This is a genomic window from Polyangium sp. 15x6 (assembly GCF_029960785.1).
Lineage (GTDB): Bacteria > Myxococcota_A > Polyangia > Polyangiales > Polyangiaceae > Polyangium.
In genome coordinates, this window is the sequence record NZ_JASBQE010000094.1 from 1 (window position 1) to 45681 (window position 45681).

Annotated in this window: 39 protein-coding genes; 17 read left to right on the forward strand and 22 right to left on the reverse strand. The window is 66.6% G+C overall.

Features of this window, described 5'->3' with window-relative positions; all coding sequences use genetic code 11:
- Nucleotides 1–124: 124 nt before the first annotated feature.
- A complete protein-coding gene (locus tag QHF83_RS41780; protein WP_282423691.1) occupies nucleotides 125–2047 on the reverse strand; it encodes a hypothetical protein in 1923 nt (640 codons plus the stop codon).
- A 172-nt stretch (nucleotides 2048–2219) separates the two neighbouring features.
- Between QHF83_RS41780 and QHF83_RS41785 the strand changes: the two genes are divergently transcribed.
- The 3 genes from QHF83_RS41785 (at nucleotide 2220) to QHF83_RS41795 (ending at nucleotide 4211) form a co-directional block, all read left to right on the forward strand.
- The gene (locus tag QHF83_RS41785) at nucleotides 2220–2471 is read left to right on the forward strand and encodes a hypothetical protein (RefSeq protein WP_272420188.1); all 252 of its coding nucleotides are present in this window, start codon (nucleotides 2220–2222) and stop codon (nucleotides 2469–2471) included.
- Nucleotides 2472–2861: 390 nt separating this feature from the next.
- Entirely contained in the window at nucleotides 2862–3722 is an 861-nt protein-coding gene (locus QHF83_RS41790) for a radical SAM protein (RefSeq protein ID WP_282423692.1), read from the forward strand.
- Nucleotides 3723–3791: 69 nt separating this feature from the next.
- Nucleotides 3792–4211, forward strand: a complete 420-nt coding sequence (locus QHF83_RS41795) for a hypothetical protein (protein ID WP_282423693.1) — start codon at nucleotides 3792–3794, stop codon at nucleotides 4209–4211.
- Nucleotides 4212–4247: 36 nt separating this feature from the next.
- Here QHF83_RS41795 and QHF83_RS41800 read toward each other — a convergent pair whose 3' ends face one another.
- From QHF83_RS41800 to QHF83_RS41820, 5 genes are all read right to left on the reverse strand, one after another.
- The gene (locus QHF83_RS41800; RefSeq protein WP_282423694.1) at nucleotides 4248–4940 is read right to left on the reverse strand and encodes a hypothetical protein; all 693 of its coding nucleotides are present in this window, start codon (nucleotides 4938–4940) and stop codon (nucleotides 4248–4250) included.
- Nucleotides 4941–5025: 85 nt separating this feature from the next.
- A complete protein-coding gene (locus QHF83_RS41805; RefSeq protein ID WP_282423695.1) occupies nucleotides 5026–5772 on the reverse strand; it encodes a hypothetical protein in 747 nt (248 codons plus the stop codon).
- Between the two features lie 59 nt (nucleotides 5773–5831).
- Nucleotides 5832–7562: a hypothetical protein gene (locus QHF83_RS41810; protein WP_282423696.1), complete on the reverse strand. Its 1731-nt coding sequence runs from the start codon at nucleotides 7560–7562 to the stop codon at nucleotides 5832–5834.
- 112 nt (nucleotides 7563–7674) lie between these two features.
- Nucleotides 7675–8916 carry a hypothetical protein gene (locus QHF83_RS41815; protein ID WP_282423697.1) on the reverse strand — a complete coding sequence of 414 codons (1242 nt, stop codon included), beginning with the start codon at nucleotides 8914–8916 and terminating at the stop codon, nucleotides 7675–7677.
- 92 nt (nucleotides 8917–9008) lie between these two features.
- The gene (locus tag QHF83_RS41820) at nucleotides 9009–10169 is read right to left on the reverse strand and encodes a CapA family protein (RefSeq protein WP_282423698.1); all 1161 of its coding nucleotides are present in this window, start codon (nucleotides 10167–10169) and stop codon (nucleotides 9009–9011) included.
- Nucleotides 10170–10442: 273 nt separating this feature from the next.
- On the opposite strand from QHF83_RS41820, the gene QHF83_RS41825 reads away from it, so the two are divergent.
- Nucleotides 10443–11774 carry an oxygenase MpaB family protein gene (locus QHF83_RS41825; RefSeq protein WP_282423699.1) on the forward strand — a complete coding sequence of 444 codons (1332 nt, stop codon included), beginning with the start codon at nucleotides 10443–10445 and terminating at the stop codon, nucleotides 11772–11774.
- Here the strand turns inward: QHF83_RS41825 and QHF83_RS41830 are convergent.
- On the reverse strand, nucleotides 11756–12382 hold the full coding sequence (locus tag QHF83_RS41830; RefSeq protein WP_282423700.1) for a TetR/AcrR family transcriptional regulator: 627 nt from the start codon (nucleotides 12380–12382) through the stop codon (nucleotides 11756–11758). The genes QHF83_RS41825 and QHF83_RS41830 overlap by 19 nt on opposite strands.
- 104 nt (nucleotides 12383–12486) lie before the next feature.
- Here QHF83_RS41830 and QHF83_RS41835 point away from each other — a divergent pair, with 104 nt between their 5' ends.
- The 3 genes from QHF83_RS41835 (at nucleotide 12487) to QHF83_RS41845 (ending at nucleotide 15188) form a co-directional block, all read left to right on the forward strand.
- Nucleotides 12487–13584: an ATP-binding protein gene (locus QHF83_RS41835; protein WP_282423701.1), complete on the forward strand. Its 1098-nt coding sequence runs from the start codon at nucleotides 12487–12489 to the stop codon at nucleotides 13582–13584.
- A gap of 131 nt (nucleotides 13585–13715) precedes the next feature.
- Nucleotides 13716–14090, forward strand: a complete 375-nt coding sequence (locus QHF83_RS41840) for a hypothetical protein (RefSeq protein WP_282423702.1) — start codon at nucleotides 13716–13718, stop codon at nucleotides 14088–14090.
- Between the two features lie 618 nt (nucleotides 14091–14708).
- Nucleotides 14709–15188: a cellulose binding domain-containing protein gene (locus QHF83_RS41845; protein ID WP_282423703.1), complete on the forward strand. Its 480-nt coding sequence runs from the start codon at nucleotides 14709–14711 to the stop codon at nucleotides 15186–15188.
- A gap of 88 nt (nucleotides 15189–15276) precedes the next feature.
- Here the strand turns inward: QHF83_RS41845 and QHF83_RS41850 are convergent, their stop codons facing one another.
- The gene (locus QHF83_RS41850) at nucleotides 15277–16326 is read right to left on the reverse strand and encodes a fibro-slime domain-containing protein (protein WP_282423704.1); all 1050 of its coding nucleotides are present in this window, start codon (nucleotides 16324–16326) and stop codon (nucleotides 15277–15279) included.
- 248 nt (nucleotides 16327–16574) lie between these two features.
- On the opposite strand from QHF83_RS41850, the gene QHF83_RS41855 reads away from it, so the two are divergent.
- From QHF83_RS41855 to QHF83_RS41880, 6 genes are all read left to right on the forward strand, one after another.
- Entirely contained in the window at nucleotides 16575–17567 is a 993-nt protein-coding gene (locus QHF83_RS41855; RefSeq protein WP_282423705.1) for a fibro-slime domain-containing protein, read from the forward strand.
- 80 nt (nucleotides 17568–17647) lie between these two features.
- Complete coding sequence (locus tag QHF83_RS41860; RefSeq protein ID WP_282423706.1) at nucleotides 17648–20026, forward strand: extracellular solute-binding protein; 2379 nt, start codon at nucleotides 17648–17650, stop codon at nucleotides 20024–20026.
- Nucleotides 20027–20092: 66 nt separating this feature from the next.
- Nucleotides 20093–20896: a carbohydrate ABC transporter permease gene (locus tag QHF83_RS41865; protein ID WP_282423707.1), complete on the forward strand. Its 804-nt coding sequence runs from the start codon at nucleotides 20093–20095 to the stop codon at nucleotides 20894–20896.
- A gap of 69 nt (nucleotides 20897–20965) precedes the next feature.
- Entirely contained in the window at nucleotides 20966–22036 is a 1071-nt protein-coding gene (locus QHF83_RS41870) for a GntR family transcriptional regulator (RefSeq protein WP_282423708.1), read from the forward strand.
- A 106-nt stretch (nucleotides 22037–22142) separates the two neighbouring features.
- The gene (gene ugpC, locus QHF83_RS41875) at nucleotides 22143–23264 is read left to right on the forward strand and encodes a sn-glycerol-3-phosphate ABC transporter ATP-binding protein UgpC (protein WP_282423709.1); all 1122 of its coding nucleotides are present in this window, start codon (nucleotides 22143–22145) and stop codon (nucleotides 23262–23264) included.
- A gap of 193 nt (nucleotides 23265–23457) precedes the next feature.
- Nucleotides 23458–26010, forward strand: coding sequence for a glycoside hydrolase family 31 protein (locus QHF83_RS41880; protein WP_282423710.1), 2553 nt, complete (start codon nucleotides 23458–23460; stop codon nucleotides 26008–26010).
- A 9-nt stretch (nucleotides 26011–26019) separates the two neighbouring features.
- Here the strand turns inward: QHF83_RS41880 and QHF83_RS41885 are convergent, their stop codons facing one another.
- From QHF83_RS41885 to QHF83_RS41930, 10 genes are all read right to left on the reverse strand, one after another.
- Nucleotides 26020–27864: a hypothetical protein gene (locus QHF83_RS41885; RefSeq protein ID WP_282423711.1), complete on the reverse strand. Its 1845-nt coding sequence runs from the start codon at nucleotides 27862–27864 to the stop codon at nucleotides 26020–26022.
- A 79-nt stretch (nucleotides 27865–27943) separates the two neighbouring features.
- Nucleotides 27944–29503: a hypothetical protein gene (locus QHF83_RS41890; protein WP_282423712.1), complete on the reverse strand. Its 1560-nt coding sequence runs from the start codon at nucleotides 29501–29503 to the stop codon at nucleotides 27944–27946.
- A 2-nt stretch (nucleotides 29504–29505) separates the two neighbouring features.
- Nucleotides 29506–31233 carry a hypothetical protein gene (locus QHF83_RS41895; protein ID WP_282423713.1) on the reverse strand — a complete coding sequence of 576 codons (1728 nt, stop codon included), beginning with the start codon at nucleotides 31231–31233 and terminating at the stop codon, nucleotides 29506–29508.
- Nucleotides 31234–31241: 8 nt separating this feature from the next.
- Nucleotides 31242–32480, reverse strand: coding sequence for a hypothetical protein (locus QHF83_RS41900; RefSeq protein WP_282423714.1), 1239 nt, complete (start codon nucleotides 32478–32480; stop codon nucleotides 31242–31244).
- Between the two features lie 74 nt (nucleotides 32481–32554).
- A complete protein-coding gene (locus QHF83_RS41905; RefSeq protein WP_282423715.1) occupies nucleotides 32555–34048 on the reverse strand; it encodes a DUF5010 domain-containing protein in 1494 nt (497 codons plus the stop codon).
- Entirely contained in the window at nucleotides 34045–34845 is an 801-nt protein-coding gene (locus tag QHF83_RS41910) for a hypothetical protein (protein WP_282423716.1), read from the reverse strand. Before QHF83_RS41910 ends, QHF83_RS41905 begins: the two co-directional genes overlap by 4 nt.
- Nucleotides 34846–35034: 189 nt before the next feature.
- Nucleotides 35035–36429, reverse strand: a complete 1395-nt coding sequence (locus tag QHF83_RS41915; protein ID WP_282423717.1) for a DUF5010 domain-containing protein — start codon at nucleotides 36427–36429, stop codon at nucleotides 35035–35037.
- Nucleotides 36430–36432: 3 nt separating this feature from the next.
- Complete coding sequence (locus QHF83_RS41920; protein WP_282423718.1) at nucleotides 36433–36981, reverse strand: hypothetical protein; 549 nt, start codon at nucleotides 36979–36981, stop codon at nucleotides 36433–36435.
- A 376-nt stretch (nucleotides 36982–37357) separates the two neighbouring features.
- On the reverse strand, nucleotides 37358–37942 hold the full coding sequence (locus QHF83_RS41925; protein ID WP_282423719.1) for a malonic semialdehyde reductase: 585 nt from the start codon (nucleotides 37940–37942) through the stop codon (nucleotides 37358–37360).
- Between the two features lie 38 nt (nucleotides 37943–37980).
- On the reverse strand, nucleotides 37981–38409 hold the full coding sequence (locus tag QHF83_RS41930) for a DoxX family protein (RefSeq protein WP_282423720.1): 429 nt from the start codon (nucleotides 38407–38409) through the stop codon (nucleotides 37981–37983).
- Nucleotides 38410–38486: 77 nt separating this feature from the next.
- Between QHF83_RS41930 and QHF83_RS41935 the strand changes: the two genes are divergently transcribed.
- The 4 genes from QHF83_RS41935 to QHF83_RS41950 all read left to right on the forward strand — a co-directional run bounded on the left by QHF83_RS41935 (nucleotide 38487) and on the right by QHF83_RS41950 (nucleotide 40784).
- On the forward strand, nucleotides 38487–39437 hold the full coding sequence (locus tag QHF83_RS41935) for a LysR family transcriptional regulator (RefSeq protein WP_282423721.1): 951 nt from the start codon (nucleotides 38487–38489) through the stop codon (nucleotides 39435–39437).
- Between the two features lie 66 nt (nucleotides 39438–39503).
- Nucleotides 39504–39845: a 4Fe-4S binding protein gene (locus QHF83_RS41940; RefSeq protein ID WP_282423722.1), complete on the forward strand. Its 342-nt coding sequence runs from the start codon at nucleotides 39504–39506 to the stop codon at nucleotides 39843–39845.
- A 170-nt stretch (nucleotides 39846–40015) separates the two neighbouring features.
- A complete protein-coding gene (locus tag QHF83_RS41945) occupies nucleotides 40016–40555 on the forward strand; it encodes a hypothetical protein (protein ID WP_282423723.1) in 540 nt (179 codons plus the stop codon).
- Nucleotides 40556–40562: 7 nt separating this feature from the next.
- Nucleotides 40563–40784, forward strand: a complete 222-nt coding sequence (locus QHF83_RS41950; protein ID WP_282423724.1) for a hypothetical protein — start codon at nucleotides 40563–40565, stop codon at nucleotides 40782–40784.
- A 16-nt stretch (nucleotides 40785–40800) separates the two neighbouring features.
- Here QHF83_RS41950 and QHF83_RS41955 read toward each other — a convergent pair whose 3' ends face one another.
- The 4 genes from QHF83_RS41955 to QHF83_RS41970 form a co-directional block, all read right to left on the reverse strand.
- Nucleotides 40801–42933: a response regulator gene (locus QHF83_RS41955; RefSeq protein ID WP_282423725.1), complete on the reverse strand. Its 2133-nt coding sequence runs from the start codon at nucleotides 42931–42933 to the stop codon at nucleotides 40801–40803.
- 45 nt (nucleotides 42934–42978) lie between these two features.
- Nucleotides 42979–44622: a methyl-accepting chemotaxis protein gene (locus QHF83_RS41960; protein WP_282423726.1), complete on the reverse strand. Its 1644-nt coding sequence runs from the start codon at nucleotides 44620–44622 to the stop codon at nucleotides 42979–42981.
- An 8-nt stretch (nucleotides 44623–44630) separates the two neighbouring features.
- Nucleotides 44631–45170 (reverse strand): chemotaxis protein CheW, encoded by a 540-nt coding sequence (locus tag QHF83_RS41965; protein WP_282423727.1) that lies wholly within the window; start codon nucleotides 45168–45170, stop codon nucleotides 44631–44633.
- Nucleotides 45167–45681, reverse strand: a 515-nt coding sequence (locus QHF83_RS41970) for a hypothetical protein (RefSeq protein WP_282423728.1), incomplete at its 5' end; no start/stop codon positions are given. The genes QHF83_RS41965 and QHF83_RS41970, both read right to left, overlap by 4 nt.

Consider the following 45681-nt stretch of genomic DNA (forward strand, 5'->3'; position numbering starts at 1 on the left):
ATCCCCCCTCCCTCATCCCCCCTCCCTCATCCCCCCTCCCTCATCCCCCCTCCCTCATCCCCCCTCCCTCATCCCCCCTCCCTCATCCCCCCTCCCTCATCCCCCCTCCCTCATCCCCCCTCCCTCACCTCCCCCGCCACCGAAACACCACCGTATTGTCCTGACGAACACCCATCCCGACGAATTCCCATTCTTCGTTTCGGGATTCGATCGCCGCCCTCGCCTGGCTCTTCGCGCCGACGACGACCCACGTGGGCCGGAGCTCCGCGAGCCGCGTGAGGAAAACGTCACGCCCCTCCCAGCGCAGGTATTTCAGATGGTTCGACATCGCGTCGTTCCATAACGCGCCGAGAAAGGCGGAATCGTCGCTGAACACGACGAGGCTGCCCGGACCGAGCTCGCGCTCGCGTTTTTGCGCGACGTCCGGCGGCAGATGGTACCCGCCCGAGTATGCGCACGCGCGCTCCGCAGGCGACATGCGCACGAGCGCCGACAGCTTTCCGGGCATGGGCTCGAGGCCGAAGAACCACGCGTACCAGGCCCACGGGACGAGCGAGAGGACGAGCGCCGAGGCGACGGCCGCCTCGTGCAGGCGCGCGGACTTCGAGGCGCGCGCCACGAGCCACGCGATACACGCGACGGCGAGCGCGACGATGTGGACGTTGAAACGGGCAATGTTGAGATTCGGGGTGAGACGAAGGAAAACGGCGCCGAGGGCGACGAGGACGAGCACGCGCTCGGCGCCGGCGTCGGGCTTCTTCGACAGACGCCCGCGAACGGCGATGAATGCCGCGACGAGCGCCGCGATCGAGGCGAGCGGGACGACGACCCAGGGGACGGCATAACCATAATCGCGCGCGATGATGTCCGCGACGCCGCCCGTCGGGTGGTGATACTTGGTGCGCGCGATCGTCGCGAGCGGCGGCTCCGGGCTGAGCTGCGCGAGGGTCCCGACGCCGCGGAAATGAAGGCCGAGCCGCGAGATGACGTGATCGACCGGCCAGAGCGGATTGCCGAAGGCGAGCCAGTTGCGGCCGAACGTGAGCGCAGCGACGCCCGTGAACGAGACCAGGCTCGTGACGAGGACGAGCGCCGTCGCGCGCGGACGCGCCTTCGCGTGGCGGCGCAGGAGATTCACGCCGGCGACGAGGGCCATGGGCGGCGCCCAGAAGAGCGAGGCGCTCTTCGAGGCGAGCACGAGCACGAGGCAGCCGGCAGTGATGACGGCGTCGCGCATGCGCGCCTCCGGCTTCGTCGCAAAATGGAGGGCGGCGAGCAAAAAAGCCCCGACGACGACATCGATCATCGACGTCCGGAGCTGGCTCGTCGTGGCGGGCATCAGCAGAATGATCGCGGCCCAGCCCATGCAAGGGACGGGATCGGGGGCGAATCGGCGCGCGAGGAGAAAGACGCCCAGGGCGAGGGCCGGCGCTGCCAGGGTATTGCCGATCTCGATGAAGGTTTTTCCGGTAAAAGCGACGAAGAAGAGCGCGAACGCCTCGACGCCGCGGGGGTATCCATTGGTCGCCTGCACGACCAGGGTCCGTGGCAGGTCGACCATCTGGAAGCCGTGGTTCTGGAGGGCAAACCCGATCATCGGCTCGTGATAAAAGAAGCCGTCCCACGACTCGGAGGGCGCGAGGTAGGTGATCCACGCGGATCCGACGATGGCGAATGCGGCGGCGAGCAGGCCGAGGACCACGGAGCTTTGCGCGCGCCACGCGAGCACGAGCGCGTCCCAGGGCAGCCGCGCGAGCGAGACGCCGGCGCGCGCGATTTCACGCACGAACGCGCGAGGCGCGCGCCCACGAAGAGACGCCGCGAAGGTCGCTCCGGACACGACGAAAGAGAGCAGCGCGAGCCCGCCAGGCGTCAATCGATTCGTGTACCCGAGCGCGAAGACGGGGGCGATGATCAATCCAAAAAACACCGTGGAGGCGAGCAGGCCGAGCTCGGCGCGGCCTTCGGGTTCCGCGCGGAGGGCGACGCCGAGCGACGCGAATGCGGCGAACGAGAGGAGCACGCAGAGGAGCAACGACGAGGCCACGGCACGAGGGGGTTACACGAAGGAACACGCGGCGCCAAGCGCCCTGTCTGGGAGCCGACATGGGCCTGGAAATGGCAGCGCCCGGGGGCCCCGTGCGATCTCCCCTCCCCCGCTGGCACACGAGCGGGCGGGCCTTGACACGGCCGGTTCCGGTCACAAGTTCCCAGCCTGGATGAGCACCAAGGCCTCCCTTCACCTCGCCCGAGCCAGCAAAGCCGCGAAGCTCTTGAAGGAGGCGACGTCGCAAGAGGAAGCCGCGCTCCTGCTCGACGCGGGCCTCAGCGAGCTGAACGCGGCCCTCGCAGCGGCGCCGAAGGCGCTCGCTGAGCGCGTGCAGCGCGTGGTCAACGACATCGCCCGGCAAATGATGAGCGTCGTCAACGAGGACGTCCTCGCCGAGGCGGTCGAGGCGGCCCAGGCCTGACGGTCTGGGGGGCCTCACCCTCGGCTTCTTCCTCACCCGCCTCCTCCCAGCCAACTCCCCAGCGCCGACGCCACCGCGCGAGCCCCTGCTCCGCCCGAGCGCCTGCTACCTTCGGACGCGGTTCGCTTACGCGCTGGCTTTCCCGATGGAGGATGGCAATGAGCTTCCATACGATCCTGGAGCGATACGATTTCGACGACGTATCGCGCCGTCTTTCGGCCACGGATGGCTTCACGGACACGGACGTGGAGCGCGCGCTCGACGCGGCGCCCGGGGATCGAGGCCCGGAGGATTTTCTGGCCTTGCTCTCGGCCGCGGCGCAGCGGCGCTTGCCCGATCTCGAAACCCGCGCGCGCGCGCTCACGCGAGGTGTTCGGTTCTGGCATCGAGATGTTCGCGCCCCTCTACCTCTCGAATACTTGCAAGACGACGTGCACGTACTGCGGGTTTGCGTACAAGAACGATATCAAGCGGAAGACATTGACGCTCGACGAGGCGGTGGCGGAAGGTCGCATCCTGCATCAGCGTGGATTCCGGCGGCTCCTGCTCCTCACCGGAGAGGATTACGTGGCAACGCCGATCGCGTATCTGGCAGACGCGTGCCGGGCGCTCGCGGGGATGTTTCCTTCCCTGAAGCTCGAGGTGTATCCGCTGGGCGAGAGCGATTACGAAGGCCTGCGTGACGCGGGCGCCACCGGCATCGTCTGTTATCAGGAGACGTACGACCGTCGGCGCTACCGGGAGGTCCACCTCCGCGGGATGAAGCGCAAGTACGATTATCGGCTCGATAGCCTCGACCGGGCTGCACGCGCGGGCATTCTCGAGCTGAGCACCGGAGCGCTGCTCGGCCTTTCGAATCCCCGGACCGATACGTTCTTCGCCGGCATGCACGCCCATTCCTTGCCGCAAACCCATCCACGCGCGAGGCTCTCCATCTCGCTCCCACGCCTGCGCCCGGCGGCGGGCTTCGAGGACGTCCCGCTCCTGCCCGATCCCGTCTACGTGCAGATGTTTCTGGCGACGCGCCTCTTCCTCCCGCGCGCGGGCTTGATCCTGTCGACCCGCGAGCCCCATGCCATGCGCATGCACCTCGCGTCGCTTTGCATCACGACCATGAGCGCGGGCGTGAGCGTGGCGCCGGGAGGTTATTCAGGCGCCGATACGACGGAGCAGTTCTCCCTCGGCGATCACAGCACGACGGCGGAGGTGGCCGAGAGCTTGAGCGCGCACGGCCTTCACGCTTCTTTTTGAGAATAAAGCGCTCGGGCGGCCCTCCCGATTGTTGCCGTCCGCCCCCTCCTCCGTTACCCTCTTCCCGGAATGCCCTACGTCCGTGACGAATCGTTTGCGATCACAGAGGAGCCCGACCTCGCGATTGCGCATTACATCGGCCACGTCACCGCCGACGACGTCCGGCGGTTGACGGCCATCCGGCTTCGTTTCTGCGAGGGCAAGCCGTACGCTTTTCTGATCATCGACCTGCACCGCATGGTTCACCTCACGCCCGAGGCGCGACGTGTCGCGGCCGAAACCTCCGGTACACCAGACGATACCGTGCGCATTCACGGAGTCGCCATCGTCGGCGCGAGTTTTCAGTTTCGTGTTCTCGGCAGCATGCTGTTCCGCGGGATCCACCTGCTCCGCCAGACCAGCGCCTTTCCCGTGCGCTTCGTCGACACGCACGCCGAGGCTCGCGCCTGGTTCGACGAGCGGAGACGCGAGCTCGGCCTCGCACGCTGACGTCTCTCGCGGACCCCAGGGGCGCTGCCCTTCGCCCTACTTCAGCGACGGGTCGCCCCCACGCCAATCGCTGAATGCACCACGCGCGCGTCGACACTCCACGATCACGACGCGCTTGTTCGCATCGGAGGACGTTCCCCACTGCGAGGGCATGAGGAGGGCGTCGGTGCCGTCGCCGCACGCGCTCGAGATCTGCGGGCGAATCGCTTCGACTTCCTTGGGGCCCTTGGCGGCGGGCGCATCGGTGCACGGCGTGAAATACCACCCGCGCTTGGGCGTCGAGATCGTCGGGTCGGTCCAGCCCGCCGGCGTCGCGCGGCTCTCGACCGAGACCTGTCGAACGCCGCAGGCGGTGACGGTCGCCAATTCGAATTCGGTGAACCGCTTCTCGCACTGTGCCCGCATCTCGGCCGCCGAAAGCTCGCCTTTCGAGGTGGTGAGCTTCGCCTCGGGATAATCGCGGGCGAACGCCTTCCAGGCATGCGCCTCACCCACAGGGACGTCGCCACCGCACTCCCAGAGCTTCTTCCTCGCCTCGACGCGCGCCTTCACGTCGGCCTCGGTCTGGAGATCCACCGGCGCGGTTACGCCCATGGCCTCCTCGAAGTTGGCGAGCATGACTTTCGCCATATCCGGATCCGGGGAGCGGGCGTTGCCACCCCAAAGCGCCCCGCAGCCGGTCCCGCACAAGACCAGCGCGCTCGTCGCGACCAGGAAACCAGATTTCATGGAAACGGGGCTATGCCGGGTGTCATGCCCTGTCAAGCGCAAACGAGCAGCATTGAGGTGTGGGAGAGCGATTCCGATGGAATGTTCAATCGTCACCGCTTTTCGCCGGACCCAGACCGAACACACGCTCGTATCGAGCGCTCACGTGGCAACCCATGCACGATGCGACGCGCCCCGCGGACGTCACCTCCCCCGTGGGCGTCACCGTCCCATAGACCCATCCCGCGTCCGTGCCCGGCGTTCCGGGCGCGACCTTGAGCACGACATAGGCCCCGGCGAGCCGCGAGGCCCGGTAGACCTTCTCGCCGAGTCGTACATACGGGTTGAAATGGTCGGCCGTCGTGGGTTTTTCCTGCTCCGCGAGGTCGGCCTTGGGATCCGCTTCTTCCACGAGGTCGGGGTGATAACTCTCCTTCACGAGGATCTGCCCCACCGGCTGGGGCACGGCCGGGGCGGACGGGGTGAGCGGATATGCATGTTGCTCCTTGGCAAACACCGAATAAAGCTTGCGCGCGTGGTCGCCGTCCTCCGCGGCGCTCATACGCGCGCGGCCAGGCAGCGGCATGCGGCAAAGCCAGGGAGCCCAGCGCAGCTCGTCGTCGATGCGCCCCCAGGCCTTGTAATCGCGGAATGCGGCGGCGATGACCGGGACAAACCGAGAATCGAGCTCGGCGGCGTTCGGGGCGGATTCGGTGGCCGGCGCGGCGGAGGATATCGCCGAAGGTGCGGGGGCCGATGCTTCTTTGCTTTCGTCCGCCGCGGTGATGGGCTCGTCGAGGGGGCGGGTGCACGCGGGCGCGAGGGCGAGGAGGAGCAGCAGAAGAGGACGCATCAGGATCGCTCAGACGTACACGACACGCGGAAGATCTGCACCCTTCGCGCGGCGCGCCGTCACGCGTGGCGCACCGCGTCGGGTGCGGTGAATCGGCTGATGATGGCAGGCTCGTGGCTCACGGAGACGATGACGATCTCTTCATCCGTGGCGATGGCGATCCGATCGGCGGCAGGACTGAACGCGGCCGCGAGGATCATCGTATCGATCCGGAACCACAGCTTCTCGCCGTCACTGACGACCCCGGTGCCGTGGAGGAAGCGAAATCGATTTTGCGGGGTCGAGCCGATCGCCGTCGCGGTTTCTCCGGCGTCGCCTTCATCACGCACGTCGGGGGCCTCGGGAGACATGCGCACGACGGGGTCGTCTGCGTGGAACCAGGACTGCATCACGGGGTCGAGCTGCGGGATTCCCGTATCAAGGTCGAGGACGGCCGTTTCCTCCTGCTCGCCGACCCAGGCATAGCGGCCGTCTCGCGTGCTGGCCAGCATCGCGGGCCGATCCCCACCCCAGCGAAGGGGCGCAGGCCGCGGGTGCGCGGGCTGCGACGCGCCCTCCGCGACGCTGCCGACCACGAGTTCCTCGGGCTGGGCGTGCTCGAGCAAGCGCAGCGGCATGTCCGCGGGATAGGTGTCGAGATATTCTCTCGTGTCGAGGTCGAGCACGGCCACGCTCGCGCGGCCCGATTTGGCGTCCCAATACTCGTCCTGTCCAAACCAATCCCACTCGTCTCGAATCCACTCCGTCATGCGCAGGCGCGAGCCGTGTATGCTGGTAACCATTCGACCGCACGAGGGGACGTGCGCGAGGACGTCGCCGCCGGTGGTGACGAGCCACGATCCGTGGGGCCTCTGCACGAACAGCCGCTCGTCGTCGACGAAGAAGAGGCCCCTGACCTCGGTCCCGACATCCTCCGGCAAACGGCTCGGCGCGCCCATGAGGCGCACAGGCGACGAAATCGGCTCCGACTCGGGCCACGGGCGCGTCGCCGCGGGGGGCGACACGGTGGCTTGCACGACGACCTCGAAGAGCTCCTGGACCGTGCACTGCTGGTTCATCAGGACAATCGGCGGCGGCGAGAGCTCGACGAGCCGGAGCTGGCTCTGCGCCGCGAGCACGAGGGAGCGCCATGCCTCGTTGAGCGGGCCTATCCACGGGTCGACCATGGCCGGACCGAGATCGCCGAAGAAAGGACGCATCCCCGGCGGCGGCAGCGGGAGGGCGCGGGTGACCGCCACCGCCACGAGCGCCGGGTCGGCTCCTTTGCGGATCAATGCCGCCTCCAGCGCCGAAGGGCCCGTCGCATCGGCGTTCTCGTGCGTATCCATTTCTTCGGCGGGGCGCACGGTGTCGCCGTCGAACCATGCTTCGCAGCGCGCGATCGCGCGAACCTGATCCGCGGACAAACCCAGCACATCGGCAACGAGGGGCACGACCGCGGGGTGCACGACGCCCGCGACGAGGACATGGCCGTATCGACGCTCGCGCAGCGCGGGCGTGGAGCAGAGGACCCCGCACTTCTTGCATGACTCGCCGGCGTGCTCCTCCCCGCACAGCGCACCACACGCGCAGCGCAACGGGCTCACGGGCCCGAAGATCCGCTGGCAGAAAATGCCGTCGCGGGCCGGCCGCCGCCCGCTGCCCGACCAGCGCCGCATGAGCTCGATGCTGGTCACGCGCCCGTGCGAGCGCATGTCTTCGGGAGCCGCAGGATCGAGGAGGTTGGTCCGGACCCATTGAAGGTCCGCCACGACGTCCGACGGAGAAAAGAACCGATCTCGAAGAGACATGGGCGCGATTTTCCCTCGGCAAACCACGATGCCGGCGAGGGATGCCCGTACGCGACCTTCTCGGCGGCGTCAATGGTAGAGCGAACGGCCTACCGCCTTGCGGTTCGAGAATTCAGGGCGAGATAGTCGGCCGCCGCGTGGTGATGCTGATTTCACCCGGGCTCTCCTCCGTGAACCACGCGACCGTGGTCGCCTCGGCGGCTCCGCCGCGCACGCGGGCGACGCGAATCTCGCCGTCGATCCCACCGGCGCCGTAGGCGATCAGCGCGTCGTCGCCGCAGATGCCTGGAGCCGCGCTGATCGCCGAATGGGGGTTGGCTGCCGGGTCGATCGGGAGAGGCTCGCCCCAGCCCACGCCGGGCACGTAGCGCAGCGCGTAGACAACGCCCGTCGTCGCAGCCATGCCGACGATCACGTCGCCCGCGGGGGTCGCGGTGAGGGCGAGAACGAGGCTCTGGTCCGCCAAGGTAATGCTCTCCGGGGCCGACCAGACCCCCTCATGGAGCCTCGTCGCCGCGATCCTGGCATAGCTCTCGTAGTACACGACGACCACGTCACCGTTCGGCAACGCAACGGCGCGCGGGGGCGCGACGGGAACCTCGGCCTGGAAAACCTCGATGCCGTCGCGGCAATGCATATCCGTCCAGCTTCCGCCGTCCGCCCAGAAGATCTCCGTGTCGCAGAGCTCGCCCTGGGGGCCCACACCGACACCGAGAACGGTGCCCGACCCTTCCCTGATGACAGCCGCGGCCAGATCGAACGGCGCCGGATCGGGATAGGGATGCCAGTCGAGCGCGTCCGGATCGAAATAGACGAGGATCGATCCTCCGACGCCACTGCCGAGGAGCAAGGAGCGTCCTACCGTGACGGGCGGGTTCCACGGCTGCGGGAACCAGCTCTGAACATCGTGGAGGTCGAAGCCCGTGCCATCGGAGGTCGACGCGAAATGGCTCTGCGCGGTCTCATAGCTCCCCTCGATCCAGAACACGCCCAGATGATCATGGACATCCACGTACGTCGTGAGCGCAGTCGCGGCCGCCATCACATATGCGTTTTTGGTCCACGTGCCCTCGTGATCGAAGGCGACCAGGCTGGTTGAAGGGCCCATGGCCGCGACAATCGCGGCCTCACCCTGCGCGCAGGCGGGCGCGGGGAGGCTGCCGCCGCCGCTGCCGCCGCTGCCGCCGGTGGACGACGACGACACGCTCGTGTCTCCGCTCGAGGCGCTGGACGCGCTGCTCCCACCCCCCGCGCCCGGCGTCTCGATGTCGACCTCGTTCCCGCACGCCGCGAGCGCGGCCACGAACGCGCCTGCCGCGATTGCGCGCCTCCGGGCGCTCACGATCTCGAACATGATGTCTCTCCTCCGTTCGCCCGCCCCGATCGAGCAGGCACGACGAGGGTGGCCGCGCGGCGTCGGCCACGCACCTTAAAGCCGATTAAATCTCACCTCCAGCGCAGAACGAGGGCGGAGCCCTGGTCGAGGTCCACCTGTGCGCCGAATCCCCGGCTGATTCGATGGAGGGTATCCCGCAGCCACAGCGCCGCGCTCCGGCCGACGTGATGCAGCCTGAAACCTCGGATCTGCATCGGCGTCATGCGGAGGCTCGCGAGCTCGCCCGTCGATGGATCCACGACGGGAAAGTACATCAGGGCGAGATCCCCACGAAAGGACGCGTGGCCCGCGATTCCCTCGTAGTCGTTGAGGAAATCGCCGCAGCCGTAAAGGATGAGCTTGTTCCTGTAGACCTCGATGGGCCGCACGTGGTGCGAGGAGTGGCCGTGGACGAGATCGATGCCTCCCTCGATCAGCGCATGCGCAAAGCGGACGTGCTCCTCCGGGACGTCATACCCCCAGTTGCTCCCCCAATGGATGGACGCGACGACGACGTCCCCTGCCCGTTTGACGTGACGAACCCGATCCCGGATCTCGAGCGCGGTCGCCTCCGACAGGTCCGCGAGCCGATCGACACCGGGCGAATCGTCGGTCGCGGCCCAGCTCGCGGGAATGCCGCTCGACGCCGTCCCGAAGGCGAATACGTGGAGCCTTCTTGCTCCGCCGAGCGGGAGGACCGCGGGCGCGCGCGCCGCGCTCAGGTGTTCACCCGCGCCTGCGATCCTCAGCCCCGCCTGCTTCAGCGTCGTCAGGGTTTCGAGCAGCCCCGACGCGCCGAAGTCGAGCACGTGGTTGTTCGCGAGGATGCAGACGTCGATCCCAAAAGCCGCGAGGCAAGGGGTGTTCTCCGGGTGCATCCGGTAATTGATGCCCTTGCCTTCCCAGTACGTGTCGCTTCGCGTGACGCTGGTCTCCAGATTGATGATCCGCGCCGCGGGGGCCACACGCTCGAGCTCGGAGAGGGCGTCTCCCCAGATGGACGAGAACGCGATGGGCCGCTGGATCGGTCCGTTCGTTTCCTCCGCCATCGTGACGTAGTCCCTGGCGTCCCGTACGTACGGCTCGAAGAGCGTCGGCTCGCTCGGGTGTGGCAGCACCTGATCGATCCCTCGCCCGGTCATGACGTCTCCGCACAGGAACAACGTGAGGAGGTCGCCCGGCAGAGAATGGCTTGGTCCGCGTAGCTCCATCCACGGCGCCGCTTGGTGCATCGCGTTCCTCCCGTCCAGGGTGCCCCGCGGCGCACGACAGGACCGCTGCACGATCGCCTGCTCGCACAGTCTGCGACCTCGGCGAAAAACCAAGTCGTGCCCTTCGTCCGCCTGGGCACGTTGCCCTCGGACGAACGCCAAATGCCGCGAATGAAAAGGGATTGCGCACGCCCGTGGCGCGCGCCCGTATCCAAGTTTTCGTGCAAGGCGACGGCGCTAGAATTCTCCTCCTCGCAGGCGGCGCGGCGCCGCCTCCCCAGCCCGCGAGGGAGCATGCAAGGAGACCATCCCAGGGGTCGGATCCTCGCGAACATCGCGAAGCCGGCCGGTTCGTTCTGGAAGACCTCGAAGCTGACCGCGCGCATCTTGATCGGCCGGCAAGCCGAGCCCACGCAAGAGCAGTACGAGCAGTTCGTCGATCTCATGTTCGAGGGTGATCCCCTCGGCGACGCCGTCGCCGCGTGGATGCTGAAAGAAGGCGTCGGGCGCTCGATGAAGACCTTCGATCACGCGCTCCGCCACGGCATCGCGTCGATCGAGAGCCCGCCCGAGCCGCTGCGCACGCTCTTCGAACAGGTCGATCGCAGGCCCTTGTGGCTCGACAAGCAGATGCTGCTCGCAGGTCAGCGCGCGGCGCAGCGCGCCGGCGCCTTGATGCCGTACATCCTCGGAGACCTCGCGCTCGTGGGCGGCTACGTGACGATGGGCGCGATGAACAAATCGCTCGTGGCCACGGGCGCGCTCGCGCCCGGCGGCTCCGCGAGGCGGCTCTACGAAACGCTCTGCTGGTGGCTCGACGTGACGGGCGACCATGGCCTCGAGCGCTACGCGCCGGGGTTCATCTCGACCGTGAAGGTGCGCGTGATGCACGCCCTCGTGCGCATCCGGCTGAGCCGCGATCCGAGCTGGCGATTCGAAGCGTGGGGCGCGCCGCTCAGCCAGGCACACCTGGCGACGACGAACCAGGCGTTCGCCTCGGCGTACATCACGCTCGCGCGCGGCTTCGGCGTGCGGTACTCGGCCAGCGAGATCGAGTCGATCATGCACCTCTTCCGCTACGCCGGCCTCCTCATGGGCGTGCGCGAGGAGTACTGCTGCGCGACCGTGCGCGAGGGCTTCCGCCTCATCACGATGTCGCACGCGACCTCGCCTCCGCCGGACGAGGACGCCGTGAAGCTCGCCGAGGGCTACTTCGAAGGCGGGCTCGATTTCCGCACGCGCATGCCGAAATGGCCGCCGATGCAGACCCTCGGCGGCGCGCTCTCCCGTCTCTTCCTCCAGTCGCGGATCGGCACGCTCCGGGCGCTCCTCGGCGAGCATGACGCCGACCTCCTGAAGATCCCTCCGGCCGGCATCTCGAAGGCGTTCCCCGCGGTGCTCCTCGGCACGACGCTCGCGGCGCAGGCGGCGACGAGCTTCCTGCCCGACGCGCGTGCGCTCCAGGCCCGCATCGGGCGTCGCATCCAGCTCGGCATCAAGGAGATGTCGCCGCTCGGCGGCGAAGGCCCGATCTCGTACCAGCCCTACGAGCATCGCGAAGGCGCGGAGCGGCGCGCGATGCGGCCGCACGCCGTCCGCGCGGCGCCTCAGTCGAGCCAGCGGTAGATGCGATCCGCGAGCGCCGAAAGGACGGCGTCGTGGTCGATCTCGGGGCTCGGCACGAATACGAGGCCGAGCACGGTGCCGGCCGTCAGCGTCTGCATGAGGTAGAGCGACTCCGCCGTGAGCTCGCGCTCGCGATCGCGCCTCTGCCCGTACGCGTGCTTCACGAGCTCCGTGACGAGCGCGTGCGCGCCTTGCACCGAGGGCACGCTCATGATGAACGGCACCGTGAAGAGCAGCGCCGACGCGAGCTTCTCCTCCTGCTTCACCTGCTGGTGGATGAGGCGGATCCAGAAGTGGAGCATCTCGCGCAGCGGCAGGGCCATGGCCTCGTCGAGGTGTGCGCGGAACGCGGCGATGGATCGATGCACGGCGCGGTCGGCGACCTCCGCGACGATCGCGTCCTTCGTGTGGAAGTACTCGTAGAGCGAGGCGATGTTCACGCCTGCGCGCTCCGCGATCTCGTTCGTCGTGAGGCCGAGATAACCGCGCTCGGGCAAGAGCTCCTCGCACGCGAGGACGATCGCGTCGTAGGTGAGCCGCGAGCGCGACTGCTTCGGCCGCTTCTTCGGCTCAAGGATGTAGGGCGTGCTGCCGGTGGCCGGAGGCATGAGGTCCCAGGACGTACGCTTGCCGCGCCCACAACGTAGCGTCCGCGGCGCAGAGGGTCTATCGAGCCATGCGGGTTCTCTCCGCTCCGCCCGAAAGACGCTGCATGAATCACCCCACGATCGACATCGACGCCATCCGTAAAAGACCGAGCATGTTCATCGGAGCAGTCGATGACGGCAGCGGCTTGACGCACATGATCTGGGAGTTGCTCGCGAACACGCTCGACGAGCATGTCGGCGGTACCTGTCGGGCGGTCTCGATCTCGCTCAACGAGGACGGCTCGGTCACCGTCCAGGACGACGGTCGCGGGATTCCGACGCATGAGCTCGACGGAGTTCCCTTCGCCCAGAAAGCGCTCACGTCGTGGCATGCAACACCGACGTTCGACGGGCACGCGCCTCACGAACACGTCGGCGGCCATGGCGTCGGGATATTCGTGGTGAACGCCTTGTCCACGTGGCTCGAACTGGAGATATTTCGCGAGGGTACTCATTACAGGCAACGCTACGAGCGTGGCGTACCGTGTGGCCCCCTCGAAGCCGTCGAATCGACCCATCGAAGCGGGACGACGATCACCTTCCTTCCCGACCCTACGATTTTCTCGAACCCCTGGTTCAACGCCGGCACCATCGCCACCCGGATGCAAGAGCTCGCATACTTCGTCCCTTCCCTGAGGCTCGCCTTCGCGGACCGGCGCAAACATGAGTTCCACGAGCCACGCGGCCTTCGCGCGTTCCTGGAGCGGACGCCCCGTTCGGGCACGCACCTCGGTACCTTGACCGTCGAGGAGCGCGTCGGTGAAATCTTGGTCGAGGCAGCCATGAATTGGCAGGACGGTCCATGGGCTTCGTCTTCCATCGATAGCTACGCCAACATTGAACGTACGACGGACGGCGGAACGCACGTGCAAGGTCTCTTGACCGGCTTGGCGCTCGGACTCCGTGACGTCGAGGGGTCGCGCGTGCGCAAGCGACCGCTGAAGCAGCTACGCGGAATCGTCGCCCGAGGTCTCCACGCTGTCGTATGTGTACGGCTCCGCGACCCGACATTCGGCGAGCCCACGAAGAGCCGACTCATGACGCCGGCGGTCGCGAAGGCCGTTTCCGGGGTGGTGCGCCATGCATTCGTGGTCGAGCTCCAGGACAACCTGGAGCTTCGTCGGCATTGTATTCGCCTGCTCGACGGAGAGCCCACGCGCTGAGGAAAGGGCCGAGCTTCGAGAGGCACGCCTCGACAGCACCTTGGCGTCCGGCGCCGCACGCCCAATGGAGCAGGTGCGCGAAAGCGGTTCGGTTCGCGAACGACCCGGAGGGCAAGGGTATGCGTTTTCCCATGAAGATCCGCGGGGCGATGGCTCTTTCTACTTCTCTCGCGCTTGCCGGCTGCATGGCCCAGGAGAGCGACGTGCCGCCAGGGGAGCCCGCGGGTGAGGCGGAGCAGGCGCTCGACATCGCGACCGGGGACGTGATCTGCAACAGCGGCTGGCCTGGAACGCGGGGCTGCAGTGCGCGGTTCGGCGATGGGAGGGAAATCCTGCCCGGGTCGATCAAGGTGAACGTCGTGGGCCACAATGGGGCCATCAGCTGGAGTGCGGAGCTCGTCGACAACAACCGCGCCATCAACTTCACGGCGAGCATCCGCGAGGGCAATGCCTTCGGCCCAGGAGACAACACGACCCGATTCGCGCTGGCGTGGATCACCTTGTAGGAATCTGCCAGGAACCGATGTCTCGAGCACGCGGGCGCGCCATGCGCCCGGCGGCATGCCGCCCTCGCGGCGGAGGGCCACGCTGAAAGCGCCTCGCTCTGGATGCCCTACCGACGACGCCGCGGCCCGGCGCGACGCCTCCACGCAGTAAATGGCCTTTTCTAACCGTGTTTCCGATTTGTTTCGTCGGAGCAACGTGTTAGTGCCGATCTCGTTATGCCATAGGGAGGTGTCATGAATTCTCGCGCGAGCCGTGCCTTTCACGTCCTCCACTCTTCCCGGGCGAGATCGAGCATGCAATGCGTCACGCTCCTGCTGATGTCGGCGTTCCTTCTCGGGAGCTGTGCCGAGGGGCTCACCGGCGACCCCGACCAGAACACCGGTGCTGGAGCCGGGACCGGCTCCGGCGGCATGGGAGGTGCCGGTCAGGGAGGGGCGTCGAATTCGTCGAGCTCGTCCGCGTCATCGAGTTCGTCCGCGTCATCGAGCTCCTCTGCGTCATCGAGCTCCTCTGCGTCATCGAGCTCCTCCGCGTCGTCGGGCACAGGGGGTAGCGGCGGCGCTGGCGGCGCTGGCGGTTCAGGCGGCTCTGGCGGCTCTGGCGGCGGCCCGACGGGCATGATGGTTCAATACAAGGTGGAGATCAGCGCCACCGCGACGTCGGCCATCGGTTCCCAGTTCTGGATCGTCAACAACGGCAGCGACCCGGTGAACCTCGATGATCTGACGCTTCGTTATTACATGACCAATGAAGTCGCTGCGACGCTCGTCAAGACCATCAACTGGGCCAACGTCGGCGCCGTGGCCGGCCCCAGCGCGGGATTCCCCACGGGCAACATCGGCGTCAACGTGATGCCGATGGCCATGCCCGCGCCGTCTGCCGACACCTACGTGGAGTTCAGCTTCAGCGGCGGCAACAACGTGCTGGCTCCCGGCTACCGCTTGCAGTTCTCCTGGACCGTCCAGAACTTCATGTCGCAATCGTTCGATCAGCCCGGGGACTATTCGTTCAACGCCGCGGCCTCGGCGCAGACGGAGTGGCCAAACGTGGTCCTGATGTACCAGGGACAGTCGGTGGTGTGGGGCATCGAGCCCTGACGAACGCTCTCCAAGCCTCCGTTCCACGGATACCTCTTCCCCGGACGATCGACGGGGAAGAGGTATCCGTGGTCGGGCCACACGTCGCTTACTTGGGGACTTCCGGGCCGCAATCCACGAACGAGAGATTCGTGTCGATACGGAACGTCGACTCGGGCGTGTGCCGCTCCGCGTGGAACAGGTCGAGCGGATAGACGCTGCCTTTCACGATGCCGAGCTGCTCGGCGGACGCGTCGAGGACGACCGAGGTCGATCCTTTCGGGTGAAGCCCGCCCAGATCGACGGCGAGGTGGCCGTTGATGAAGACCCACACATCGTCGTCCCCTTCGAACAGGAAGGTCTCGCCGCCATTGTATTGAAACCGCGTGTGCAGCTCCGTGGTGAAGCTGAAATTGCGGATGACGCCGGCCTTGTCGACGCCCGAGTTGCCCCAGCCCGCGTCGTCGAGCGGAAAGAAAGACAAACTCTGGAACGTGAAGAGCCCTCCCGGCTGTGGAGCGAGCCAGAGCTCGAGCAGGTAGGGCTTGTTCACGTTCGCCGTGTCGCGATACCACTGATCGAAGTTTGCCTTCGTCGTCGTTTCTGGCCCGAAGGGACACGTCGGCGGCGGGGCCGAGTTTCCTTCCTCGCACTTCGAGGCGTAGACGGGCTTCTCGTCGGCGCCGAGGATCGGCTCCACGAGGCCCTTCGTGATGTCGTTGCCGTACAGAGGTCCCTCGAAATCGGGGTGCCCGCCCGCCTCGCTCCTGCCTTTGAAGTCACGAACGACGGCCACCAGGACATTCCCGCACACCTCGTTGCCGCCCGGGGCTCCTCCTTCGCCGCCCGAACCCTCGCTGGTGGGCGCCCCGAGCTTGTAGCCCCCTATCTCCGTCGCGAGGAAGCCCGCGGGGAGCGTCTCGATGATACCGCCGCCGTCATCCGGTCCGGCATCGGGAATGTTGAATCCCCCCACGCCGACGGAGATATCGCCTCCAGCGCCGCCGTTACCGCCGGCGCTGCCCCCGTTACCGCCGCTGCCGCCGCCGCCCGTGTTACTGCCGCTGCCACCGACGCCGGACGCGCTACACGCAGCGCATGACAAAAGCCACGCATAGACGAGTATCCGCACGGGCAGCATACGCTTCTTCCGATCCATGGTGTGGCCCCCGATCGTATGGAGTGTTCGACGAGACCTAACAACACGAGATGGCAGCCGTGATCCATCAAATTCGTAGTCAATGGATCGGTTTTACCGCCCTGACGACCCACGATCCACCCATATGGGCTTTTTTCGCGCCGAGTCCTCGCCCAATGATGACGCAATGCGGCGCCGATGCACGAATGCAACGGTAAAAATGCACACTGTACTGTGCACCCACCCGCCTTTGCTTCATCGTTCGAACCATGCTTCGACGACCCCTCCTCTTCGCCTCTTTGGGTGTTGCGATTCTCGGCTCGATCGCTTGCAGCGCCACCTCCGCCGGCCCAGGCGGCAGTGGAGGCGGCGGCAGCGGCGGCGCATCGAGCGGAGGCTCGGGTGGCGAGGGAGGTCTCATCCTCGTCGGCAGCGGAGGGAGCGGCGGCGGTGGCGGTCCGGACAAACCTCCGGCGCAGATCGACGAGACGTTGCCTCCCGGCTTCACCGCCGAGACGACGTACGGCGGATGGAAGATCCTCGGGCCACTCGCGGATTTCAGCGAGCCGAGCGAGAACGTCTGCGCCAACGTGCTGCGCGCCATCGCGCGCGACTTCACGCAGGCGCACATCGACTTCGGCCAGGAGAAGCCGGCGTCGTGGGCCGCTCCCGGCCTCTACATGGGGCAGATCCTCCCGCTCCTGCCCGCCGACCGCAAGCCGGACGTGAACCCGTCGCGCACGCCGCTCGACGTGATCGAAGCCTTCGATGATTGGTACAGGAACATCGACGGCGTGAACGTACCTTTCGTGATCGATCTGTGGCTCGAGCCCGATCCGAACAAGGAGGGGTACTTCCTGTTCGACTCGAACAGCTTCTTCCCGCTCGACAAGTGGAACACCTCGCCGGGCGACGTGCAGATCGGCGGCAACGACGTCGGCCCCCACAACTTCCTGTTCACGATCGAGCTGCACACCGCCTTCGAGTACAAGGGCGGCGAAATCTTCAATTTCCGCGGCGACGACGACGTGTTCGTCTTCATCAACGACAAGCTCGCGGTGGACATCGGAGGCATCCACGGTCCGCTCGAGGCCAACGTGAACCTCGACGCGCGCGCGGCCGATCTCGGGCTCACGGTGGGCAACGTCTACAAGCTCGATCTCTTCCAGGCGGAGAGAAACCCCGGCGGCTCGAACTTCCGCATCGAAACGAGCCTCGATTTCCGGGCGTGTGGCCTCCTGCCGGAGGACGTCCCGAAGTGATCCGGTCCGCCGGTAAACACGCTCATTTAACCCAGTTTTCGATTGTCTTGTCCGCCTCTGCGTGGCTAAAGTGCCGCGCCATGCGCCGCTCCTGGTCGGGTCGCCTGGCGGCGCCCTTCGGCCGCGCCCCCCGGTCGAGCGGCGCTCGGTTCGGGCGAGCCCTCGCCTTCCTCCTCTCCCTCCTCGCCATTGCGCTCTCGCCTGCCGCGCGCGCAGAGGGGCAGCCTCCGCCGTCGCCCGAGGGGCGCGTGCGGGTGAGCTACTGGGAGAAATGGACGGGCATGGAGAAAGAAGCGATGGAGTCCGTCATCGACGACTTCCATCGCTCGCAAACCAGGATCTGGGTCGAATATCAGTCGGTCTCCCAGTACCAGCACAAGACGCTGATCGCGACCGCGGGCGGCGACCCGCCGGACATCGCGGGGCTGCTCGCGGCCGACATCGCCGACTTTGCCGAAAAGAACGCGCTCGTCCCGCTCGACGAGCTCATGCGCGGCACGCACATGAGCCGGGAGAGCTTCCTTCCGGTGTACTGGGACATGGGCGTCTATCGGGACCACGTCTGGGCCGTCGTATCCGTGCCAAACGTGGTGAGCCTGTACTGGAACAAGGACCTCTTCGCGAAAGCGGGGCTCGATCCGGATCGCCCGCCGCGCACCATCGCGGAGCTCGACGCTTTCGCAGAGAAGCTCACGGTCGTCAAAGGCGGCAGGATCGAGCAGCTCGGGTTCATGCCGGCCGACACGAACTGGTGGCCTTATGGCTGGGGCTTCTGGTTCGGCGCGCGGCTCTGGGACGGCGGCGCGAACATCACGATCGATTCGCCGGAGAACGTGCGGGCATTCTCCTGGTTTCAGAGCTACGGAAAGCGCCACGACCCCGGACAGCTTCAGAATTTCACGAGCTCGTTCGGCAACTTCGCCTCGGCGCAGAACCCGTTCCTGAGCGGCAAGCTCGGTATGGTGCTCCAGGGGATCTGGATGGGCAACTTCATCCAGAAGTTCAGCCCGGATATGCGCTGGGGCGCCGCGGCCTTCCCTTCCGAGAAGGAGGGCGGGCCGCCCGTCGCCATTGCCGACGCCGACATGCTGGTGATCCCGAGCGGCGCCAGGCACCCGAACGAGGCATTCGAGTTCATCGAATACCTCACGCAACAAGGTCCCATGGAAAAGCTTTGCCTGGGACAGCGAAAACTCTCGCCGCTCCGCAGCGTGAGCCCCGCGTTTTACCGCGAGCACAAAAACCCCTTCATCGAGAGCCTGCAGGACCTCGCCGCGAGCCCGGGGGCGACGCCCCAGCCGCGGATCAGCGTCTGGAACGAGTACACCCTCGAGATTCGGAATGCCTCGCAGCGGCTCTGGCTCGGGGAGGCGACGGCCGAGCAGGCCCTCGGCGACGTCAAGCAGGTCGTCCAGAAATCGTGGGACCGCCATCGCCATCGGCAGGAGGCCACGCCGTCGCGCTGGCTTTCCGTGCTTCCTTTCCTCCTGATCGGGCTCTTCGGAGCGGGGATCGTCGGAGCGGCTCGGCGCGAGCAGAAGAGGCTCGCCAAGGTGAGCGGCGTCGAGAAGCCGGTGCGCTCGAACGCGTCGCTCGGAAAGGGACTCGCGTTCTTTTCCCCTTGGGGCATCGGGCTCCTCGTATTCCTCGCCTATCCGGTGGCGTCGTCGATCGTGTATAGCTTCTGCGATTACTCGGTCCTGTCGCCGCCGAGGTGGATCGGGCTTCAGAACTTCATCGATCTCTTCCAGGACGAAGTGTTCTGGATCGCGCTGAAGAACACGCTGCTTTACGTGGTGATCGCGCTCCCGCTCGGGCTCACCGTGGCGCTCTTTTTCGCGCTCCTGCTCGACGCCAAGCTGCGAGGCTCGAGCATCTACCGCACGCTCATCTTTTTGCCCACGCTCGTCCCGGTCGTCGCGGGGGCGACCATCTGGATCTGGATGCTGAACGGCGAGTATGGCGTCATCAACCATTTCTTGCATCAGGCGAGCTTCGGGCTCTTCCCGAAGACGTCCTGGCTCGCCGAGCGGCGCTTCGCGCTGCCGTCGCTGATCCTGGTGAGCACGTGGACCGTGGGACAAACCGTCTTGACGCTGCTCGCCGCGATGCAGGACGTACCGAGATCGATCTACGAAGCAGCCGACATCGACGGCGCAAGCTTCTGGCAAAAGATCCGCCACGTCACGATTCCCTTGATCTCTCCGGTCATCTATTTCAACGCGATCATGGGCATCATCGGCGCCCTGCAGGTGTTCGCGACGCCCTACATCATGACGGCCGGCGGCCCCGCGCGGGCGACGCTGTTTTATACGCAGCGCCTGCACGAGAACGCGTTTTACTTCCTGCGCATGGGGTACGCCTGCGCCATGGCGTGGATCCTCTTTCTGGTCGTGCTCGGACTCACCGCGCTCGCACACCGGCTCGGACACACCCGGGTCCACTATGGAGGGGCGTGATTCATGGCCGCCGCAGACTCCCCCTTCAGCAGCACATTTCGCCGAAGACCGTGGTCGAGGGCCGTCGTGCACCTCTTCCTCATCGTCGGCTCGCTCGTGTTCGTCTTTCCCGTCTTGTGGATGCTCTCCACCTCGCTCAAGCCCATCGAGCAAACGCTGACGCCCGAGCCCGTGTGGATCCCGCACCCGATCGAGATCGGGAATTACGCGTCGACCATCGCGTACATCCCGTTCCTCCGCTACGCGCTCAACACGGTATTCGTCTGTGCGCTCGCGACGATCGGGACGACGCTGTCGAGCGCGCTCGTGGCGTTCAGCTTCACGCGACTGGAATGGCCGGGGCGAAACCTGCTCTTCGGCTTGACGCTGGCGACGATGATGGTGCCGTTCCCGGTCGTCATGGTACCGCTCTATAGCGTCTACCGGACGCTCGGCTGGATTGGCAGCCTGAAGCCGCTCTGGGTGCCCACGTTCTTCGGCAGCGCGTTCAGCATCTTTCTCTTGCGGCAGTTCTTCATGCGCATTCCGAAGAGCTTGCCGGAGGCCATGACGCTCGACGGCGCCTCGGAGTTTCGAATCTTCTGGCAGTTGTACCTGCCGCTTTCCAAGGCGCCGCTCGTGGTCGTCGCGTTCTTTCAGCTCATGTACTCGTGGAACGACCTCCTCGGCCCCCTTCTGTTCCTCACCGACCAGAGCACGTTCACGCTGACGCTCGGACTTCAGGCGTACCAGAGCCAGGAAGGGGGCACCCAGTGGCACTACTTGATGGCCGCGTCGGTCATGACCACGCTGCCGATCGTCGTCCTCTTCTTCATCGTCCAGCGGGCCCTCTTTCAGGGCATGAGCTCGACGCAGAACTTCGAAGGTTGAACGGGCGACGAGTGGTCACAGGAGCCTTGCCCCGCAGGATATCCGCCGTGATAGTCTCCGCGTCGGACCATGCCTTCGCGAAAAGTCGAAGCCATCGCACGATTGCTCAAAGAGCAGATCCTGGCAGGGCGGTACGCGCCCGGCTCGCGGCTGCCGACGTACGACGCTTTGATGGAGCAGTTCGGCGTCACGCGGCCGACCGTCGTGCGTGTGCTCGATACACTCCGGGAGGAGGGTCTCCTCACGGTCAAGGGCCAGCGCAAAGTCTTCGTGACGCAGCGATTCCCGCATCACGACCGCTACGTCTGGGTCACGAGCGAGCAGCCGGGCTCGAACGAGTGGTCGCTTTTCCTGGCGATCACCCACGAGGTCATCGAGCGGGGCGAGACCGGAATCACCGGGCAGGTGAGCGCGCTCGTGGGCGTGGACGGTCGCGCCAACAACCCCGAGTACAAACAGCTCTGCGAGTTCGAGGCACGCGGGTCGGCGGCGGGGCTCTTGCTCGTCAACTCCGCGATGATCTATCTGCTCCCCGTGCTGCAGAAGCCCGGGCTGCCGCGCGTCGCGATCGGGGCGCCATTGCCGCACGCGAACCTGGTCGCGCTCGATTTTGCGGGGCTCATCGACCGGGCGTCGGCGCGCTTGCTCGAGAAAGGGCGGCGCATCGCGGTCATGTCACCTCACGCGCCGAAGCTCGCGGCTGCCCAGGAGTGCCTCGAGGGGTATGGTTTGCATCCCGACCGCGTGCTCACGGTGCACGCTGCGCCGATTGGGTGCGAGCGGCTCACCGAGCTGATGTTCGACCGCCGGAGCCGCCCGGACGCGATCTTCGTCATGGACGACAACCTGGTCCCGCCGCTGCTCGCGGGGCTCGAGCGTGCGAAGGTAAAGGCCGGCGAGGATGTCTACGTGCTTGCCCATTGCAACTGGCCGAGGCCGCTCGGCATGGCGGAGGGCGTGGAGCACATTGGCTTCGACGTCCGGGAGGTCCTCTGCGCGGGCAAGGACCTCATCGACGCGCAGCGCGCGGGGGCTCCGTGTCCCTCGCGCCTCGTTCCCGCTCGTTTTCTGGGCGAGCTGACGCGCCCTCTCTCCACGGCGACGGACGCTGCCGTGGAAGAGAAAACCGTCCATCCCTGACCAACGTCCTTGACAGGCGGACCCATGTCGAAGCGCGCTCGCGCGGCGCCGCGAGCAACGCATTCGTGCGCCGAGGGACACGACGAGGAGCGGGAGCGAAGCGATCATGGCCAGCGTGACACTGAAGGACGTCGTGAAGGTGTACGAGGGGGGCGTCAAGGTCGTCGACGGCTTCGACCTCGAGATTGCGGATCGCGAGTTCGTCGTGCTGGTGGGGCCCTCCGGCTGCGGCAAATCGACCACGCTGCGAATGATCGCCGGGCTCGAGGAGCTCACCTCCGGCACCATCCGGATCGGCGATCGCGTCGTGAACGACGTGCCTCCGAAGGATCGCGACATCGCGATGGTGTTCCAGAATTACGCGCTCTATCCGCACATGACCGTGTATGAGAACATGGTCTTCGCGCTCAAGCTGCGCGGTCTCGACGCGGCCGTGATTCACGAGAAGGCCATGCGTGCGGCCAGAATCCTCGGCATCGAGGGGCTACTCGACCGCAAGCCCAAGGCTCTCTCCGGCGGGCAGCGGCAGCGGGTCGCGCTGGGGCGCGCCATCGTGCGCGAGCCGAAGTGTTTTCTCTTCGACGAGCCGCTCTCCAATCTGGACGCGAAGCTTCGCGTGCAGATGCGCGCAGAGATCAAGCAGCTCCACATGAGCCTCCACGCCACCACCGTCTACGTGACCCACGATCAGGAAGAAGCGATGACGCTCGGGGATCGCGTGGTCGTGATGAAGGACGGGGTGATTCAGCAGTGCGACGGCGCCCTCGAGATCTATCATCACCCGAAAAACCGCTTCGTCGCCGGCTTTCTCGGCAGTCCCCCCATGAATTTCTTCGAGGGACGGCTTCTGCGCGAGGGCGAGCGCTTGCTCTTCGACGAGGGGACGGCGAAGATTCCGGTGCCCGAATGGGCGCGCGCCGAGCTCGCGCCGCGCGCCGGGACGGTCGTCGTGATGGGCGTGCGGCCCGAGGCGATGTCGGACCAGGCGAGCGCTCGCTTTGCGATCGCGGACAATTCGCTTCCGATGCGCGTCACGCTCATTCAACCCCTGGGGGACAAGATGGACGTGGTCCTCGCGACGGAGCGCCATCCGCACACGGTCGCGCACGTCGACGCGCACGCGGGCATTCGCGCGGGCGAGACAGTGCCGGTCTACATCGACACGGAGCGAGTGCATTTTTTTGCTCCCGGCGCGGTCGGCGAGCGGATCGCGACGAAGCGTCGATAGAAATCGAAAACGTGGACAGGCTCATTTCCTGACGCGGACGCGCGTCATTCACGCACATTCGCGCGTTTTCACGGCCGCGCGCGACGTTCGACCGTTCGAACTCCAAGGGCCTGCCCTCGGCCGAGAGCGCTTGGTAAACGATGATGTTTAATCATGAACCAGTCTTGACGTGCTTCTTGTCGAGCAATAAAACATGAAGACTTCGCTCGACCGAGGCGCGGCCTCGAAGCCATCGAGCGAACAGAGGAGCACGATGGTGCGAATGACGATCGACTGCACCGACTACGCCCCGCTGGGTGACGTCGACTGGATCGAGCAGACAGAGCGTGGCCTCCTCCTCGGCGTCGGCGAGGAGAAGGTGCGGGTCGACGTGCTCTTCCCGGACGTTCTGCGCCTGAAGATCTCGCAGGCAGGTTCTTTCGACGAGAGCCCGACGTTCGCGACGTGCTTCGAAATGCCGGCGCCGCCGCCGTTCGAGGTCCGAGACACACCCGACGAGGTCGTCGTCGAGACGGCGCGCCTCCGTCTTCACATCTCGAAGCATCCATTTGCGATGGCCGCTCATCGCGAGGACGGTTCGGTCATCTTCGAGGATGACCGCGACGAGGAGGGCAACCCGCGCGGGTATTTGCAGCTCAACGACGCGTTCGTCGTGACGCGGCGCATGGCCCCTGGCGATTCGATGTACGGACTCGGCGAAAAAACCGGCGCATTCGATCGACGGGGCCGGAACTTCGCGCTCTGGAACACGGACATCCTGCATCCGAACGTGCTCCGCCTGAACCACTTGCACGAGGCCGACCACACGCTCTCGGGTCGGAGCACGGAGTTCGATCCTTACTACACCTCGATCCCGCTCTTTTATCATTGTCGAACCACGGACGACGCGGCCATGGTCGCGGGTTTCTTCGTCGACAACGGCTACAAGGGCAATTTCGAGTTCTCCGCGGACGGGTACTACCGTTATGCGTTCGCCGGTGGGCAGTACACCGAGTACGTGTTTGCCGGTCCGGATCTGCGCGGAGCGCTTCGCGCGTATACGTTCGTCACGGGACGGATGGCGCCGCCGCCGATCTGGGCGCTCGGCCATCACCAGTGCCGATATCACGACTATACCGACGATGAGATCTTCGCCATTGGCAAGCAATACCGAGAGCGTGACATCCCGTGCGACGTGCTCTGGCTCGACATCGGTTACATGGACGGCTACCGCGTGTTCACGTGGCATCCCACCAGGTACCCGGACGCGCCGCGCTTCATCGATGCGCTGAAGGAGAGCCGATTCCGTTTGGTCACGATCGTGGACCCGGGCGTGAAGGTCGAGCCGGGCTACCCGGTGTTCGACGAGGGTCGCGCCCAGAACGTCCTCTGCAAGACGGAGTCCGGGAACCTTTACATCGGAAAGGTTTGGCCGGGTCGATCAGCGTTTCCGGACTTCGTCAAGCCCGAGGCCCGCACCTGGTGGGCCTCGCTCATCGCTCGGCACGTCGCATCCGGCGTCGCGGGGATCTGGATCGACATGAACGAGCCCGCGACGGGCGACATCGAGCCGTTCGCGATGCGCTTCGATCGCGACGGGGAGGATCACCCGCACGAGCGTTATCACAACCAGTTCGCGCTCCTCATGGCCAAGGCCACGTCCGAGGGCCTCGCTGCGGCGCAGCCCGATCACCGCACGTTCGTGCTCAGTCGCGCGGGATTTGCAGGCATCCAGCGTTATGCGGCGCAGTGGCTCGGCGACAACTGTTCGAACTGGGAGCACCTCCAGATGAGCGTCCCGATGGCGCTCGCGATGGGGATCTCCGGGCAGCCCTTCATCGGCGCCGACATCCCAGGGTTCGTCTCGACGCCGAGCCCGGAGCTCGCCGCGCGCTGGGTCCAGTGTGGGGCGCTCACGCCGTTTTGCCGCTATCACAACCACTGGGGCGAGCCCGATCAATATCCCTGGTCGTTCGGTCCGGAGGTGGAAGAGATATGCCGGAACGCGATCCAGCTCCGCTACCGCTTGCTGCCCTATCTCTACACCGCGTTCTTCCAGGCGAGCGCGTCGGGCGATCCCATTGCTCGACCGCTCGTCTACGATTTCCAGCAGGATCGTCGCGCGCGAGAGACGGAGGACGCGTATCTGCTCGGGGAAGCGCTTCTGGTCGCCCCCGTCTGCGTGTCCGGCCGCACGGAGCGCCGCGTCTACCTCCCCGAGGGGACCTGGGTGGATTGGCACACGGGCGAGCGTCATACGGGTGGACGGTTCATCACCGCGAAGGCGCCGCTCGATCGAATCCCGCTGTTCGCCCGCGGCGGATACATCATTCCGACCTACGCGTCGGCGCCGGAATCGACGATGGGTCACACGCCGGAGCTCCTCGTGCTTCACGTCTTCCTCCCGGACGAGGACGGCGAGTTTTCCTCGGAGCTGCATGAAGACGACGGGCTCACCCTGGCATTCTCACGCGGCGCCTATCATCGGACTGCATTCCGCCTCACGCGGCGCGGCGCGGCCGCCTCGATTTCCGCGGTGGTGTCGGGAGGCGGGTTTGCCGAGTTTCGCCGGCGGGCGCTGCGCCTCGTGTTCCACGGCTTCCGCGGCAAGGAGATCACCCTCGATGGCCGGGCGTTGCGCGTCGAGGACGGAGTCGTGGAATTCGAGAACCGAGCCGAAAACTTCACGCTCGAGCTCGAGCTCGACGACGCGCACCGCGTCGCGGCGAAAGGCGGAGAGCGGAAGGCTTTGCGCGAGGCGCTCTGAGCGGGAGCGTTACCAGCCCGCGTTTCCGGCGCCGGGCAGGATTTTGAACTGTCCCTGCGATTGATCGTTCACGCCGACGGGGGCTTCGGTCGCCACGACGTGGGCCGCGTCCATTGCTCCGTTCGAGCCGGGGCTCAGATGGAACGCGGCGGTTCGTGGTTTCTTGATGTTGACCTTGTTGAACCAGATGCTGTCCATCGTCGCCGGACCTTCGACGTGGATGCCCGAATGGGTCGGCTCGATGATCTCGAGCTCATTCACGGTCACGTGCTGGAGCACTCCCTGGGCGGCGTGGAGCTTGAAGGCGCCATGCTCCTCGTTGTACGCGGAGCCGCCCGCGCGGATCAGCGAGTTGCGCTCGATCCGCGTCATTCCGCTGAAGGGATGCGAATTGAACTGCCGCGCGATCAGGATGCCGGGATATTGCACGACGTCGGCGCACACGTTGTCCTCGAGGCTGATGTCCTCGCCTCCGTAGATCCCGAAGCAGTTCGCCATCCACGGCACCTGCACGAGGTTTTTCCGGAAAACATTCTTGCGGTTGAGCGCCCGGTCGGCAGGGGACCACGACGCGAAGGCATCGTCGCCCGTGTTCCGGGCATGCGTGTACTCGACGACGGAGTTGCTCGTTCCGCCGTAGAAGTTCACCGCGTCGGCGAACAGGTTGCGCATGCGACAGTTGCGGATCACGAGCCCATTCGTGTCGGCGCCCGTCCAGTAGCCGACCTTGACGTGCTCGATCCAGATGTTCTCGAGCAGCGTGCCCGAGCTGCCGTTGCCGCTGAATGCATTCTCGGGCGAGTCGTCCTTGCGCAGGATCGTGTCGCCGAACACGGAGAAGTCGTGGTATTTGCAGTTGTTGCCCCAGCAGTCGAAGCGCGCGAAATAACCGGAGATGGTCGTATGCCACATGCCGGCTCCGCGGACCGTGATGTTCGATAGGCTGGGCGGTTTGCTGATGCTCCTGAACTCGCCCGGCGGCAAGTAGAGCCCGGGGTGCCCCTCGCCCTGCACGCGATCGATGCAATGCTGGAGGGCTGCGGAGTCGTCGCTTTCGTCGTTCGGCGTGGCCCCGCAATCGTCGATCAAAGAGAGATACCCTTGGGGCTTCGGGAGCGGGGGCGCGACCGCTTCCATGTCGACCAGATCGATCACGTACTCGGCAGCCGCGTCCGACGCGTCCTTTCGCAGCATGACGGTCGCGCCCGCAGGGATGTCGGAGAGGAGCGCGCGCGACTCGTCGAAGAAGTGATGCGGCACGCCGAGCCCAGGGTCGTTCTGGTCGGGTTGGTTGAAATGGTGATGGTCGCCGTAGGTCCAGGAATACCGCGAGGTCACGGGCAGCTTGTGACGGAGCTCGTCGTTCACGTACACGCTGAGCGTGCTCCAGAAATCACTTCCGCCGTCTGGAATGGAGTACCGAACGACGATCGAATTCGATGCGCTCTGATTCTCGAAGCGCACGAAGTCGCCGACCTTGGAGAGCCGGACGGCCTGCCTGCCCGATGCCTCGGAAGCGATCTGCGTGAAAACGCGGGTCGGTTCGAGCACGACGCCGTTCGTCTCCATGACCTCGGCCTCGTATTCGACGAACGGCGCCGCCGCGCCGCCGCCCGACGGTCCCGGAGGCTGCCCTCCCGCGCCGCCCGAGCCCACGCTTTGGCCTCCGGCGCCGGCGGAACCAGCAGTGCCGCCGGTCCCGCCGGCGCCGCCGCCGGTCCCGCCACTCCCCGTGCTCACGCCACTCCCGGCGGGGGGATCCGGGTCAGCCGAGCAAGCGGCGTTGGCGAGGAGTCCCATGCCCACCGCCACGATGAATCCGAAGTTCGACGACGAGAACGAGCGTGTTTTCATGGCACCCCACCTTGCTGAAGTCAAAACGGAATTCGGCGTTTGCTGGAAGAGAGCTCAGCTTTCGTGACCCGCGCGCTCGTCACCACCACATGCTCCCGGAGATCGAAATCACGTCCGCGTCGGGCGTCAGCATGGGATCGTCGACCGCGGGATAGCCGCTCCGCACGAGCGGGTTCGATCCGTAAATGAAGCGCGAGTACTGGAGGACGACCTGATTGCGTGACTGCCAGTCGGTCCGGAAGATCAGGCGCGGCGAGAGGATCGAGAACTCGCGCCCGTCGACGTTGCTGGTCGGTCGCACGTGGTCGAGCCGCAGGGAGGCGGCAAAAAAAGACGCGAGCGTGTAGGTGCCCTCGGCGCCGAACTTGACCTTGTGGTCGCCGTTGTACGCCGGATCGTCGCTCGTGACGTGCGAGTAGATCCCGAACGCCGAGAGGATGATGTCGCGGCTTTTTCCGTCGTAATCGCGCGGATGGAGACGCAGGCGGGCGAGGCTCACGCTGTACTCGGCCCCGAGGGTGACGAGCTTGCCCGTTCCGCCGCTGTTCGGGCCGAGGTAATTGCGCATCAGATCGGGACCGCCTTGCGTGTTCATGACGGAGAGGATCCGGCCGACCGAACGCGCGTCGGTGGCGTCCGTGTACGAAGCGCCGACATAGACGTGGCCGAGGTGGCTCGCGGAGAAGCGCATGTCTGCGCCGAGCACGGTGATGGTCCCGTCGGGCGTGAACGCCTGCGAGGCGCGGTTGTCCTGGCTCCACGCGCGCATGTGATGAAGGCCCAAGGTGAGCTGGCGACGGTAGGTGAGCCCGAGGTGCTCGTGCAGGACGAGGCTCGTCCCGGTGTTGGGATCGGCGAATCCATTCCAGCCGTCGGTGGTGAGCCCGATCGGCGGTTTGTCGAGCTGCGCCTGGAATCCTTGCTCGAAGGAAAGCACCACGTTGCCGAGCGCGAGGCGCGCGACGACGTTCTCGCCCACGCCGTTCGTGCGGCCGATGATGGCCGTCCCGTAGCGGCCTTCGTCGTATTCGCCCATCGTGCCGTATCGGTTCGAGAACGCGCCCACGTGAATCGCGAGATACGTGTTCTTGGCCAGCTTTGGGAGGTTGAACGTGATGAAGGCATCGGTGATGCCCCCCTGGAGCGTGGGGTCGAAGAAGCTCGCTGCGGTGGTGGCCGTCCACGCCTTGATGATGGCCGTACCGGTCACGATCGAATTGCCATACGAGAACGCGAGCTGCGCGTACGGCTGCGGCACGACACTCGTGCCCGCGAACGAGTCGCGGTAATCGGGGACCACGGGCGGCGCGTGGAGCACGAGGTTCTTTTGCTCGGTCGTCACGAAGCCTTCGCGCTGGTTCAGCCCGAGCCGCAGCGGCATCGTGATGAGGCCATGAAAATCGAAGCTATAATCCTGCTCGCTCGCCGGCTTCTTTCCGTACGACGGGCCGATTCCGCCGGGCAACGTGGCGACGACCGGCGTCCCGGGCGTGAGTCCCAGCCCCGTATCCGACGAGGCTGCGCTCTCCTTCTCCTTCTCCTCCTGGGCATACACGACGCTCGTGAGGAGAGGCAGGGTGCAGAGCGAAAGGAAGAGAGCGCGCGCCCCGCGTCCGCATGAACCAACGAGCTCCTTCATGATCACCACCACATCCCGAAGGTGAGGGCCAGCATCTGGTTATCGAGCTCCTCGCGCGTAAAATCGTTCGGCGCCTCCCCGTGGGAATGCGCGCCGTAAAACCAGCGCGTGTAGCTCAGCGTGACGTGCTCGTGGCTGTTCCAGTTGCTCCGGAAGACGAGCTTCGGGCTGAGGACGTGGAAGCTCTCCTCGCGATCCTTGGAGTTCGGCGACACGTAATCGTACCGGCCGGAGATCGCGAGCCACGAGAAAAAGCGATAGGTGGCCTCCGCGCCGAGCTTGTACAGCGTTCGGCCGTCGAAGCTCGGATCGCGGCTCTCGATCACGGTGCCGACATTCGCGAACACGCTCGTGATGAGATCGGGACCTTCTCCCCAGAACGCCGTCGGATGCCAGAGGAACTTCGCCCAGCTGAAATTGTATTCGAAGCCCGCGATGAGGAGCTTGCCCGTGCCTCCGCCCTGCTGACCGAGGAGCCGCTTCGTGAGCAGCTCGCCGGTGTCGGCGCCGTAGTAATTCATGCCGGTGAGCAGATGCGCGTACGACGCGTCGGCGTACGACGCCGCGACGGCGAAATTGCCGAGGTGGTTGTTGATCATGCGAAGGTCGGCGCCGAGCACGGTCATCTTCGGGTCGGGCCGCAGGCCCTCGTCGAGGAACGGGGTCTTGGGGTCGTCGACCTGGTCGCGCTCGTCCTGCGCGAAGTTGTAGAGGTAATGCAGGCCGAGCACGAAGGGCACGTCACCCTCGATTCCCAGGCCGACGTGGGCGTGGTGGACGAGGGCCGACGGCCGCGAGGGGTTCGCGTCGTGATCGTACACGTTCGGCCCGCCGCCGAGGGGCACCTTGCCGAAGCGCCCCATCAGACCGTGCTCCGCGATGAGCGAGAGCGAGCTCGAGAGCTTGTATTTCGCGCTCAGCGTCTCGCCGACGCCGAACGGCGAGCCGACGATCGCGGCGTTGTATTGACCTGCTCCGTATTGCCCGAGCGAGCCGTATGCGTTGCGGAATGCACCTACCGTCCAGTTCAGCGTCAGGTCCGAGGTCACGGGCGCCGTGAACAGGAGGAATGCCTCGTTCAGGAAATTTTGGCTCGTGGTTTCACGCCAGGTCTCTCCGGCCGACGGCTTCCAGGTGCTGAGCTTGACCACCGCCTTGACGTACGCATTGCCGTAATCGAACCGGAGCTCGACCCAGCTCCCCTGCGGCGCGTTCGTGCCTCGCACGGCGCCATAGAGATCGGGCGTCTGGGGCGGCGCGAGCAGCGTGGTCTCGAATTGCCGCGGCGTCGCGCGTTCGCGCTCGTCCATGGAGAGCCGGAGCGCAGCGCTCATGAAGCCGCTGAACTTGAACGTGAATTCGCTGCTCTCCTCGGCCGGCACGCTGAAGGGAATCGTCGCGCCGCCGGGCAGGGTCGGTCCGCTCGGCGCGAACGGGGAAAGCCCGAGTCCAATGGAACGGCGCGAGCCCGGGATGTACCCCTTGGGCGGCAATGCCGGAGGGATCTGCGCCCGGGGCGTGGGCGACAGCGCAGGCTTCTCTTCTTCCGCGGCGGGAGGCTTTGCCAGTGGGGCGGGCGCGTCTTTTTTCTCCGGCACTTCGGGTGACGGAGGCGGCGCGGGAGGGGTGTCCGGATTCGCGGGCGGCGGCTCCTGCCCGAAGGCCGCCCTTTCCGTCACGATGGCACCCAGAGCCCACACGAGCGCCAGAAGCTCGGAAAGCCTTCTCATCGGGTCCCTCACCGGCGGCGATAGAAGGTGACGTTGTCGATGTACACGTCCGCGAACCCGACCGGGAGTTGCAGCGCGAGCATGTTGATCGAGCGCAGATCCAGGAACGGCGCGTGCTTGGCGAACCCGACCTGGCGGAATTCGCTGAAGGGAATCACGAAGAGCTGCCAATCGGTGGTGAGACGAATGGACGCGACCCAGCCGTCGCCGCAGCGCTCCTGCTCCGCGGCGGGCGCCACGCTGCCGTAGCAATAATAGCCGGCTTGAGCACCGGAAAAATCGTAGGCCTTGCATTCGGTGCCGTCGAGATCCCGGTCGTAGTAATAATCCGGGGAACGACACGCGCTCGCGCCGCAGACGGGATAAAGCTCCTCGAGCAGCGCCGGCTCGGCGATCGGCGCCATGCCCACGGCAGGATCGAAGCAGCGGTGCGTCGGCACCGGCGCGTCGGGGTTCTCGGGCGTGCAGGGCAATCCATTCTGGCAGGCGGGGCGACAGGCCTTGATGCGACGGCAGAACGTCTGATGCTCGCGGTTGAGCGCGTCGCTCGTGTGTTTGTCGTGCAGCGCGACGAGGACGCCGGGCTGGCTGTCCGGACCGCGACGCGCCCAGAACGTGACGCCGTCATACCGGCTGAGATCCCAGTAGCGGTGCGGCTCCGGTTGCTCGAAATCATGGCCGTCGGGCCGCGTGAGCGGAAGGCCCACCGGATCGAGCGTCGCACCGGGATCAGGCGGCTGGGGGCAAAAATCGGAGCCCGAAGGACACGCCACGATCGCGGCGAGCGGGTGCTCGAGGCCCGCGCCGAAATAATTGAAGCGCCCGCCGCGGAAGTGCAAAGCCCAGCCGTTCGGCTGGCCGTCACAGCTCGGTCCGTTCGTGATCCGATCCGCGGCAAGGCCCCATTTTTCCTTGTAGCGCCCGAAAAAACCGGGGTACCACGCCGCGTCGCCCGGCACCCGAAAGGCGCCGTACGTCTCGTCGTCGTACGCGGACCACCCCTCCGCGACGCCCACGGCGTTCGGGAGGCTGGGATCGGCCTCGAATGTCTCGATCCAGAATGGCGAGAGCTCGATACCGGACAGACCGCTGCAGTCGACCGGACGCGAGCCAGGATCCGGCGTCCCCGCGCCGATCGGCGGAAACACGGGTTCGTTCGGCGAAACCAGGGATCCGTCGGGGTTTCGCAACGGGACCGCTCCATTGGTCCAGGGCACGGCGGCCGCGAGCCCGTCAGCGAGCCACACGCGACCCGCATTCCCGTCCTGGGAGCAGGCGGCCTGGGTGCAGAGGAGAACTCCTGCCAGCCCGTATTCGACCTTCATAATCCGCTCTGCGACTTCCGTAGGAGCTGCATGAAGTAGTCGGGGCGTTGCCACTGCCCGTGGAAGTAGTAGTCGTAGTTGCGGTGGATGCCGGTGCCTTCGCCGAGGTCGTTCCAGGTCGCGATCACGAGCAACTCCGCGTCGCGCGTCTCCTCGAGCACCCGTGAAAAAACGACCGCGTCCTTGATGATCAGGTCGGTCTGGCGGGGAAGCTTTCCTGGATGATCGCGGCCCACCGCGTCCCACTTGACCATTGCGTGATCGATGACGTGGCCCTTCAGCGTCGAACGGCTGCGGCGCTCCGGGGAATTGAACGTGAACCACTGATAACGCGCGTCCGCCACGCGCTCCATGGCCGCGTCTTCGAAATAAGCGGAGTCCGCGTCCACGAACGGCTCCTCCTGGAAGTCCGCGGCGAACATCTCCTTGAGCCTCGTGATGAGGGCCGCGGACTTGGTGCGAGGCAGGAGCGTCCCGGCGTTGTAGAAGTAAACGAAGGGTTTGCCCTTGAAGCGATACCAGTGGCGCTTGTCCACCTGCGAGAAGAAAGGCTTCCATTTCATCTCGTAGATTCGCTTCGCCGCCGCCTCCGTATCGTCGAGGTCAGGCTTCTGCTTCCACGCCTCGGAGAAGTAGGGCTGGCCCCAGGTCCAGGTGTCGTCGAAGAACGCGATCTTGATCGGATCCTCGAGGCTCGTGAGGGCCCGCGCGAGCGGCTCGAGCTTCTTGTCCTCGATGTCCGGGCCATACGTGTTGAGCAGCAAGAAATCCAGGCCCGCGTATTTCGCATCGACGAGCTCGCGCCGCCAGAAGCCGGGGTTGCTCGGCACGTAATAGCCGGCCTTCTTCTCGCCGAAGCCGAGCAGCGGGTGCTCCTCGGCCATGCCCGGCGCGTGCGTGTTCGCCCAGTCCATCTTGCAATTGACCTCGTTCGGGCAATTGAAGAAGTACATGAACACGGCGCCGACGTCGCGCTTCACCTTCTTGACCGGAGCCCCCGTGAGCTCGGGATGGTTTTCCCAGGGATCGGAATAGGCGAGCTGGCAGATCCGCTTCTCCTCCTCGCAGATCGACCGCACGACATCGATGCGACGGGTTCTCGCTTGGGTCGAAAGCTTCTCGGCCCAGCTCCGGACGATCTCCGCGCTCGGCTCCTTGCCCGTGATCTGGCAATACGCCGCGCGCACGAAGTTCTCCGGCGCGTGCCCGAGGTTGACATCGACGACCTCCGCGCGCTGGCACGGACCGCTCCACTCGGGCTTGAGCTTGAACGGTCCGAGGTCCTTTTCGTCGATGGCATGATGCATGGCTCGCGCTCCCGCCGCTTGGGCCACCGGCCCCGTGCCCACCGCTGCCGCCGGGCCCTGCCGCGGATTGTCGATATGGCTCACCGTCTGGTCGAAGCAGCCCGAAAGGAGGCCGAGCATCAGCGCGACCGGCCCCCTGAGGGCCGCCCACCCGAGGCCGGTCGCGACGCTTCGCGGATTCATTTGCCGATGGGACCGGTCGGCGCCGTGCCCGAGAACAGGGTCACCTCGTCGATCCAGATATCGAAATCGGGGCCCGGCGTGATCCAGCTCAGGCCGAGGATGACGTCCTTGACCTGCACCGATCCTGCGAGCTCGTTCCATTTGATGGTGTATTGCTTCCACTCCGACGTCAGCGTGATGTTCTTTCCGGGGTGGTTGTAGCAATTCGTCTCGCAGTCGCCGCCGTCCGCCTTGGCCTGCGTCGCCGGGTGCACGGCCTGGACCCTGAGCGCGTTGTCGGCGCCGGCGGTGCCCTTCGCCCAGAACGAGATGCCGTCGAAGGCCGCAATGCCGGCACACGCCCCGTTCGCGTCTTTCAGGCCGAAGCCGAAGCCCGCGCCGAATCCGCCCTCGGTCGGCGCCTTGACGCCGGTGGCGCTCACGTGGCCGGCCATGGTCGTCGTGACGGCGCCCTCGCCTTCGCGGGCAATCTTGTCGAAGTTGACGGCGTCCGTATCCGCGAACGAGTACCAGCCGGGGAAAGCCATATCGGTCTCGAAGTCGTCCACGAACGCATCATCGACGGTCAGCACGCGCACGTTGTCGTCGCAAACGCTGGGCGTCGACGAGCCGCCGCCACCGCCGCTGCCGCCCGCGCTGCTCGACGAGCTGCTTCCGCCGCCACTTCCGCTGCTGCTGGCGCTCCCGGCGCCTGCGCCTCCGTTGGGATCGCCGGTGCCCGACGAGCACGCCGACGCCAACGCCAAGGTGCAAACGACCGTATAGATGGACACGTGCAACGCAGGAATACGCTTCATGGTCTCGCCCCGTTCCTTGCAAGTTTCGAGAGTTCGTCGCTGTCGTGAACAGCTCGTGTACAGATTCAGCGAACTCCGCAGGCACCGTCAATGCGAATCATGGTCAAACATCAGCATTTACTCGGGGTGCAATTCGGCTGCGCCAGCGGTAAAACTGAAACCATGCTCGAAGTGGGCACGAGGCCACTTCTACGGCTCACATTGCGCGGCGCGCAAAATGCTCATGAAGGCGTGGGGCGTGAGCCACTTCCCCTGGTGGTAGTAGTCGTAGTTGCGGTGGATGCCGGTGCCCTCCCCGAGGTCGTTCCACGTGGCAAACACCGCCAGATCGGACACCGCGGAGCTTTCGAGGGCCTCTTCGAGGAGCTCCGGGCCCTTCACGAGCCGATCGGTCTGGGTCGCAAGATCGCCCGGGCGATCACGCCCCAGCGAATCCCACTTCACCATGAAGTGGTCGTGCGTCACGCCTTTGAGGTCGAAGTGGCTGTCCTCGTCACCGAACGTGTCCCAGATGAACTGCGAATCCGCGACGGCCAGTGTGCCGGGATCCAGGAAAAACGCGCGATCCACGGCGACGAACGGCTCGACGCCGAAATCCGCGGCGAAAAGCTCCTTGAGCCGAGCCAAAACGCCCGCCGCTACGCTCAGGGGCTTCAGCGTGCCCGCGTTGTAGAAATAGATGAACGGGCGATCCTCGACGAGGTACCAGTGCTCGCGCGCGATCGCCTGGAAAAACGGCTTCCACTTCGCCTGATAGATCACCTGCGCCGCGGCGTCGGTGTCGTCGAGATTGGGGGCGACGTTCCAGGGCGGCGGCTGCTGCGGCCGCCCCCAGGACCAGGTGTCATCGAAGAGCGCAATCTGGATGCCTCCGCCCATGTCGGCGAGCGCCTCGCTCAACCTGCCGAGCCTGCCGATATCCGGTCCGTACGTATTCACGAGCAGGAACTGGAGCCCCGCCCAGCGCGCATCGTAGAGCTCGCGCTTCCAGAACCCGGCGTTGTCCGGATGGTAGTAGCCCTCCGCCGCCGCGCCGAACGCGTAGAGCCGATGGGTCGAATCCATTCCCCTCGCGTGGGTATTGGCCCAATCGAGGTCGCAATTGACGCCGCCGGGGCACTCACTGAAGAACATCAGGACCGCGCCCACATCGCGCTGCGTCTTCCGCACGCACGGCGTCGTCAGCAGCACCTGCTCCTTCCAGGGATCGGAATACGATAAAGGACACACCTTGCCCGCATCCTTGCAAAGGCGGCGCACGACGTCGATCCGCCTTACCCAGTCACGGGTCCGGAGTTCGTCGGAGAATGTCGCGATCAGCTCGGCGCTCGGCTCCGCGCCGTGAATCTGGCAGTGCGCCGCGCGGACGAACGCTTCGGGGGTGTGACCGAGGTTCACGTCGATCGTCGCTCGCGCTGCGCAGGGGCCGTCGAACTCGGCTCGAAGCTCGAAATCGACGTTCTCCGGGAGCGCCGTGGGAGGCGGGGTCGGACGGAGGTCGTCCGTGGGATCGTACGAACCCCGCCCGCAGCCGCAAAGGAGCGAAAGGAGTGCAAAGGAGCGAACGAGGGCACGGGCGCGCATGGTTCACTCGATGAAGGCAACGTCATCGATCGTGAAGTCCCACGTGACCGCGTCCTTGGAAGTCCAGTTCAAGCCGACGAGCGCCTTCGTATCCAGCTTGGCCTTGTCGCCCCATCCGAGCTGCTTCAGGTCGCTCCACTTGAACTCGTAGGTCTTCATCTCCGCCGAAAGGTTGGTGATGATGACCGTGAAATGGTCGTAACATTTCTTGCAACGACCGAACTCCGGCATCGTGTCCACCGTGGCCACGAGGAACTTCATCGGCGTGGAGCCGGACGCTTTGAAACGGATGCCCTTGTACTTCGTGCCGTCCACCGGGGTGAGCAGCTGCGCGCCGCACAGGTTCGTGCCGATCCCGCCGCCCCATTCGGTATATCCCTTCCCCGTCGTGTGGATCGCCCCGTTCTCGATCGCGCTCGTGAACTCCTCGACCGAAGGCGGCTTCTTCACGCCGCCGGTCTTGTCGCTGTACACGAACCAGCTCCCCGGCGGCTCGATCGTGGGCAGGTTCGAAATGCCGCCGCCGTCCCAGATCATGGGGCCCGTGGGCACGACGGGATCGGGGACTGGCAAGTCGCCCCGAGCCGCGGCGGGCGTCGCGTCCGAGGAGCCTGCTCCCGACGAGGAATTCTCACATGGACAAGGCGGGCACGGTTGCACGGCGCCTTGGGGACCGATACAGCCGACGGCCGGGCCGCCGGCGGCCAGCACGACGAGCACGATGGCAAGACCAGCGCGGAAGGAGCTCATACCCTGACTCGCGTCGCTTTGGATGGCGTTTGCGTGTACGCCCACCCTCCCTACCACGCGCGCAGGAGCGGCCCCAAGCAAAATAATAGGCAAATTGGGTCATTTACTGCGCGGCGTCGCCGTGGACGCGAGGCGCGCGGCCCCCGCGGATCCCCCATGTCCGCGGGGCCATTGCAGGTTACTCGATGCGGCAGGCCTCCTCGAAATCGAGGCGCGGATTGCGCGGGAAGAGCTTCGCCGGGTCGCCGTGGCCGAGGTTGACGAGGAGGATCGATTTCCACGGCACGTCGGCGAAAAACGCCGCGTCGACCTTCTCCCGGTCGAAGCCGGCCATCGGCCCGCAGTCGAGCCCGAGCGCGCGCGCAGCCAGGATCAAATAGCCGGCCTGGAGCGAGGCGTTTTGCAGAAGCAGAAAGTCGCGCTGCTCCTGCGGCATCGCGGCGAGGGCCTCGCCCATCGTCGGGCGCGCCGGGAAGAGCTTCGGCATCTTCTCGTGGAAGCGCGTGTCGTATGCGATGATCGCCGTGACGGGCGCGCTCATGGTCTTTTCGACGTTCCCCTCGGCGAGGCAGGGGCGCAGGCGCTCCTTCGCCTCGGGGCTCTTCACGAAGACGATCCGCGCCGGCACGCTGTTGGCCGCGGTCGGCCCGAGGCGCAGGGCCTCGTAAAGGCGGTGCAGGGTCGCGTCGTCGATGGGCTCGGCGAGCCAGCCATTGTGGGTACGTGCTTCGACGAAAATCTGCTGGAGGAGATGGTCGCTCATGGGGCCTCGTGGAGTGGGAGGTGGGGGACGCAGTCCATTCAGATCGCGAGGGCGGGCTTGCCGATGCGGGCTTCGGCCTCGCGCTTCGCTTCGCTCGGAAGCTTGCGGCTCTCGGGGCGGAGCGCCCACGAGGCGGCGGCGACGGCGACGAGGACGAGCGGCGTGATCACCTTGCCAGCGGGATCGCCGCTCACGGCGTGAGAGAACGCGGCGCCGGTGAGATCAAAAAAGATGCCGGCGTACGCCCACTCCTTGAGGCGGGGGAAGCGGGGGGCGAGCAGCGCGACGGCGCCGAGCACCTTCCACACGCCGAGGATGGTGGCGAAGTAGGCCGGATAGCCGAGGTGCGTCATGCCCTCCAGGACCTGCGGAGACCCGGAAAAATCGGCGACGCCGCCCGCGGCGAACGCAAATCCGAGGAGACCCGTCGAGACCCAGTAACCGATCGTTCGTGCCTTGTCGTTCATGAACAGGCATTGTCAGTCCTGCGGGCGCCTGTAACAATGCATCAACAATTGGAAGCACCTGACAGGATTTGATCCAGATGGACGACCCCCTCGAGACCTCCGAGCTCCTCGCCTTCTCGAAGGCCGTGGAAGCGCGATCGCTCTCCCGCGCCGCCGCCGAGCTCGGCGTCCCCCGCGCCACCATCAGCCGTCGCCTCGCGCGGCTGGAGGAGCGGCTCGGGGTGCGCCTGCTCCGCCGCACCACACGCAGCCTCGTCCTCACCGACGCGGGCGAGGCGCTCCACCGACACGCCCGCATCGTGCTCGACGCCGTCCACCACGCCGAGGCGAGCGTGCGCAAGACCGACGACGCCGTCCGCGGCGAGCTGCGCGTCTCGGTGCCGCCGATGACCGGCACGAGCTTCAGCGCGATGATCTGCGACTTCGCGCGGCGTTACCCCGAGGTCCGGATCCACGTTCACAGCACGACCCAGCACGTCGACCTCCAGCGCGGCGGTTACGACGTGGCGCTCCGCGCCACCACCGCGCTCGAGCCCGGCCTCGTCGCCCGGACGCTCGCGCGCGAGCCCACCCTCGCGGTCGCCTCGCCCGCCTACCTCGAAGCCCACGGCACGCCGCGCAATCGCCGCGATCTCCGCCACCACCGCTGCCTCATGGGGTTTGCCCGAGGGGAGCTGCCGCAGACGCAATGGCCGTTCTCCGGCGGCAAATTCCAGGTCGAGGGCGCGCTCTTCGCGAACGACGTCTACCTGCTCTGCGACGCCGCGCTCGAAGGCCTCGGGATCGCGCTCTTGCCGCTGATACTGGCGCACCCGCACCTCGAGAGCGGCGCGCTCGTGCACGTGCTCCCGGGCGCGCTCCAGGGGGAGTCGCACATCGCGGTGGTCTATCCGGAGCGGGAATTCATGCCTCCGCAGGTGCGTGCGTTCATCGACGCATTGGTGGCATGGGCGCCGGAGCTCGTCGCGCGGACGAACGCACCGATGCCGAAGCGGGCGGTGAAGAAGCGCGTCGGCAAAAGCGCGTGACGGGCCGCTTTGCGGCTTCACAGTTCTTCACGCCGTGCCTCGCCTCCGTACCCTATCTTCGGGGCCATGAGCCGCGAGAGCATCGACAAGGAAAAAGCGCGCCGCGCCGCCAAGCACCCCGATCGTCCCGGCGAGGAGTGCCGCGCCGAGCCTGGGCTATATACGCCGGTCGTCGATCGAGCGAGGTGCGAGGGCAAACGTGATTGCGTGGAGGTTTGCCCGTACGGCGTCTTCGAGGTGCGGCGCATGGATGATGCGGATTTCAACGCGCTCGGGTTCTTCGCGCGTTTGAAGAGCCGCGCGCACGGCAGGCAAACCGCCTATACGCCGAACGCGGATCAGTGCAAAGCCTGCGGGCTGTGCGTGGTCGCCTGCCCCGAGAAGGCCATCGAGCTCGTTCGCAAATAGCCCCGGCGAGCCGCTCGCGCCAAACATGGTCCAGAGCCGTTAACAATCCCAAATGCTGCCTTCATGAGCGGCTCATGCCGCGGGCGCAGGCTGTGTTCGTCGGTCGAGGAGCCTGTTCGAGCAGTCCTCCGCGGCCAGGACATTGTAGCGAATCCAGATGGAGGTCGGCGATGCGGCAGAAACGACGTGCCTTTGCGTGGACCACGTTGATGGCCATCGTGCCGGGGGTTGCTCTTGCGCAATCGGCTCCGCCCGCGGCAGGACAGCCGCACAAACCGGGAATCGAGGCCGCGCCCCACGGCGGGCGGGGCGGGAAGCCCGGCGAAGGTCATGATCCGACCGCGCGCAGGCCCGGAGAGCCCGCGAAGCCCGCGGAGCCGCCGGCGAAGCCCGGGGATACGCTCCGCCCTGGGCCGCCGGATGCGGGCGCGCCGCCCGCGCCTCGACGGGAGGAAGACCAAGGGCGCGCCGCCCGGCGCAAAGCCCAGGTCGACAAGGAGCGGCCCGCGGTGGAGGCGTCGCTCAAACGCCGGCCGATGGATGAAGCGCTCCAGCAGGAGATGAAGCACCACGCCGAACGTATCGCGCGGCTCGAGCGGATCCAGAAGCTCGCCGAGCAGTCCGGCGACACGGCCACGGCCGAGCGGGCGAAGAAGGTCCTGGAACAGGAAAACGCGCGTTATTCGAAGTTCATCCAGTCACGAAAGTAGGCGATTCATGAAGCATCTGCTCTGGATGGGTATGTGCCTCCTCCTCGGCTGCGAGGGCGGCGCGGCAAGCCCGCACGACGCGCCCGCGAGCGCCGCCTCCCAGGCGCTCCCCGCAGGGGACACCGAGATCGCCGTCCCCGCCGATTACGAGGACAAAGCGGCCAGCGAGATCACCACCGACAATTACAAGAAGGAGCTCGACGACATCGAACGTCAGGTCGAGAAATGAATGGGGGCGGGCCGCTTCATATCAGCCGCGCCACGGCCTCGAGCAGCTTGCGCTGGTCGAAGCGGCCCTTGACGATGTACTCGTCGGCCCCCGCGGCGCTCCCCTGCGCCAGATCCGTCGGCCTGTCCAGGCTGGTCACGAGGATCACGGGCAAACTCTTGAACTTCGGATGCGCGCGAATCCGTTGTGTCAGCTCCACACCATTGAGCCGCGGCATCTGGACGTCCGAGACGACGAGATCGTAAGCGCCTCCCTGCAGCGCTTGCCACGCGGCCTCGCCGTCGTTCGCCGTGTCCACGTCGTACCCCGCGGCAGCCAGGATGTTCCGCTCCAGCGTCCGGCTCGTGAGCGAATCGTCGACCACCAGGATGCGTCGCTTCTTCATCGCCTCCGCCGCGTGAACGGTCTCCGTGCGCTCGCCGTTTCGACCACGCGCGACATCGAGCAGGCGCGGCACGTCGAGGACGACGGCCAGAACGCCACTGCCCAGGATCATCGCCCCCGCGATGCCCGGAAGGCGCGGGATGTTCCACGGGAGCCCTTTGGCGACGGACTCCACTTCACCGACGACCTCGTCCACCACGACGCCGAGGCGGGTCGCGCCGTCGGAGAGGGCAATGACGAGGAGCTTCGCCGGATCGGTTTGTCGGGGCTCCTGCATCAGCGCCGAGAGCCAGCGCAGCCGCAGAGGTTCGCCCTCGGCATCCGGCACCGCCGCGACGCCGTCGACGACCTGCACCTCGGAGGAGGCCACGCGGAACGCTCGCGCCACGTAGGCCGTCGGCAGCGCGTAGGCGGTGCGCGCCGTGCGCACGAGGAGCGCCTTCGTCGACACCACCGTCGCCGGCACCTCCATCCGGAACGTGCCGCCGCCCATCGTGGGCTCGGCGATCCGGACGTGGCCCCCGAGCTCCGAGAGGCGCTGCTTGACGATATCGAGGCCCATGCCGCGGCCACTCACGTGGCTGACCGACGACGCGGTGGAAAAACCCGCGAAAAAGACGATTTCGGCGGTCTCGGCGGCATTCATGCGCGCGAGCCGCTCCGGCGACAAGATCCCCCGCTCGACGGCGCGTCGGCCAATCTCGGTGGCATCCATGCCGCGTCCGTCGTCGGACACCTCGAGCTCGACCATCATCCCGGGAGCGCGGGCGCGCACGCGGATCGTGCCCATGCGTGGTCTGCCCTGGCGCTCCCGGACCTCGGGCGGCTCGATGCCGTGATCCACCGCGTTGCGCAGGAGGTGCAGCATCGGATCCCGCAGGCCGTCGAGGATCTGCCGGTCGACCTCGATGTCCCCCACGTCCGCGACGAGCCGCGCCTCGCGGCCGAGGGCATGCGCGGTCTCCGCCACCGTCCGCCTCCACTGCGGCACCGCCCCAGCGAGCGGCAGCATGCGAGCGCGTTTGACGGCGGCCGACCAGTCGCGGACGAGGTGCCCGGAGCGCTGCACGTCCTGCCGGTTCGCCTCGACCAATCCATCCAGCCTGCGGCTGACCTCGCCGAGGGCGTGTCGCAGCTCCCCCGAGGCCGCTCGTTCGATCTGCGAGAGCTCGAGGAGACATTGCTCGAGCTCGGCGTGGCGCACGTGCCTGCGCCCCTGCGCGACCAAGAACTCCTCGGCGAATTGCATCAGATCGTCGAGGCGGCTCGCTTCGACGCGCACCGTGGTGGCGCTCGCCACGCTCGACGGGGCGCCCGGCTTCGCCGCCGGCAGAGTGTCACCCGCGGGGGCAGAATTCGCGGAGGTCGCGTGCTCGGAGGAGGAGGAGGAGGACGTCTCCGGCTCCAGGGAGGACGCGAAATCACGCGCGGCCTCGAGGGGCGCATCTCCCCCCACGAAACGCGAAATGAGGCCGATCCCGTCGCGCAGACGCGTGATCACGTCGGCGATCGGCGCGCCCTCCCGGCGATAAGCGCCGAGCGCCTCTTCGAGGCCGTGCGCGACGACCTCGACGCCCTCGCTGCCCGCGACGCGCGCCGCCCCCTTGATGTTGTGGAGGATCCGGAGCGCTCGCTCGAGCGCCCAAGCGTCGCCCAGCGTCTCCGACGCCGCGAAGCGCTCGACGACCCGCGAAAGATCCTCCAGCGCCTCCGTCGCCTCGTCGCAGAACAGCGCCCAAATGTCGTCGTTGTCGCTCTGGCTCATCCCGCCTCGCTCCCGCCCTCGGCCCCACAGAGCCGCTCGGCGCGGCTAGAACCGATCGCTGGTCGCTTTGAGGTCGAGCGTGAGGCGCTCGATGTCGACGACCGCGCCCTCGAGCTGCCGGACGCCGGTGGCGTTGTCCCGCGCGGCCTTCGTGATGCCGCCGAGCGCCGAGGCGATCTGCGCGACGCTGGAGGCCTGTTGCGCCGACGCGCCGGCGATCTGCCGCGCCCGGGAGGCGCTGTCGCTCAGCACCACGGCGAGGCTCTCCACGATGTCGCGCACGGCCTCGACGGAGCGGCGCCCGTCGTCGCAGCGCTTCGTGCCCTCCTCGGTCGCCATCACCGCGCTCTGCGTCGCCTTCTGGATCTGCGCGAGGATGCCCCGGATCTGCTGGGTCGCGCGCTTGCTCTGCTCGGCGAGGCTACGCACCTCCGACGCGACCACGGAGAAGCCGCGGCCCTGCTCGCCGGCCTTCGCGGCCTCGATGCTCGCGTTCACCGCGAGGAGGTTGCTCTGCTCGGCCAGATCACTCACGGCGTCGACGATCGTCGCGATCTGCGAGGTCTGCTCGGAGAGCTGGAGGATCTGGGACGCGATGCCGGCGACGCGCTCGTTGATCGTCTGCATCATGGCCATCGCCTCGAAGAGTTTGTCGCGGCCGAGGTGGCCGTTCTTCGCGGCCTCGTCCGAGATCTGCGCGACCTCTCGCGCGCTCGCCGCGGCGGCCTCGCTCGTCTGCTTCATCTCCTCCACGGTCGTGCTGACCTCCGTCACCGCCGAGGCCTGCTCGGACGCCGTCCCGGCGTACTCCTTGGCGGTCGCGCTGATCTGCGTCGCGTTCGTGGAGAGCCGAGCGACGCCCTCGCGCATGCTCTTCGTCACGGTCCGCAGCCCCTCGGTCATCTCGCGCGCCGCCGTGACGAGCGTGCCGACCTCGTCGTTCGCCTGCGCGCCCCCCGTGGCGGTGTCGACCAGCTTGAGCTCGTCCGCGGCGCCCGCCGTGTCGCCCGACGCCATCCTGCGGAACACCTCGACGAGCCGCGAGATGGGCGCCGCGATCGTCCCCGACAGCCAGAAGGCGAGCGTGACCGCCACCGCGAGCACGAACCCGATGACGAGGATCAACATGTTCCGCGCCTCGGTGTACGTGGCCTGCGCGGAACTGGCTGCGGACATCGCCTCGCGCCGGTTGTAATCGAGGAGTCCGTCGAGCGCGATGTTCGAGGCATCGTAATGCGTCTTCGCCGCGGCGAAGAAGTCCTTGCGGGCCTCCTCGTTCTCGTTTTTGCGGCTCCTCGCGAGGAGACGCGCGGCCTCCGCGAGGTGCGCCCGATGCGCGACGACGAACGTGTCGTGGAGCTTCCGCTCCTCATCGGTCGTGATGGCGCGCTCGTACTCCCGGATCCTCTTGTCGATGGACTCCTGCATCGTCTTGATCTCGACCTCGATGCGCCCCATCTCCCCCTCGTTCGTCGAGTCGATGTGGCTGAGGTAGAGCAGGCGAAGATCGGAGGTGTTCGCGTTCAACAGGCCGAGCGAATCGACGCTCGGGACGGTGTTCTCCGCGAGATCCCGGCTGACGTTGCGCAGGTTGCCCGCCTCGTACACGCTCACGATGCCGAGCACGCCCGAGAGAATCGTCACCGCGAGAAACCCTGCCAGCATCCTGCCGCGTATCGTCAAGTTCATGTCTTTCCTCAATCCGTGATCGCCCGCGTCCCCGCGCGCGGACTTTCCCCCTCGCCATACGCGACGGGAAGGCGCTCGACGTCGATGATCGCCACGAGGTCCTTGGTCATGGCCTGGATGGGACGCTGCGAATCGGCCTTCATCTGCGCCGACAGCTCGTCCTCGTAGATGTCCCGGAAGCCGAGGACGGACTCCACCGAAAGCCCGAGCGGCCCCCCCGTGCCCTGCACGACGGCCATGGCGCCCGCGCGCTCTCCGCCAGCGCCGAGGATCGACGCGAGATCGACGACGCCGACGATCTCGCCGCGCACGTGCGTGATCCCGAGAAGCCAGCGCGGCAGACCCGGCAGCGCGGTGATGTCGGGCATCGGGACGATCTCGCGCAAGACCTCGACCGGGATCCCGAGGCGCTGCGCGCCCGCGCCGACGAGCGCGACCTGGGCGGCGATCCGGCGGGGTTTGTCGTCGCTCGTCGTCGCGGCCAGGCGCTCCGCGCGCCGCGCGAGGATCTCCTCGCGCGACGTGTCGCTTTCGTGTCGTGGTTTCATAAGAGCCCTTCCTTGACGAACCGTACGGCGTCGAGGAGCTGCCCCGCCGTGGTCTCGCCGTCCTCGAGCAGCGCGTCGGCCGCGCATTTCGCGAGCAGTGCTTCCAGCGCGCGTCCCTGCGTGATGGCCTGCCCGACCTGGCCGGCTCTCTGCAGCGCCACGACGTACCAGTAGCGCGCGAGTCGATGCTCGGGCCGCATGAACAACGTCCGACGCAGGTCCTCCACGGCGGGCTCGGGCTCACCGCGCTCCAGCGAGAGTTGTGCGCGGATCATGTATCCGATCGGCTCGGTCGTGGGCTGCTCGAGCAGCCCCTTGACGACCGCGAGCACGGCGGCAGGCTGGCTCAGATCGGCGAGGCGCAAGGCCTCCGCTTCCGCATCACGATTCGGCGCGGGCGCAGGGGGCGCGGGCGCCGGGGTCGCTGCAGGCGGCGGGGCCGCGCGAGCCGCCGCGCGCGCCGGCCGTCCTGCCGCGCCGTGTGAGGGTCGCGCATGCGCAGCGAGGTGTG

Coding starts and splice junctions, on each gene's coding strand:
- QHF83_RS41805 (WP_282423695.1), bottom strand. CDS start 5,772: ATGCGTCCTCTTCTGCTGCTCCTCCTCGCCCTCGCGCCCGCGTGCACC.
- QHF83_RS41860 (WP_282423706.1), top strand. CDS start 17,648: ATGCGCCGCTCCTGGTCGGGTCGCCTGGCGGCGCCCTTCGGCCGCGCC.
- QHF83_RS41915 (WP_282423717.1), bottom strand. CDS start 36,429: ATGCGCGCCCGTGCCCTCGTTCGCTCCTTTGCACTCCTTTCGCTCCTT.
- QHF83_RS41815 (WP_282423697.1), bottom strand. CDS start 8,916: ATGTTCGAGATCGTGAGCGCCCGGAGGCGCGCAATCGCGGCAGGCGCG.
- QHF83_RS41830 (WP_282423700.1), bottom strand. CDS start 12,382: ATGCCTCCGGCCACCGGCAGCACGCCCTACATCCTTGAGCCGAAGAAG.
- QHF83_RS41820 (WP_282423698.1), bottom strand. CDS start 10,169: ATGCACCAAGCGGCGCCGTGGATGGAGCTACGCGGACCAAGCCATTCT.
- QHF83_RS41795 (WP_282423693.1), top strand. CDS start 3,792: ATGCCCTACGTCCGTGACGAATCGTTTGCGATCACAGAGGAGCCCGAC.
- QHF83_RS41965 (WP_282423727.1), bottom strand. CDS start 45,170: ATGAAACCACGACACGAAAGCGACACGTCGCGCGAGGAGATCCTCGCG.
- QHF83_RS41950 (WP_282423724.1), top strand. CDS start 40,563: ATGAAGCATCTGCTCTGGATGGGTATGTGCCTCCTCCTCGGCTGCGAG.
- QHF83_RS41845 (WP_282423703.1), top strand. CDS start 14,709: ATGATGGTTCAATACAAGGTGGAGATCAGCGCCACCGCGACGTCGGCC.
- QHF83_RS41870 (WP_282423708.1), top strand. CDS start 20,966: ATGCCTTCGCGAAAAGTCGAAGCCATCGCACGATTGCTCAAAGAGCAG.
- QHF83_RS41885 (WP_282423711.1), bottom strand. CDS start 27,864: ATGAAAACACGCTCGTTCTCGTCGTCGAACTTCGGATTCATCGTGGCG.
- QHF83_RS41785 (WP_272420188.1), top strand. CDS start 2,220: ATGAGCACCAAGGCCTCCCTTCACCTCGCCCGAGCCAGCAAAGCCGCG.
- QHF83_RS41940 (WP_282423722.1), top strand. CDS start 39,504: ATGAGCCGCGAGAGCATCGACAAGGAAAAAGCGCGCCGCGCCGCCAAG.
- QHF83_RS41930 (WP_282423720.1), bottom strand. CDS start 38,409: ATGAACGACAAGGCACGAACGATCGGTTACTGGGTCTCGACGGGTCTC.
- QHF83_RS41835 (WP_282423701.1), top strand. CDS start 12,487: ATGAATCACCCCACGATCGACATCGACGCCATCCGTAAAAGACCGAGC.
- QHF83_RS41800 (WP_282423694.1), bottom strand. CDS start 4,940: ATGAAATCTGGTTTCCTGGTCGCGACGAGCGCGCTGGTCTTGTGCGGG.
- ugpC (WP_282423709.1), top strand. CDS start 22,143: ATGGCCAGCGTGACACTGAAGGACGTCGTGAAGGTGTACGAGGGGGGC.
- QHF83_RS41840 (WP_282423702.1), top strand. CDS start 13,716: ATGAAGATCCGCGGGGCGATGGCTCTTTCTACTTCTCTCGCGCTTGCC.
- QHF83_RS41910 (WP_282423716.1), bottom strand. CDS start 34,845: ATGAAGCGTATTCCTGCGTTGCACGTGTCCATCTATACGGTCGTTTGC.
- QHF83_RS41890 (WP_282423712.1), bottom strand. CDS start 29,503: ATGAAGGAGCTCGTTGGTTCATGCGGACGCGGGGCGCGCGCTCTCTTC.
- QHF83_RS41960 (WP_282423726.1), bottom strand. CDS start 44,622: ATGAACTTGACGATACGCGGCAGGATGCTGGCAGGGTTTCTCGCGGTG.
- QHF83_RS41945 (WP_282423723.1), top strand. CDS start 40,016: ATGCGGCAGAAACGACGTGCCTTTGCGTGGACCACGTTGATGGCCATC.
- QHF83_RS41905 (WP_282423715.1), bottom strand. CDS start 34,048: ATGAATCCGCGAAGCGTCGCGACCGGCCTCGGGTGGGCGGCCCTCAGG.
- QHF83_RS41810 (WP_282423696.1), bottom strand. CDS start 7,562: ATGTCTCTTCGAGATCGGTTCTTTTCTCCGTCGGACGTCGTGGCGGAC.
- QHF83_RS41825 (WP_282423699.1), top strand. CDS start 10,443: ATGCAAGGAGACCATCCCAGGGGTCGGATCCTCGCGAACATCGCGAAG.
- QHF83_RS41895 (WP_282423713.1), bottom strand. CDS start 31,233: ATGAGAAGGCTTTCCGAGCTTCTGGCGCTCGTGTGGGCTCTGGGTGCC.
- QHF83_RS41955 (WP_282423725.1), bottom strand. CDS start 42,933: ATGAGCCAGAGCGACAACGACGACATTTGGGCGCTGTTCTGCGACGAG.
- QHF83_RS41880 (WP_282423710.1), top strand. CDS start 23,458: ATGAAGACTTCGCTCGACCGAGGCGCGGCCTCGAAGCCATCGAGCGAA.
- QHF83_RS41790 (WP_282423692.1), top strand. CDS start 2,862: ATGTTCGCGCCCCTCTACCTCTCGAATACTTGCAAGACGACGTGCACG.
- QHF83_RS41850 (WP_282423704.1), bottom strand. CDS start 16,326: ATGGATCGGAAGAAGCGTATGCTGCCCGTGCGGATACTCGTCTATGCG.
- QHF83_RS41855 (WP_282423705.1), top strand. CDS start 16,575: ATGCTTCGACGACCCCTCCTCTTCGCCTCTTTGGGTGTTGCGATTCTC.
- QHF83_RS41935 (WP_282423721.1), top strand. CDS start 38,487: ATGGACGACCCCCTCGAGACCTCCGAGCTCCTCGCCTTCTCGAAGGCC.
- QHF83_RS41925 (WP_282423719.1), bottom strand. CDS start 37,942: ATGAGCGACCATCTCCTCCAGCAGATTTTCGTCGAAGCACGTACCCAC.